At 71.4% G+C, this 42,540-nt stretch carries 37 protein-coding genes; 17 read left to right on the plus strand and 20 right to left on the minus strand.

Going from position 1 to position 42,540, the window contains the following annotated elements; all coding sequences use genetic code 11:
- Positions 1-105 precede the first annotated feature (105 nt).
- Together ACFRFH_RS03315 and ACFRFH_RS03320 are read right to left on the minus strand one after the other, a co-directional pair.
- Positions 106-564 carry a MarR family winged helix-turn-helix transcriptional regulator gene (locus tag ACFRFH_RS03315; RefSeq protein ID WP_382461587.1) on the minus strand — a complete coding sequence of 153 codons (459 nt, stop codon included), beginning with the start codon at positions 562-564 and terminating at the stop codon, positions 106-108.
- Positions 548-2,290, minus strand: coding sequence for an MFS transporter (locus ACFRFH_RS03320; protein WP_382461588.1), 1,743 nt, complete (start codon positions 2,288-2,290; stop codon positions 548-550). The genes ACFRFH_RS03315 and ACFRFH_RS03320 overlap by 17 nt, the downstream gene beginning before the upstream one ends.
- A gap of 277 nt (positions 2,291-2,567) precedes the next feature.
- Between ACFRFH_RS03320 and ACFRFH_RS03325 the strand changes: the two genes are divergently transcribed.
- Entirely contained in the window at positions 2,568-4,691 is a 2,124-nt protein-coding gene (locus ACFRFH_RS03325; protein ID WP_382461589.1) for an NPCBM/NEW2 domain-containing protein, read from the plus strand.
- A gap of 64 nt (positions 4,692-4,755) precedes the next feature.
- Here ACFRFH_RS03325 and ACFRFH_RS03330 read toward each other — a convergent pair whose 3' ends face one another.
- Genes ACFRFH_RS03330 through ACFRFH_RS03345 form a run of 4 tightly spaced genes read right to left on the minus strand, consistent with a single transcriptional unit; the run spans position 4,756 to position 9,981 of the window.
- The gene (locus ACFRFH_RS03330) at positions 4,756-6,894 is read right to left on the minus strand and encodes an alpha-galactosidase (protein ID WP_382461590.1); all 2,139 of its coding nucleotides are present in this window, start codon (positions 6,892-6,894) and stop codon (positions 4,756-4,758) included.
- Positions 6,895-6,899: 5 nt separating this feature from the next.
- Positions 6,900-7,793 (minus strand): carbohydrate ABC transporter permease, encoded by an 894-nt coding sequence (locus tag ACFRFH_RS03335; RefSeq protein WP_382461591.1) that lies wholly within the window; start codon positions 7,791-7,793, stop codon positions 6,900-6,902.
- Positions 7,790-8,638 (minus strand): carbohydrate ABC transporter permease, encoded by an 849-nt coding sequence (locus tag ACFRFH_RS03340; protein ID WP_382461592.1) that lies wholly within the window; start codon positions 8,636-8,638, stop codon positions 7,790-7,792. Before ACFRFH_RS03340 ends, ACFRFH_RS03335 begins: the two co-directional genes overlap by 4 nt.
- A 53-nt stretch (positions 8,639-8,691) precedes the next feature.
- Positions 8,692-9,981, minus strand: a complete 1,290-nt coding sequence (locus tag ACFRFH_RS03345; protein WP_382461593.1) for an ABC transporter substrate-binding protein — start codon at positions 9,979-9,981, stop codon at positions 8,692-8,694.
- A gap of 155 nt (positions 9,982-10,136) precedes the next feature.
- Between ACFRFH_RS03345 and ACFRFH_RS03350 the strand changes: the two genes are divergently transcribed.
- On the plus strand, positions 10,137-11,003 hold the full coding sequence (locus ACFRFH_RS03350) for an AraC family transcriptional regulator (protein ID WP_382461594.1): 867 nt from the start codon (positions 10,137-10,139) through the stop codon (positions 11,001-11,003).
- A 28-nt stretch (positions 11,004-11,031) separates the two neighbouring features.
- Here the strand turns inward: ACFRFH_RS03350 and ACFRFH_RS03355 are convergent, their stop codons facing one another.
- The gene (locus ACFRFH_RS03355) at positions 11,032-14,418 is read right to left on the minus strand and encodes a DUF5107 domain-containing protein (protein WP_382461595.1); all 3,387 of its coding nucleotides are present in this window, start codon (positions 14,416-14,418) and stop codon (positions 11,032-11,034) included.
- A gap of 278 nt (positions 14,419-14,696) precedes the next feature.
- Here ACFRFH_RS03355 and ACFRFH_RS03360 point away from each other — a divergent pair, with 278 nt between their 5' ends.
- Both ACFRFH_RS03360 and ACFRFH_RS03365 read left to right on the plus strand, forming a co-directional pair.
- Complete coding sequence (locus tag ACFRFH_RS03360; RefSeq protein ID WP_382461596.1) at positions 14,697-15,308, plus strand: hypothetical protein; 612 nt, start codon at positions 14,697-14,699, stop codon at positions 15,306-15,308.
- A complete protein-coding gene (locus tag ACFRFH_RS03365; protein ID WP_382461597.1) occupies positions 15,305-16,060 on the plus strand; it encodes a PspA/IM30 family protein in 756 nt (251 codons plus the stop codon). The genes ACFRFH_RS03360 and ACFRFH_RS03365 overlap by 4 nt, the downstream gene beginning before the upstream one ends.
- Here ACFRFH_RS03365 and ACFRFH_RS03370 read toward each other — a convergent pair.
- Positions 16,057-16,671, minus strand: coding sequence for a hypothetical protein (locus tag ACFRFH_RS03370; RefSeq protein WP_382461598.1), 615 nt, complete (start codon positions 16,669-16,671; stop codon positions 16,057-16,059). The genes ACFRFH_RS03365 and ACFRFH_RS03370 overlap by 4 nt on opposite strands.
- A 5-nt stretch (positions 16,672-16,676) precedes the next feature.
- Entirely contained in the window at positions 16,677-17,255 is a 579-nt protein-coding gene (locus tag ACFRFH_RS03375; protein ID WP_382461599.1) for a helix-turn-helix domain-containing protein, read from the minus strand.
- Positions 17,256-17,423: 168 nt separating this feature from the next.
- Between ACFRFH_RS03375 and speB the strand changes: the two genes are divergently transcribed.
- Genes speB through ACFRFH_RS03410 form a run of 7 tightly spaced genes read left to right on the plus strand, consistent with a single transcriptional unit; the run spans position 17,424 to position 24,853 of the window.
- On the plus strand, positions 17,424-18,416 hold the full coding sequence (gene speB, locus ACFRFH_RS03380; protein ID WP_382461600.1) for an agmatinase: 993 nt from the start codon (positions 17,424-17,426) through the stop codon (positions 18,414-18,416).
- Positions 18,413-20,044 carry a thiamine pyrophosphate-binding protein gene (locus tag ACFRFH_RS03385; protein WP_382461601.1) on the plus strand — a complete coding sequence of 544 codons (1,632 nt, stop codon included), beginning with the start codon at positions 18,413-18,415 and terminating at the stop codon, positions 20,042-20,044. The genes speB and ACFRFH_RS03385 overlap by 4 nt, the downstream gene beginning before the upstream one ends.
- Positions 20,045-20,080: 36 nt before the next feature.
- Positions 20,081-21,586 (plus strand): sodium:solute symporter, encoded by a 1,506-nt coding sequence (locus ACFRFH_RS03390; protein WP_382461602.1) that lies wholly within the window; start codon positions 20,081-20,083, stop codon positions 21,584-21,586.
- A 43-nt stretch (positions 21,587-21,629) separates the two neighbouring features.
- Positions 21,630-23,225 carry a purine-cytosine permease family protein gene (locus tag ACFRFH_RS03395; protein WP_382461603.1) on the plus strand — a complete coding sequence of 532 codons (1,596 nt, stop codon included), beginning with the start codon at positions 21,630-21,632 and terminating at the stop codon, positions 23,223-23,225.
- Positions 23,222-23,608, plus strand: a complete 387-nt coding sequence (locus tag ACFRFH_RS03400) for a nuclear transport factor 2 family protein (RefSeq protein WP_382461604.1) — start codon at positions 23,222-23,224, stop codon at positions 23,606-23,608. Before ACFRFH_RS03395 ends, ACFRFH_RS03400 begins: the two co-directional genes overlap by 4 nt.
- Positions 23,609-23,611: 3 nt before the next feature.
- A complete protein-coding gene (locus tag ACFRFH_RS03405) occupies positions 23,612-24,262 on the plus strand; it encodes a cyclase family protein (protein ID WP_382461605.1) in 651 nt (216 codons plus the stop codon).
- A gap of 27 nt (positions 24,263-24,289) precedes the next feature.
- The gene (locus ACFRFH_RS03410; protein ID WP_382461606.1) at positions 24,290-24,853 is read left to right on the plus strand and encodes a Chromate resistance protein ChrB; all 564 of its coding nucleotides are present in this window, start codon (positions 24,290-24,292) and stop codon (positions 24,851-24,853) included.
- A 4-nt stretch (positions 24,854-24,857) separates the two neighbouring features.
- On the opposite strand, the gene ACFRFH_RS03415 is transcribed toward ACFRFH_RS03410, so the two are convergent.
- From ACFRFH_RS03415 to ACFRFH_RS03435, 5 genes are all read right to left on the minus strand, one after another.
- Positions 24,858-25,910, minus strand: a complete 1,053-nt coding sequence (locus tag ACFRFH_RS03415) for a COG4280 domain-containing protein (RefSeq protein WP_382461607.1) — start codon at positions 25,908-25,910, stop codon at positions 24,858-24,860.
- Positions 25,911-26,036: 126 nt separating this feature from the next.
- On the minus strand, positions 26,037-26,705 hold the full coding sequence (locus ACFRFH_RS03420) for a phosphatase PAP2 family protein (RefSeq protein WP_382461608.1): 669 nt from the start codon (positions 26,703-26,705) through the stop codon (positions 26,037-26,039).
- A gap of 90 nt (positions 26,706-26,795) precedes the next feature.
- Entirely contained in the window at positions 26,796-27,287 is a 492-nt protein-coding gene (locus tag ACFRFH_RS03425) for a hypothetical protein (protein WP_382461609.1), read from the minus strand.
- 117 nt (positions 27,288-27,404) lie between these two features.
- Positions 27,405-27,884: a hypothetical protein gene (locus tag ACFRFH_RS03430; RefSeq protein WP_382461610.1), complete on the minus strand. Its 480-nt coding sequence runs from the start codon at positions 27,882-27,884 to the stop codon at positions 27,405-27,407.
- Between the two features lie 173 nt (positions 27,885-28,057).
- Positions 28,058-29,035, minus strand: a complete 978-nt coding sequence (locus tag ACFRFH_RS03435) for a zinc-binding dehydrogenase (protein ID WP_382461611.1) — start codon at positions 29,033-29,035, stop codon at positions 28,058-28,060.
- 198 nt (positions 29,036-29,233) lie between these two features.
- On the opposite strand from ACFRFH_RS03435, the gene ACFRFH_RS03440 reads away from it, so the two are divergent.
- The gene (locus tag ACFRFH_RS03440) at positions 29,234-29,974 is read left to right on the plus strand and encodes an MgtC/SapB family protein (protein WP_382461612.1); all 741 of its coding nucleotides are present in this window, start codon (positions 29,234-29,236) and stop codon (positions 29,972-29,974) included.
- Between the two features lie 7 nt (positions 29,975-29,981).
- Here the strand turns inward: ACFRFH_RS03440 and ACFRFH_RS03445 are convergent, their stop codons facing one another.
- Both ACFRFH_RS03445 and ACFRFH_RS03450 read right to left on the minus strand, forming a co-directional pair.
- Positions 29,982-30,989 carry a LacI family DNA-binding transcriptional regulator gene (locus ACFRFH_RS03445; RefSeq protein ID WP_382461613.1) on the minus strand — a complete coding sequence of 336 codons (1,008 nt, stop codon included), beginning with the start codon at positions 30,987-30,989 and terminating at the stop codon, positions 29,982-29,984.
- A gap of 42 nt (positions 30,990-31,031) precedes the next feature.
- Positions 31,032-32,108: a glycerophosphodiester phosphodiesterase family protein gene (locus ACFRFH_RS03450; RefSeq protein ID WP_382461614.1), complete on the minus strand. Its 1,077-nt coding sequence runs from the start codon at positions 32,106-32,108 to the stop codon at positions 31,032-31,034.
- A gap of 192 nt (positions 32,109-32,300) precedes the next feature.
- Here ACFRFH_RS03450 and ACFRFH_RS03455 point away from each other — a divergent pair, with 192 nt between their 5' ends.
- Genes ACFRFH_RS03455 through ACFRFH_RS03465 form a run of 3 tightly spaced genes read left to right on the plus strand, consistent with a single transcriptional unit; the run spans position 32,301 to position 35,516 of the window.
- Positions 32,301-33,209 carry a carbohydrate ABC transporter permease gene (locus tag ACFRFH_RS03455; protein ID WP_382461615.1) on the plus strand — a complete coding sequence of 303 codons (909 nt, stop codon included), beginning with the start codon at positions 32,301-32,303 and terminating at the stop codon, positions 33,207-33,209.
- On the plus strand, positions 33,206-34,099 hold the full coding sequence (locus ACFRFH_RS03460; RefSeq protein WP_382461616.1) for a carbohydrate ABC transporter permease: 894 nt from the start codon (positions 33,206-33,208) through the stop codon (positions 34,097-34,099). Before ACFRFH_RS03455 ends, ACFRFH_RS03460 begins: the two co-directional genes overlap by 4 nt.
- Positions 34,100-34,136: 37 nt before the next feature.
- Positions 34,137-35,516 carry an extracellular solute-binding protein gene (locus tag ACFRFH_RS03465; RefSeq protein WP_382461617.1) on the plus strand — a complete coding sequence of 460 codons (1,380 nt, stop codon included), beginning with the start codon at positions 34,137-34,139 and terminating at the stop codon, positions 35,514-35,516.
- A 54-nt stretch (positions 35,517-35,570) separates the two neighbouring features.
- Here ACFRFH_RS03465 and ACFRFH_RS03470 read toward each other — a convergent pair whose 3' ends face one another.
- Positions 35,571-35,960 (minus strand): MarR family winged helix-turn-helix transcriptional regulator, encoded by a 390-nt coding sequence (locus ACFRFH_RS03470; RefSeq protein ID WP_382461618.1) that lies wholly within the window; start codon positions 35,958-35,960, stop codon positions 35,571-35,573.
- An 89-nt stretch (positions 35,961-36,049) separates the two neighbouring features.
- On the opposite strand from ACFRFH_RS03470, the gene ACFRFH_RS03475 reads away from it, so the two are divergent.
- A complete protein-coding gene (locus ACFRFH_RS03475; RefSeq protein ID WP_382461619.1) occupies positions 36,050-37,531 on the plus strand; it encodes an MFS transporter in 1,482 nt (493 codons plus the stop codon).
- Positions 37,532-37,637: 106 nt separating this feature from the next.
- Here the strand turns inward: ACFRFH_RS03475 and ACFRFH_RS03480 are convergent, their stop codons facing one another.
- The gene (locus tag ACFRFH_RS03480) at positions 37,638-39,026 is read right to left on the minus strand and encodes an APC family permease (protein WP_382461620.1); all 1,389 of its coding nucleotides are present in this window, start codon (positions 39,024-39,026) and stop codon (positions 37,638-37,640) included.
- A 55-nt stretch (positions 39,027-39,081) separates the two neighbouring features.
- A complete protein-coding gene (locus tag ACFRFH_RS03485; protein WP_382461621.1) occupies positions 39,082-40,770 on the minus strand; it encodes an amidohydrolase in 1,689 nt (562 codons plus the stop codon).
- Positions 40,771-40,893: 123 nt separating this feature from the next.
- Between ACFRFH_RS03485 and ACFRFH_RS03490 the strand changes: the two genes are divergently transcribed.
- The gene (locus ACFRFH_RS03490; RefSeq protein WP_382461622.1) at positions 40,894-41,496 is read left to right on the plus strand and encodes a TetR/AcrR family transcriptional regulator; all 603 of its coding nucleotides are present in this window, start codon (positions 40,894-40,896) and stop codon (positions 41,494-41,496) included.
- A 27-nt stretch (positions 41,497-41,523) separates the two neighbouring features.
- On the opposite strand, the gene ACFRFH_RS03495 is transcribed toward ACFRFH_RS03490, so the two are convergent.
- Positions 41,524-42,354: a hypothetical protein gene (locus ACFRFH_RS03495; protein WP_382461623.1), complete on the minus strand. Its 831-nt coding sequence runs from the start codon at positions 42,352-42,354 to the stop codon at positions 41,524-41,526.
- Positions 42,355-42,540 lie beyond the last annotated feature (186 nt).

Consider the following 42,540-nt stretch of genomic DNA (forward strand, 5'->3'; position numbering starts at 1 on the left):
GGCCCACCCCGCCCCCTCCCCCCCCGCCCCCCCCCCCTACCAAATCCCGCTGTGTGCGTGCGGGTACGACGTGGGGTTTTTGTCCCTCACACCCCACGTCTCGGGTCAGGTGGGGCGGGTTTGGGCGGCCTGTTCGAGAGCGGGCAGGGCGGCGCGGAGGGCGGCGACGTCCTCCGGGTCGAGCTCGGCGAGGATGGCGGCGACGGCCCGCGCGCGGTCGGAGCGCGCGGCGAGCAGGAGGTCGCTCCCGGCCTGCGTGCCCGACACGAAGAACGACCGCCCGTCGGCCGGGTCCGGCGTGCGCTCGACGAGCCCGCGCGCCTCCAGGTCGGAGACCACCCGCGTGATCGTCGGCGCGGCCACGAGCTCGATCGCGGCGATCTCGCTCGGCCGCAGCGGCCCGCGGCGCACGATCGTGGAGAGCGCGGAGAGCTGGCCGTGGCTGAGGTCTCCCGTGGCGGAGCGGATGCGGCGGTTCAGCCGCCCGACGGCCAGGGCCAGGCGGCCGGGGACATCGTCGTCACCGGTCGTCGGCCGTCCGGAATTCTCACGCTCGCCCTGCACCGACTTCCTCGCCTTCCACAGCGACCGGCCGTGCGATCGCGACGGCCTCCTCATGAACATACTTGGATCCGCCGAGGAACGAGGCGATCGCGCCGATGATCGACATCACCGCGGCGGCGATGAACACCACCACGAGCCCGTCGTGGAACGGCCCGGAGATGAGCTGCGGGAAGAACTCCTTGCCCGTCAGCGTGGCCGCGTCGACGTGCGGGGACTGCAGCAGACCGGACGGCCCGAGCAGGCTCGCGATCGGGTTGTAGCCGAGGAACGCCGCGAACAGGCTGCCGACCGGAGGCGTCGCACCGATCTGCGCCGCCACGTTCTGCGGCACCCCGTGCGAGGTCAGCCCGGTGGTGAGCGCCGTGGGGAGCGCGACCGACAGGCCCGCGATCATCAGCGAGAAGAAGATGCCGATGGAGAGGGAGCTTCCGGCGTTGAGGGCGACGCCCGCCATCCCGGAGGCCGCGCCGCGCTCGTTCGGCGGCACGCTGTTCATGATCGCCGTGCGGTTGGGCGACGAGAACAGGCCGGAGCCGATCCCGTTGAGGCCGGTCAGCACCGCGAACTGCCAGTACTCGAAGTTCACCGGGATGAGCAGGAGGCCGATGAAGGTGAGCGCCACGAGCACGAGTCCGACGGTCGCGAACGCCCGCGAGCCGTACCGGTCGGACAGCGCGCCGGAGATCGGGCCGGCGATGAGGAAGCCGATCGTGATCGGCAGCATGTAGATGCCCGCCCAGAGCGGCGTGGACTCGTAGCTGTAGCCGTGCAGCGGCAGCCAGATCCCCTGCAGCCAGATGATGAGCATGAACTGGAGGCCACCTCGGCCGATCGCAGCGAGGAATCCGGAGAAGATGCCGGACGAGAACGCGCGGATCTTGAAGAGCCGCATGTCGAACATCGGCGACGGCACCTTGAGCTCGACGACCACGAACGCGATCAGCAGCAGGATGCCGCCGATGATCGAGCCGAGCACCCACGGGTTGCCCCAGCCCTGCGAGCTGCCGCCGTAGGGCTGGATGCCGTAGGTGATGCCGGCGAGCAGCGCGGTCAGCCCGAAGGCGAAGGTGACGTTGCCGAGCCAGTCGATGCGGCCGGGGTTCTTCTGGCCGACCTCGTGCAGCGACTTGAACGACCAGATGGTGCCGATGATCCCGAACGGGACCGAGACGAAGAAGACCGCGCGCCAGTCGATCTCGGCGAGCACGCCGCCGAGGATGAGGCCGATGAAGGACCCGGCGATGGCGGCGACCTGGTTGAGGCCGAGCGCGAAGCCGCGCTTGTTGGCCGGGAACGCATCGGTGAGGATGGCGGTCGAGTTGGCGAACAGCATCGCGCCGCCGACACCCTGGACGAACCGCCAGGCGATCAGCCACATGGCGCCGGGGCCGGCCGAGAACGGGTCGAGGCAGAGCGCGATCGCGGCGACCGTGAAGATCACGAAGCCGAGGTTGTAGATGCGCACCCGCCCGTACTGGTCGCCCATCCGGCCGAACATGACGACGAGGACGGCGGTGACGAGCATGTAGCCCATCAGCATCCAGAGCAGGTACGAGACGTTGCCCGGCTCCAGCGGGTTCAGCTTGACGCCGGTGAAGATGGCGGGCAGCGAGATGATGACGATCGAGGAGTTGATCGTCGCCATGAGCATGCCGAGCGTGGTGTTGGAGAGCGCCACCCAGCGATAGTGCGGGTGATCTTTGGTGAAGATGCCGGTGCGGGCCAAGAGAGTCCTTCGTGCGTTTCGTGTCGTGTGTCGTGAGTCGCCGGCCCCGGCAGGAGGTGCGTGCCGGAGCGGTAAGCGCGTCGGCGCGCTGATGATTTATATGCGTTAACTATATATCCGGTGGGGATGTTCCCCAACCCTGCACGACCGCCGATCGTCGACTTGTCCAGGTATTCAGATGTCCGCTGCCTTCCGGCCTCCCTCGCCGCGCGGTCTCATGGGGGTGCCCGGCGCTCGCCCGGGCGACGACGAACTGACGAAGAAGTCTGGAGCTTTCATGTTGACCAAACGCTTATTGGGGCTCGGCGTCGCGGCGCTGCTCGGCCTCACAGCGGTGACCGCCTCGGCGCTGCCGGCCGCCGCCGCACCGAAGGCCGCCGCCGCACCGCGCGTGGCCGCCGCGACAACACCCGCGGCCGCCCCGGCGACCGCGCCGCTGGCCGCCACCCCGTACGCCGGCTGGAACACCTACTTCGGCCTCGGCGGCGACTACACCGCGACGCAGGTGCTCGACGTCGCCGACCACCTGGTCTCCAGCGGGCTCGCCAAGGCCGGCTACGACATCGTGTGGCTGGACGGCGGCTGGCAGGCCTCCACCCCGCGCGGCGCCGACGGCCTGCTGCAGGGCGACCCGGCGCGCTTCCCCCAGGGGATGGCCGCCCTCGCCGCCGCCATACACGCCAAAGGGCTCAAGGCGGGCATCTACACCGACGCCGGTCCGTACATCCCCGGCTCCTGCGGGCTCGGCAGCTACGGCCACTACCAGACCGACGCCGACACGTTCGCCAAGTGGGGCTTCGACGCGGTGAAGGCCGACTTCCTCTGCGGCATCAAGGCGAACCTCGACCCGAAGACCGTCTACACGCAGTTCGCGGACGCGATCCGGCACAACAGCAGCGGGCGCCCGATGATCCTCAACATCTGCAACCCGGTGACCTCGCCCGACTGGGGCGACTACCCGCAGTCGCAGCAGTCGACGAACACCTGGAGCTACGCCCCGGCGATCGCGCAGTCGTGGCGCACGTACACCGACGTGGGCTTCGTGAACTCGATCAAGTACACGGACGTGCTCCGCAACTTCGACGCGAACGCGCGGCATCCGGAGGCCGCAGGTCCCGGCCACTGGAACGACCCGGACTATCTGGGCCCGCAGCTCGGGATGACCGACGAGGAGTTCCGCTCGCAGATGGCGCTGTGGTCGATGTCGGCCGCTCCGCTCGTCGTCGGCAGCGACCCGCGGACGTTCACCCCGGCGACCGTCGCGACGCTCACCAACCCCGACCTCCTCGCCATCGACCGCGACCCGCTCGGCAAGCAGGCCGTGCGCGTCGGGGCGGCCGGCACGACCGAGACCTGGACCAAGCCGCTCGCCGACGGGTCGACCGCCGTCGCGCTGGTCAACCGGGGCGATACCCCCGCGGACATCGCGACGACCCCCTCGGCCGTCGGCGTCGACGCGACCCGCGTGACCATCACGGACGCCTGGACCCACGGGCTCAGCGAGGCGAAGGACAGCATCCGCTCCAGCGTCCCGGCGCACGGCGTGTCCGTGCTCATCGTCAAGAAGGGCACCGGCGAGCCGCAGAGCGCGCGCGTCCTGGCCGACGCTCCGTCGTTCACCGCGGTGAACGGCACGGCGATCACGCCGACGGGCGACCTCCTCGCCGCGGCAGGCTCGAAGCTCGCGGTGACGGTCGCCGTCCGCAACGACGGCACCACTCCTGCCCAGTCGGCGGCGGTGTCGCTCACGACGCCGGCGGGATGGACGAGCTCGGCCGACGGCGGACAGCAGCAGGTGATCGTCCCGGGCGGGACGGCGACGGCCCGGTTCACGGTGACGGTCCCCTCCGGCACCCCGGTCGGTGCGTCCTCGATCGGCGCGGCGATCTCCTTCAGCGGAATCCGGGGCGCGGTCTCCGTCGCCTCCCCGGTCTCCACCGTGACCGTCGCACCCGCACCGCCGTCCGGCGCCGACCAGCCGCTCTCCCACCACCCATGGGTGTCGGCGACCAGCGGCTGGATGACGCCGGCGGTCGACCAGAGCGTCGGCGGTGGCAACCCGATCCGCGTCGCGGGCACCACGTACGCGACCGGGCTCGGCGTGGCCAGCCCGTCCGACATCCGCTATTACGTCGGCGGGGTCTGCACGAAGCTGAGCGGCACGGTCGGGATCGACGACGTGGTGAACAACGTCGGCCCGGGAGGCGGCACGGCGACGTTCTCGCTGGTCGCCGACGGGAAGACCGTCTGGGACAGCGGGGTCGTCACGCGCGGCCACGCGGTCGCCTTCGACGTGAACCTCACCGGTGCTCGGGAGCTGGTGCTCCACGTCGGGGACGCCGGCGACGGCGGGTACAACGACCGCGCCGACTGGGCGGCGCCGCTGATCAGCTGCAGTTGATCGCCTGACAAAGGAGAGGGGGCGTGCCGGCGGCACGCCCCCTCTTTGCTGTCAGTCCCGCCTGTCAGACCGCGCGGACGTGCAGCAGGACGGAACGGTCGGGGTCGAGCGACGGCAGCTCGACGCCCACCAGCCGCAGCACGCGCCCGCTGAGCACGGCTCCATCCGCCAGCCACGGCGGCTGGTCGCCGCCCGGGCGCTCCCCGGCGGGGTACACCGCGCGCACGTCGTACGTCAGCGAATCGTCCAGACCGGGGAGTCCGGCACGGCCGACCGGCCAGGTGCTCGGGCGCTCGGTCAGCGAGTACGCGTAGAGCGCTTCCGACCCGTCCGGGGCGACGACGCCCTCCAGCCGCGCTGCGGCCTCGGACAGGTCGGCGTGCACCACGACGCCCGAGTGCAGCAAGGCGCGGTGCGCCTTGTGGAACGCGATCCAGTCCGCCAGCGCCCGCTTCGTGTCCTCCGAGGTCGAGAGGAGGTCGATCTCGACGCCGAGGTGGCCCCAGAGTGCCTTCTCGCCGCGGTACGACAGCGGGTGGCTGCGGTGCGTCGTGTGCGACTCCTCCGCGCCGATATGGGTGCCCTGCAGCTCCGGCGGGACGAGCAGCCCGGTCCAGCGCTGGATCTCCATCCGCTCGTGCGGGTCGTTGCAGTCACTCGGCCAGACGCGCTGTGTGCGCTCGAGGACGCCCAGGTCGATCCGGCCGCCGCCGCTCGCGCACGACTCGATCTCGAGGCCCGGATGACGGGAGTGCAGCTCGTCCATCAGCCGGTACGCGGCGAGCGTCTGCTCGCGCAGCCCCGGCCTCCCGGTCGGAGTGTGGCCGGCGTCGAGCAGGTAACGGTTGTGGTCCCACTTCACGTAGGCGATGCCGAGCTCGGAGATGAGGCCGCTCATCTTCTCCAGCACGTACGCGTACGCCTCGGGATGCCCGAGGTCGAGGACGTGCTGTTGGCGCGACGGGAGGCCGGGGCCGTGACCGGCGTCGAAGACCCACTCGGGATGCTCGGCCGCGAGGCGCGAGTCCAGGTTGATCATCTCCGGCTCGAACCAGAGGCCGAAGTCCATCCCCAGCTCGCGCACCCGGTCGGCGATCGGGCCGAGCCCGTCCGGCCAGCGCTCGGGGTCGACGTCCCAGTCGCCGAGCGAGGTGGTGTCGTCGCGGCGGCCGGTGAACCAGCCGTCGTCGATCACGAAGCGCTCGGCGCCGATGGCGGCGGCCTCCTCGGCGAACCGGGTGAGCGCGGCGGGGTCGTGGTCGAAGTAGACGGCCTCCCAGGTGTTGACGAGCACCGGCCGCGGCGACGCAGGGTGCGCGGCCGACGCGCGCAGGTGCTGGTGGAAGCGCGCGGCGAGCGCGTCGAGTCCGTCGCCCCACGAGCCGTACTGCCACGGCGTGACGTACTCGTCGCCTTGGGCGAGCTCCACTTCGGCGGCCGCGAGGCCTTCCACAGCCGAGAGCCGGCGGGTGTTCGCGGGAGTCCGTTCGGCAGCGAGTGTCTGGTTGCCGCTCCAGCCCAGGTGCGTCGCCCAGACGCGCCCCGAGCGGAAGCCGAAGCCGCGCTCGCCCGCCGCGAGCAGGAGGGTGTGCTCCAGTCCGGGCTTGCCGCCGCGGGAGGTGCGCACCCACTCCCCGACGTCGAAGGCGCGGCGCTGCGGCACGCGCTCCAGCGCCCACCGGCCGGTGAGGTCGAGCACCTCGTCCGCCTCCGCCGGAACCGGCAGGGCGAGTTCGAGGCCATCCACCCGGAAGGCGTCGGCCTCGTCGTTGCGGAGGCGCGCCCGCTGGCGCACGAGACCGCTCGCCTCCAGCACTTCGATGTCGAGGGAGAGCGACAGCCCGTACTCGGCGTCCGTCGCGTCGACACTCAGCGACACGGCCTCGGCCGAGCGGACGACCTCCGCCGCCGTGACCACGAAACGCGGAGCCCAGCGCCGTCCCGCGGAGTCGCCGACCAGCCCGGGCCGGCCCAGCCAGCCCTCCGGAAGCTGCGCGAGCACCGGGACCGGCTGCGGATAGGTGACGACGCTGTCGCCGACCGCGGGCCGGGCCGTGCGCGCGATCGCGTCCAGCTCCGAGGCGCGGAGCTCGCCGAGGTCCTCTCCCCAGTGCAGGATGCGCGGCAGGCGGCTGTCATCGAGGAGGACGACGACGCTCGTCCCTCCCGCCCGCAGGTGAACGAGGTCCGTGTCGACGTGCATGTGTTCTATTTAACCGATCCGAGGGCGAGGCCCCCGATGAAGCTGCGCTGGAAGAGCAGGAAGACGATCGTGGAGGGGACGGCGGCGACGACGGTCGCCGCCGCGATGACCGACCAGCTGGAGACGTACTCGCCCTGCAGCGAGAGCACCGCAGCGGTGATCGGGAGCTTCTCGGAGGTCTGCAGCAGTGTGATCGACCACAGCAGGTCGTTGAAGACCCAGGTGAACGACAGCGCGCCGAGGGCGGCGAGCGCCGGACGGGTCAGCGGCAGGATCACCTGCAGGAAGATCCGGGTCGCGCTCGCGCCGTCGAGGGTCGCGGCCTCCTGCAGCTCGTGCGGGATGGTGCGCATGAAGCCGTAGAGCACGAAGGTGTAGAAGCCGATGCCGAAGGCGACCTGCACCGCGACCAGCGCGCCGAGGGTGTCGTAGACGTTGAGCTGCTGGGTCAGCCGCGCCACCGGAATGAGCAGCATCTGGACCGGCAGGAGGTTGCCCGCGAGCATCATCAGCAGGATCGTCCGGCGGAACGGCACCCGGTACCGGCTGAGCCCGAACGCGGCCGCGGCCGAGAACAGCAGGGTGAGGATCACGGTCGGGATGGTCACGATCATGCTGTTGACCAGGGCCTGGAAGAGTCCGCCCTGGTTCCACGCCTGCACGTAGGTGCTGAGCGTGAAGCTGTGCGGGAGGCCGGCGATGCCGTTGGCGGAGATGTCGTCGAACGTGCGGAACGACGTGATGAGCACGACGAGGATCGGCGCGAACCACGCCAGCGAGATCAGGATGCCGCTGGTGTGGAAGCCGACGGTCGCGGCGGTCTTGCGGCGGCTGCGCCGGCGGACCGTGGTCACGGGCCGGGCGGCGGTGGTGTGGGTCTGGGCGGCGGTCGCGGTCATGCTTCCTTCTCCTCGGACAGTGCGCGGACGAGATAGGACACGATGACGGCGATCGCGAGGACGAAGATGACGACCGCGATGGCGGAGGCGTAGCCCAGGGCGTGCGAGCCGAACGCCGTCGAGAACATGTACGTGCTGAGCAACTCTGTGGAGTGGTACGGGCCGCCTCTGGTCATGGCCCAGACGATGTCGAAGGAGCGCAGCGAGTCGATGATGAGCACGGACAGCACCACGAGGTTGACGCTGCGGAGCTGCGGCATGGTGACGTGCCAGAAGCGCTGCCAGGCGGTGGCGCCGTCGACGCGGGCGGCCTCCTGGACCGCGGGGTCGATCGCCTTGAGTCCGGCGATGAACAGCACCATGACGTAGCCGATCTCGCGCCACAGGGCGGCGACGATCGCCGCGTAGAGGGCCGTGCTCGAGTCGCCGAGCCAGACGTGCGTCCAGCTGTGCAGCCCGACCGCGTCGAGGACGTTGTTCAGGACGCCGTTCGGCTGGAAGAACGCTCCCCAGATCAGCGCGGTGACGACCAGCGAGAAGACGATCGGGAGGAAGAGCGCCGTGCGGTAGATGCCGACGCCGCGGCGCTCCGACTGGAACAGCAGCGCGACGCCGAGACCGGCGGCGAAGGAGATGCCGCCGAACAGCACGATCCAGATCGCGGTGTTCTTGAGCGCGGTGAGGAAGATCGGGTCGGAGAACAGGTCGACGTAGTTCTGCATGCCGACCGGGGTGGCCGGACCGATGCCGTTCCAGTGCAGGAACGAGAGGCTGATCCCCTGGAAGGCCGGCCAGAAGACTCCGACCGCCTCCACCAGGAACGGGACGAGGACGAGGGCGAACACGATCGGCGGCGGAATGCTGATCCGCCGCCGACCGCGAACTGAGGTGAGAGAGGTCACGAAGTCGCCCGGATCTTGGCGGACGCCGCGTCCCAGTCCTTCAGGATCTGGTCCAGGTTCTCCGGGTGGGCGATGAAGCTGGTCAGCGCGGTGTCGGCCGGCGTCTGCTGGGCGTCACCCGCGTCCCTGTTGTAGAACTGCGTGACCTGCTTGGCGGACTGCAGCATGTCCTTGCCCTGCTTGGAGAGCGCGTCGAGGTTCAGCGACGCCTTGGTGTTCGCCGGCAGGTAGGTGCCCTGCTGGCTCGCAGCGAGGTCGGACTGGGCCTGCGGGCTGGCGACGTAGTCGAGGAACTTCTTCGTCAGGTTCGGCTTGTTCGTCTTCACGCTGGCGATGAACCCGTCGGTCGGGCCCTCCTCGGCGACCGGCACCGAGGGGTCGACCGTCGGGAACTGGAAGAACCCGAGGTCGCTCTGCTTGTCGGCGGGGACCGACGGCTGCGCCCACGCGCCGAGCAGGTACATTGCGACCTTGCCCTGCGAGAAGTCGCTCATCGCCTGGTTCTGCGTGGTGCCGAGCACCGCGGGGTCGAAGTACGGGAGCACCTGCTTGAACGCGGCCATCACCTTGCGCACCTGCGGGCTGTCGTACTTCTCCTTGCCCGAGAGCAGCTTCAGGTGGAAGTCCGCGCCGTTGATGCGCAGGTCCAGGTAGTCGAACCACGCCGAGGCGAGCCACGCGTTGTCGCTGAGCCCCGCTGTGATCGGCGTCACGCCCTGGCCCTTGATCTTCGCCGAGTCCGCGAGGAACTCGTCCCAGGTCTTCGGCGGGGTGATGCCGAGCTTCTGGAAGTCGCTCTTGAAGTAGTAGACGCCCCACCAGTAGTAGCCGGTCGGGACGAAGACCTGCTTGCCGGAGGAGTCCTGGCTGAGGCTCTTGAGCGAGGTCGGGAAGTCGCTGCCGTGGTCCTTCCACACGCTCGACAGGTCGAGCAGGAGGTTCTGGTTGGCGAAATCGCGCGTGGCCTGACCGGCGTACCAGGTGTAGACGTCCGGCGGGTTCTTGGCGGTGAGGTAGGACGGGAGCTGCTGGTTGAAGGTCGTGGTCGGGATGGTGTTGATCTTGACCTGGCCTTCGCCCTTGGCGTTGAAGTCCTTCACCAGCTTGTCGAGGCCGCCCTTCTCCGCGTCGGTGAAGCGGGACTGCAGGATCAGGGGTCCGGAGGCGTCCGGCCCGCTCTTGGCCTGCTGCGCTTGGCCCGACGTGGAGACGCAGCCCGCGAGCAGCGCCGTCGCGGCGACGGCGCTGCCGAGCGCCATCAGCCATCGGGTGTTCTTTCGGGTCATCTTCGACTCCATTTCGTGGGGGTGATCGCGAGGGGGTCGGCTGAAGGAGAATCCTACGTCCGACGACATCAACGGTAGGTCCGTCCGCGCTGGCGCCGTAGCAGAATCCGGCGACGTATCTGGACATTTCGACGACTGTGGCGCAGAATCATGCGGTGCTCATCCCCGACGGATTCCCCGGCCAGCGCATGCTGGTCCTCCCCCGTCCGCGCGTCCGCGAGTTCCTCCAGCAGCCGGGAACGACGCGACTCGTCGTGACGGACAGCGGGTATTTCCCGAAAGCGGACTCCCACGGTCGCCGCCGGACCACGCCGATCGCGCAGGCCATCGTGATCGCCTGCGTCGACGGATCGGGCTGGTGCGAGACCGAAGCTGGACGATTCCCCGTGCACCAGGGTCAGGTCGTCGTGATCCCGCCTCGGCACCCGCACGCGTACGGCGCCGACGTGGACAATCCGTGGACGCTGTGGTGGTTCCACGCCGCCGGACCCGATGTGGAGACTTTCCTGGCAGCCGCCGGCATGACCGTGGAGAACCCCGTCCGCCGGCCCAGGGACCTCTATCCGGTCGTCTCGCTCATGTCGGAGGTGCTGGCCTGGACGGAGCGGGACAGCACCACGACGAGCCTCAACGCGGCCGCCGGCGCCGCCTGGCACGCTCTCACGCTGCTCGCCTCCGAGCGGTCGCGCACGGACGAGGCGGGCGACGTGATCGACCACGCCACCGAGTACCTCCGGGCGCATATCGCCGACCGGGTGACCGTTCCCGAGCTCGCGTCGATGGCCTCCCTCAGCACCTCGCACTTCAGCGCCCTGTTCAAGCGGCACGTCGGCTACCCGGTGCTGCAGTACCAGACCATGCTGCGGATGTCGCGTGCCCGCGAGCTGCTCGACACCACGTCCGCGACCGTGGCGGCCATCGCGGCGGAGGTCGGCTACCCCGACTCGTTCTATTTCGCCCGGCAGTTCAAGAAGGTGCACGGCATGACGGCGCGGGAGTACCGGGAGCAGCACAAGGGCTGATCCCGGTCGCCCGGTCGTCCGCTCGCGGTCAGCTGACGTACGCGTTCTCCGCCTCCGCGAGCAGCTCCCGCACGAGCGGCGCCGCCGGGTCGCGCTCGGCGAGCCCGGTCAGGATCGCGCCGGCGCGGGCGGCGTCGCCGTCGAGGAGGGCGAGCTCGGCGTCCATGACCGCGACCAGCTCCCGGTGGGTCTGCTCGACGTCCTCCGTGAAGATCAGCATCGTCGGCAGGGAGGTCGCGAAGTAGTCGATCGTGGCGTGCTGCCGGCGGGCGACCTCCACGTAGTTCGCGAACTCCGCCGTGAGCCGGGCCGCCCTGTCGAGGTCGCCGAGGCGCCGTGCGGCGAGCACCGAGTAGTACGTCATCGGGGAGTACGGCACGGCCGACATCGTGGTGAAGTCGCCCGCGCTGCTCGCCGCCGCCCGCCAGGCCTCCTCGGCCGCGGAGGTCAGCCCTGCGGCGTGACGCGCGTCGCCGAACGCCAGCAGGAGGTCGGACCGGTTGGCCAGCGGGTGCGGCGCCTCGCCGAGATGCTCGGGGACGTCGACCGCCGTCGCCAGCGCCGCGACCGCGCGGCCGGGGTCGCCAAGCGCGAGCGCCTCGCCCGCGACCGCGCGCTGGGCCAGCGTCCACACCCGGATGGTCTCGCCTTCGCCGCCCTCCCAGGGGCTGAAGCGCCGCGCCGAGAGCAGCGCGGCCGCCTCGTCGTGCCGGCCGACGAGCACGAGCAGCTCGGCGTACGCGAGCGCCAGGTCGTCGCGCTCGGCGATGAGGTCGGCCGCGTCGGCCAGTGCGTCGAGCCGGTCCTGCGGAGACGCGCCGACGCGGCGCGCGAGCTGGTCGGCCTCGTAGCGCAGTTTGGCGTCGCCGGGCGCGGCCTGCACCGCCTGCCGGTAGCGGCGGACGGCCTCGTCGGGCCGGCCCTGCACGTTGTAGGCGGCGAGGCCGAGGCCGCGCAGCGACACCGCGTCGCCCGCGTCCTGCTCGACGGCGCTCTCCAGGTGCGCGATCGCCTCCTCGTAGCGACGGTGGAAGTACAGCCAGTGGCCGAGGAGCGCGTGCGCCCGGCCGTCGCCGGTGCGCTCGATGCGCCGTTCGAGCAGGAGGGCGTCGTCCCGGCCGCCGGCGAAACAGCGATCGGCGGAGACCTCGCGGGCAGCCTGGAGGGCGGCAGCGGCCTCCTCCGGCCGCGCGAGCCCGTCGAGCAGCTCGGCGCGGGCGTAGTGGACAAGGGCGAGCGGGTCGCCGGCGCCGGGGACGGGCCGGCTCACGGCCGCCTCGGCCGCCGCGTCGAGGACGCGGAGCGCGTCGGCGGACAGGCCGAGCGAGCGGTACTCCGCCGCGAGGTCGCGCAGCGTCCCGGCGTCGGTGTCGGGGCGTGCGCCGGTGAGGTCGTTCAGCCAGGCGTCGAGCGGGTCGAGGGCGCGCGCGGCCGCGAGCGCTTGACTCGCCTCCGACGCCCGGCCCAGAGCACGCAGCGCGATCACGCGCACGGCGGCCGCCTGGAGCTGGTCCGGGTCGAGACGCGCGGCCTGCTCGGCGTGGCCGAGGGCGTCCTCCCAGCGGCCGGCCCGCGCCGCGATGCGCGCCCGGGCGACGGCCGAGGCCGCACGCCAGGCGTACGTCCAGGCCGCCTTCGCGAACGCGTCGTCGGCCTCCCGGTCTCTGCCGGTCTCGGCCAGCACCACACCGAGGAGGTACGACGCCTCGCCATCGGCGGGGTTCGGGTTCCTGCGGGTCTGCCGGTGGAGCGCCGAGCGCAGGTGTGCCTCCGCCTCGGCCAGGCGGCCGGCGGCGAGGCGGGCGGACGCCACGGCGATGTTGGAGCGCGAGTCTCCCGGGTCGCGGCGCAGCGCCTCCTGCCAGTACGGCTCCGGCGAGCGCGTCGCGTGCCGGTACTGCGCGAGGTGCACGCCGGTGAGGTAGAGCTCGTCGATCGAGTCGATCTCCGCGGGGGCGGGCGGCTCGGTCGCGGTCTCGAAGCCGTCGGCCGCGGCGTCCCGGTAGCGCGTCGTGGCGCGCAGCCGCTCGACGCCGTCGACCTCGGCCACGAGGTCGAGGTCTCCGTCGGCGGTGACCGGCACCGTCGCCTGCACCGGCTGTCCCGGCGCGGCCGCGACGCGCTCCGACCAGACGGTCGCGCCCTTCGCGTCGAGCAGCCGGAGGCCGACCTCCGCGAACACCCGGGTGGCCGCGAGCCCGATGCTCGCCGTCCGCTCCGCCCCGTCGCCCGCGACCACCAGGCTCAGCGCGAGCTCGGTCGACGCTTGCGTGAGCGGGCCGATGCCGTGGTACGGGAACCAGTACTGGCTGAAGGTCTTCGTCTCGCCGGGCGCGAGATACGAGAAGTCGGGCTGATTGTCGGTGTAGACGCCGGCCATCAGCTCGACGTAGGCGCTGCCGTCGTCGCCGAGGTTCGCGTCCCAGGCCCAGCCGAACGGCGCGTTCCCCCACGTCCACTGCTTCTTGCCGGGAGCGATGTGGTGGTCCGCGACGTGGGCGAAGCCGAGAGCGGTGGAGTGGTCGTAGCCGCCGAAGAAGTCGTCCTCGCTCGCGACGCACATGTAGGAGGTGGGCACTGGGATGTTGCGGTACCAGTCGATGCGGTCGGCGTCGTCGGCGACGTACTCCGGGTCGTCCCGGTCGGCGCGCGCCGCGTAGTCGATCCCGTAGTACGGCCGGTCGGCCGCGGGGAACGCGGTCGCGGCCCGCTTGGCGTGATCGGCGACGATGTGCACGTCGGTCGGGAAGAACGACTGGTACTCGTCGTGCACCCGCACGGCGACGTTCGCCCACCAGAGGAACGTCTGGGTGGTCTCGGTGCGGTTGAACAGCCGCACCCGCGCCTCCAGCACCGCGCTGCCCGGCCGGACCCGGATGCCGTGCATGCCCTTCATGCGCGAGAACGGGTCGTGGTCGGAGCACCACACGGTCGCGGAGCCGTCCGCCTCCCGTTCGATCGTCCAGTCCATCGGGAGGAAGGTGGCAGGGCGGTGGTGCTGCGGCCAGTTGAACTCGATGCCGCCGGAGATCCACGGGCCGGCCAGGCCGACCAGTGCGGGCTTGATGACGTCGTTGCGGTAGAAGAAGTCCTGACCCGTCGTCTTGTCCACGGCGATGTGGACGCGGCCGCCCAGCTCCGGCAGGATCACCAGGCGCAGGTACTCGTTCTCGAGGTGCACCGCCTGCCAGCTGCGCTCCGTCGCGTCGTGGCTGACCGACTCCACGAACGGCAGCGGGTACACCCGGCCGGACGAGCCCTGATACACGCGGGACTCCAGGAAGGCCGGGAGGCGACCGGGTTCGCCCGGCTCGTAGGTGCGGAGTGCGACCGGCTCGCTCCACGCGGCGACGGCGTCGTCGCGCTGGCTCTCCGGAACGGGAGGGAGGGGGAACGACGGGGGAAGAGCGGACATAATCAGGACCCTATTGGCCCGGCTTCCGGCAGAGAATATGCGTTCCCACGCATCATCTGGACATTTCTATTGCCCCGTTCGGCGACCTGAGGCAACTTCCGCGAAACCTGAATCTTCACTGGATGCACTTCCGCCGCAATCGGCGTAGCGTGTCGCAAACGCGATACATCGCGTTTGGAACCACGACCCACCGACGAAGGCGGACAGATGGATGTGAACACGACGAACAGTCTCCGACCCCATCCCCGCCCGGGAGCGCCGAGAGGGTGGCGACCGTCATGGGAGTGATCGCCGGCATCCTCCTCGGCTTCCTGCTGATCGCTGCGGCGGGCATCGTGACCGGCGTGCTCATCATTCGGGCGCTCTACCGCAGCATCCGGCGCAATCGCACCGTCAGGGGCGTCGCGCTCCGGACGCGCGTCGCCGTGACCCGCGGCCCGCAGCACCAGGTGCTGAAGCTGCGGCTCCGGCTCGCCGACAGTCTCGAGAGCGGCAGGGCGGCCGTCGAGGTCGCGCAGCACGGTGCCGGCCCGCACGGGGAGGTCGCTCGGCTGTTCCGGAGGATCCAAGCGGAGGGCGCGACCGTCGAGACCCAGCTCCGGCTGCTCCAGAGCGAGGCCGATCCGACGGTCCTCGCGACGGAGGTCCCCATCGTCCGCGACCGCGTCGAGCAGCTCGAGGGCCTCGTCCGCAGTCTGCGGTCGGCCGTGACCTCCGCGCTCGCCGGGCCGAGCGACGACACGCTCGCCGCACTCCAGGCGGACGTCGACCGCGAGGTCGCGGCCCTCCACGCCGGAGTGCAGGAGCTCCACACCCTGCACTCGTTCGACGCGGCTCGGGAGCCGCGCCGTCAGAACACCACCCATCTCACCAGGGGGAACGAATCATGAGCGACAACACCGCGCGCATGCGCAACATCTTCCGCATCAAGACCTCGCGCGCGCTCGACCGAATGGAGGACCCGCGCGAGGCCCTCGACGACAGCTACGACCAGCAGGTCCGGATGCTCCAGGAGGTGCGCCGGGGCCTCGCCGAGGTGGCGACGGCACGCAAGCGCATCGAGTTGCAGGGCCAGGAGCTGGGCGCGCGCTATCAGCGGCTCACCCAGCACGCCCAGGAGGCCCTGAACCAGGGGCGCGAGGACCTCGCCCGCACCGCTCTTGAGCGCCGAGCGCTGCTCGAGAACCGGGTGACGACGCTGCGCGACCAGCACGCCGCCCTGCAGAAGCAGCAGTCGCAGCTCGAGGACAACGAGCGTCGCCTCGCGGAGCGGATCGAGAGCTTCCGCGTCGAGAAGGAGACGATGAAGGCGACCTACACCGCCTCGCAGGCGCAGGCGCGCGCCAACGAGGTCGCGGCGGGCATCAGCACGCAGATGAACGACGCGGGCGCCAGCCTCAACCGGGCGAAGGACAAGATCGCGCAGATGCAGGCCCGCGCGGCGGCGACCGAGGAGCTGATCGCGACGGGCGCCCTCCACGACCAGTCGGGGTCGGCGGACTCCGACCTCGAACGTCAGCTCTCGGCCGGCATGACCCGGGCGGACATCGAGCGGCAGCTCACGGCGATGAAGGACGCGGACGCGACCACGCACGACTCGGTGGCCCGCGACGAGGACGCCTGGCTCAGCATCGGCAGCTAGCGCGCCCCGTCGTCCACCTGCACCGGATACCCAGCCCGCAGCACCGCGAGCGTCGACGGCGGCGTCAGCACCGTCGCCGTCCCGCGCCGCGGCCGCACCAGCCGCGCCCCGTACCCTGCGCTCCCCCACACGCTGAGGTGGTCGCCCAGCACCAGCGCGGGCCGACCCTCCACCACCGCGAAGGCGCCGCCCGGCAGCGACGACCAGGCCACCTCGTGGAGGCGCCGCCGGTGGGTGCGCGGGTAGAGGCGTTCGGCGTGCAGCGCGCGGTTCATCTCCCCCGCAGACGGCAGCGCCGTCCCCGCCTCCGCCGCCCAGGCCGCCTGGTACTGCTTGTACGCGGCCCAGCGGCACTCCGCGCACGGCCGGTGCCCCGCAGCGAAGGAGACCGCCTCATCGTGGAAGAACAGGAACGTGTACCGCCCCGGCCGCCACAGCTCGTGGTGCCGGTCGCGGAACTCCAGGGCGCAGGTGATCCAGAGATTCCCGCCGTGGAAGCGGACGACCTCCTCGCCCTCGTGAAGGCGGCCGCGGTTGCCCGTCCACGCTCCCCGGAGCGGGATCGCGACGATCTCGCCGGTGGGGGTGACGCGGTTCCGGTACGGGGACACGGCGGTCAGGCGCTCCAGAGCGCCGGGACGAGGACCCAGAGCACCTCGGCGCCGTCGTCGGTGAGCACGCGCCAGCTGTGCGGCTCGTGGCCGCTGAAGGTCAGGCTGTCGCCGGGGCCGAGCTGCCATTCCCTGTCGGAGAAGCGCACCTCGATCTCGCCGCGGAGGACGTGCAGCACATCGACGTCCGCGGCCACCGCGTAGAGCTCCTCGCCGCCGTGGCCGCCGGTCCTGATGACCGAGCGGATGACTTGCACGCGCGACTCCGTGCGCGGCGAGAGCAGGCGCTCCTCCGTGTCGACGCCGCCGAGATTGACTTTGGCGCCGGTGCCGGCGGGGACGAGCTGGACATCGGGCTCCTCGAACAGCGAGCCGACCGGGATGGAGAGGACGTCGCAGAGGCTGATCAGCGATGAGACGCTCGGGGAGGTCATGTCGCGTTCGACCCGGGAGAGGAAGCCCTTGGTCAGGCCGGTGATCTGCGCGACCTCGTCGATCGTGAGCTGTTGCGCCCGGCGCGCCGCGCGCAGCCGCGGGCCGATGGCCACGCGGCGGTCGGCGGGTTCGAGGGGCATCGGGCGCATGGGACAACGGTAACCGGTCGGCCGACCTCCACCGCCGAATCGGGTGAGCGCGTTGACGTCGGCGGGATCGCGTTGTAGCCTCTCATGCAACAAAGGTTCCGTAACAGGCAACACGCACCAAAGCTCAGCACCGCACAGCACGGCACCGAAAAGCACCAAGGAGGTTGCATGCCGCAGAACGTCGGCCCCATCGACTCGTCGCGCACACCCCGCTACGCCGGCCGCGACGGCTTCGCCCGGCTGCCCCGGCTCGACCAGGTGGGCCGCGCGGACATCGTCGTGGCGGGCGTCCCGTTCGACACCGGCGTCTCGTACCGGCCCGGCGCGCGCTTCGGGCCGAACCACATCCGGGAGGCCTCCCGACTACTCCGCCCGTACAACCCGGCGCTCGACGTCTCGCCGTTCGAGCTGACGCAGGTCGCCGACGCGGGCGACATCGCCGTCAACCCGTTCGACATCGCAGAGGCGATCGAGACCATCCAGTCGGCGGCCTACGACCTCACCGCCGACGGGACGCGCCTGGTCACGCTCGGCGGCGACCACACCATCTCCCTCCCGCTGCTGCGCGCCGCGGCCGAGCGCCACGGCCCGGTCGCCCTCCTGCACTTCGATGCGCACCTGGACACCTGGGACACCTACTTCGGCGCCGAGTTCACGCACGGCACGCCGTTCCGCCGTGCGGTCGAGGAGGGCATCCTCGACACCGAGGCGCTCAGCCACGTCGGCACCCGCGGCCCGCTCTACGGCAAGAAGGACCTCGACGACGACCACCGCTTCGGTTTCGGCATCGTCACGAGCGCCGACGTCTACCGGCAGGGCGTGGACGAGGTCGTGGCGAAGCTCCGCGACCGCATCGGCGACCGCCCGCTCTACCTCTCCATCGACATCGACGTGCTCGACCCCGCGCACGCGCCGGGCACCGGCACCCCGGAGGCCGGCGGCGTCACCAGCCGCGAGCTGCTGGAGATCGTCCGCGGCTTCGTCGGCCTCAACCTGATCGGCGCGGACGTCGTGGAGGTCGCCCCGGCCTACGACCACGCCGAGCTCACCGGTGTCGCGGCCTCCCACCTCGCGTACGACCTGGTGTCGCTGCTCGCGCTGCGGCACAGAGACCAGAACAGCGACCAGAACAGCGAGCAGCAGCAGGACGCCACATCGTGAGCGCCCGCACCGGAGGCGACGTGGTCGTCGAGACCCTGACGGCGCTGGGCGCGATGCATGTGTTCGGCATCCCCGGGCAGCACGCCCTCGGGCTCTTCGATGCCCTCCGCCGCAGCCCGCTGACGTTCGTCAGCTCGCGCGTGGAGAACAACTCGGCCTTCGGCGCGGACGGCTTCGCGCGGGTGACCGGCGAGGTCGCCGTGCTGTTCCTGTCCACCGGGCCGGGGGCGCTGACCTCCCTCGGCGCGCTGCAGGAGGCGTACGCGACCGGCGTCCCGATCGTGGTCGTGGCCAGCCAGGTCCCACGGCGCGGCCTCGGCGGCACCCGCAACGGGCTGCTGCACCAGCTCGACGACCAGCAGGCGAGCGCGCGCAACGTGACCAAGTCGACGGCCGTGGTCCGGGAGGCCGCCCAGCTCCCCGCCGCTTTGACCGACGCCTGGGCGCTCGCGCAGACCGCGCCGGCCGGGCCGACCTGGGTGGAGGTGCCGGAGGACGTCCTCCTCGGTGCCGCCGACACTCCGCCGGTCGTGGCGGCTCCTGCCGTCGCGCCCGCCTCCCGCGGCCCGCGCCCGGAGGCGGTGGCCGAGGCCGCCGCCCTGCTCGCCGCCGCGCGTCGCCCGGTCATCCTCGCCGGTGGCGGCGTCCGCCGCTCCCCCGGCGGCCCGGACGCGCTGCGCCGGCTCGCCGAGGCGCTCGACGCGCCGGTCGTCTCCACTGTCGGCGGCAAGGGCGCGATCCCGTTCTCCCACCCGCTGTCGGCGGCCTCCTGGATCGAGGACCGCCACACGACCGAGCTGCTTGAGGACGCCGACGTGCTCCTCGCCGTGGGCACGGCCATCGGGGAGGTCACCAGCAACTACTTCACGTTCGCCCCGCGCGGCCGGCTGATCCAGGTCGACGCCGAGCCGCGCGTGCTCGGCTCGAACCACCCGGGCTTCGGCATCCCCGCCGACGCCGGGCTCGCCCTCGACGCGCTCGCGGACGCCCTCGCCGGGCACGACCCGGCCGGCGTGGTCGGGCGGCCGGGCGCGCAGGTCGCCGCCGAGCTCCGCGCCCAGGTGGAGGCCCGGCTGGCGGCGCAGGACCGCGGAGCCGAGCAGAAGCTGCTGGCCGACCTCCGGGCGGCCGTCCCCGCCGACGCGCACACGTTCTGGGACATGACCATCGCCGGCTACTGGGCCTGGTCCGCGTGGGACCCGCAGACCGGCGGGTTCCACTCCTCCCAGGGCTCAGGCGGCCTCGGGTTCGCCTTCCCCGCCGCCCTCGCCGCCGCGGCAGGCACCACGCGTCGCACCCTCGCCGTCAGCGGCGACGGCGGCGCGCTCTACTCGATCGCCGAGCTCGCCGCCGCCCGGCAGCACGACGCGGACGTCACCTGGCTGATCGTCGACGACGGCGGCTACGGCATCCTCCGCGAGTACATGACCGGCGCGTTCGGGGAGGCCACCGCCACCGAGCTGGCGCGCCCGGACTTCGTCGCGCTCGCCCGCTCGTTCGGCATCACCGCCGAGCGGGTCGACCTGGACACCGTCGGCGCGGCCGTCGCGGACAGCTTCACGCGGTCCGGCCCCGTCGTGCTCGTGCTGCCCGCCGTGCTGCGCATGTTCGACGCCACCCACCTCTGAGACCTGTACTGCCCACCCGACGCGAAGGAGCGCCCTATGGACATCGCCATCATCGTCATCTACCTCGCCGCCATGCTCGGCTTCGGCTTCTGGGGTCGCACCCGGGTGAAGAACTCCGCCGACTTCCTCGTCGCCGGGCGCCGCCTCGGCCCGACGCTCTACACCGGCACGATGGCCGCCGTCGTCCTCGGCGGCGCCTCCACGGTCGGCGGCGTCGGGCTCGGCTACAAGTTCGGCATCTCCGGGATGTGGCTGGTGGTGGCCATCGCGGTCGGCCTGCTGCTGCTCAGCCTGCTGTTCGCCGGACGCATCCAGAAGCTGAAGGTCTACACCGTCGCTCAGATGCTGCACCTGCGCTACGGGGTCGACGCGACCAGCGCCTCCGGCATCGTCATGCTCGCGTACACGCTGATGCTGTCGGTCACCTCGACCATCGCGTACGCGACGATCTTCAACGTCCTGTTCGGCACCGACCAGACCGTCTCTGTCATCATCGGCGGCGCCATTGTGCTGCTGTACTCGGCGATCGGCGGGATGTGGTCGATCACGATCACCGACATGGTGCAGTTCGTCCTGAAGACCATCGGCGTGTTCTTCCTGATGCTGCCGTTCGCCTGGATCCACGCCGGCGGCTACGACGGGATCGTCAAGCGGCTCGGCACCTCCCACTTCGACCTCGGCGCGATCGGCACGGGCACCATCGTGACGTTCTTCGTCGTGTACTCCTTCGGGATGCTGATCGGCCAGGACATCTGGCAGCGCGTCTTCACCGCCCGCACCCCGCGCGTCGCCAAGTGGGGCGGGACCGCCGCCGCGATCTACTGCCTCCTCTACGGCGTCGCCGGCGCGCTGATCGGCACCGCGGCCGCTGCGTTCCTGCCCGAGCTGGCGAATAGGAATGACGTGTACGCGGCCGTCGCGGAGGCCATCCTGCCGGTCGGTGTCGCCGGTCTCGTCCTCGCCGCTGCGGTCGCCGCCATGATGTCCACGGCCTCCGGCGCGCTGCTCGCCGCCGCGACCGTCGCCCGCACGGACGTCATGCCCCTGCTGCGCCGCCTCACCGGCCGCCGCCCGGCCGCGCCCGAGGGGAACCCGGAGCACGACGTCCGCGCGAACCGCTGGTGGGTCGCCGCCCTCGGCCTCGTCGTCGTCATCATCGCCGCGCTGCTCAACGACGTGGTCAGCGCGCTCACCGTCGCGTACGACATCCTCGTCGGCGGCCTGCTCGTCCCCATCCTCGGCGGCTTCCTCTGGCGGCGCGCCACCGGGACGGGCGCGCTCTGGGCGATGGGCGCCGGCACGGTCGCGACCCTCGGCACGATGGCCGCGCTCGGCGACGTGCTCGCCAACGAGCCGATCTACGTCGGGCTCGGCGCGAGCCTCGCCGCCTACATCGTCGCCAGCCTGCTCAGCCCGCGCACCCCAGCCGCCGTCATGGCGGTGTGGGACGCCCGGCAGAAGGGAACGCCGGAGCCGGTCTCGGTCTCCGACGCGCCCGAGGACGAGCCGGCCGGCGAAGCGTCACCCTCCCCCACCCGATAACGCCCATCCCGATAACGCCCCATCCGTCCGAAGGGAACCCGCAATGTCCGACGACGACGTCACCGCTGCACTGAACCCCCGCCCCAAGATTACCGAGGTGGAGGCCCACGGGATCGACACCATCCCGGACGCCGACCGCACCTCGAACTGGCTCGACCTGGCCCGCATCCAGTTCGGCGGCGTGAACACGTTCGCCACCATCCTGCTCGGCACCTTCCCCATCGCGCTCGGGCTGTCCTTCTGGCAGGCCGTGGCCGCGACCGTGCTCGGCGTCGCCGTCGGCATCGCGTTCCTGGCGCCGATGGCGCTGTTCGGGCCGAAGACCGGGACGAACAATGCCGTGTCCTCCGGCGCGCTGTTCGGCGTGCGCGGCCGGATCGTCGGCTCGTTCCTGTCGCTGCTGACCGCGATCGCGTTCTACTCGATCTCGGTGTGGGTCTCCGGCGACGCGATCGTCGGCGCGCTGACCCGGCTCGCCGGGGTGCCCGACTCGATCGGGCTGCGGCTCGGCATCTACGCGATCATCGGCCTGATCGTGATCGTCGTGGTGATCTACGGCTACCAGTTCATGCTCCTGGTCAACAAAGTCGCGGTCTTCGCGAACACCGCGCTGATCCTGCTCGCCGTGGTCGCCTACTCCGGAGTGTTCGACGCGGGCTACGACCCCGGCACCGAAGCGCTGGCGATCGGGGGCGCGTTCTGGCCGACCTTCATCGCCGCCGCGCTCATCGTCATGGCCAACCCGATCTCGTTCGGCGCCTTCCTCGGCGACTGGTCGCGCTACATCCCGCGGGCGACCAAGCCGCGCAAGCTGATCGGCGCGACCATCCTCGGCCAGGGCCTCGGGCTCATCCCGCTGCTGTTCGGCGTCGCCACCGCCACCCTCGTGGTCGGCAAGGCGGACTACGTGGTCTCGCTCATCCACGTCTCGCCGCTCTGGTACGCGCTGCTGCTGCTCGTGGTGGCGTTCATCGGCGGCCTGTCGACCGGCACGACCTCCCTCTACGGCACCGGCCTGGACTTCTCGTCCGTCGTCCCGCGGTTCAGCCGGGTGCAGGCGACGGTCTTCATCGGCACCATCGCGTTCCTCTTCATCCTGGTCGGCCGGCTCGTGTTCGACCTACTCGGCACGGTGAACGCGTTCGTCGGCGCCATCGTCGTGACGACGACCCCGTGGATGGTCATCATGACCATCGGCTACGTCGTGCGGCGCGGCTTCTACGACCCGTCCGACCTCCAGGTGTTCAACCGCGGCGAGACCGGCGGCCGCTACTGGTTCGCGGCCGGCGTGAACTGGCGCGGGATGACGGCGTGGATCGTCGCCGCCGTCGTCGGCCTGCTGTTCGCCGACTACCCGCCGATCATCGTCGGGCCGTTCAGCGGCCTGGCCGGCGGCATCGACCTGAGCCTGCTGTCGAGCGTGGTCGTGGCCGGCGTCCTGTACGGGGCGCTGCTCGCGATCTTCCCGGAGCCGCGGTACGTGTTCGGCCCGGAGGGTCCTCGCGGAGTGCGTGCGGCAGACGCGGTCGTGCCGCCCATCCACCTGGACGAGCGGTCGGCGGCGGCCCGTGCGCACGCGCGCCGCGCGAAGAGCCGGCCACTGGACGGGCACACCTTCGAGCAGGAGGCCGGCGCATGAGCGAGCAGGAGGTCCTCGCCGCGGTCGACCGGATCGTCGACGACTTCGGCAGCCACCGCCGCGACGCCTACTTCGCCGGGTTCGCCGACGACGCCAGCTTCGTCCTGCACACCCACCCCGTCCGGCTGGAGTCGCGCGCCGACTACGAGGCGGCGTGGGACGGCTGGGAGCGCGACGGCTTCCGGGTGCTGGCCTGCCGCTCGACGGGGCGGCGGGTGCAATTCGCCGGCGACGACGTCGCCATCTTCACGCACGATGTGGAGACCGAACTCGCCGACGGCGACGGTCGCGCGACCGTACGGGAGCGCGAGACCATCGTCATGCAGCGCCGCGACGGCGCATGGATCTGCGTGCACGAGCACTTGTCGCCGCGGGAGGAGTGACTGATGCGGGTGATCGACCTGAGCCATCCCATCCATACCGGGATGACCGTCTTCCCCGGCGACCCGTCCGTGCGCGTGGAGCCGGCGGTGACGATCGCGGAGGCCGGGGTGAGCGTGCTGAGCCTGGAGCTCGGCAGCCACACCGGTACCCACATCGACGCACCCTCCCACACGGTCGAGGGCGGCGCGACCATCGACGCCGTCGACCTCGGCCGGCTGATCGGACGGGCGCGCGTGATCGACGTGAGCGCCCTCCCGCCGCACACCCGGATCGGCGTCGACGACGTGCGCGAGGCGCTCCGCGAACTCGAGCCGGGGACGATCGTCCTCTTCCGCACCGGCTGGTCGGCGCAGTTCGATGCGCCGTCCTACCTCGACCATCCGTTCCTCGACGCCGGGATCGCCTCCGCACTGCTCGACGCCGGCGTGACCGTGGTCGGCGTCGACGCGCTCAACCCGGACGAGACCGTGGCCGACGACCCGGCGCCGGCCCTGGCGTTCCACGACGTGTTCCTCGGCGCTGGCGGGCTCATCATCGAGAACCTGACCGGGCTCGAGCGGGTGACTGCACCCGCGCCGCGGTTCGTCGGACTGCCGCTGCCGATCGCGGGCGGCGACGGGGCGCCGTTGCGAGCGGTCGTCATCGAGGAGTAGCGGGCGGTCGGCTCCTAGGATTGGTGGATGACCGACGACGCCGAGTCCGCCGAACCCACCGCCACCGGCTGGATCGTGCTCGTCTACCGGGTGCCGTCCGAGCCCACCCGACTGCGGGCCACGGTGTGGCGGCGGCTGAAGGCGCTCGGCGCGATCTACCTCCAGAACTCGGTCGCCGCCCTCCCCGACGACGTCGCGAGCGAGCGGGCGCTGCGCAAGCTGCGGCACGAGATCCTGGAGCTCGGCGGCACGGCCGCGCTGCTGCGCTCGGAGGTCCTCGCGGGCGGGGCCGGCATCGTCGCGGCGTTCCAGGACGCCCGCACCGACGAGTACGAGGAGATCATCGACCGCTGCCAGGGCTTCCTCCGCGAGCTCGAGAAGGAGTACACGGAGTCGCACTTCAGCTACGCCGAGCTGGAGGAGAACGAGGTCGACCACACCAAGCTCGTCAACTGGCTGGAGAAGGTGCGGACGCGCGACCGTTTCGGAGCGCCGAAGGGCGCAGAGGCGGAGGAGGCCGTCGCGTCCTGCGCCGCGGCGCTGGAGGAGTACGCCGCACGCGTGTACGCGGAGGAGCCGGAGGGGCACTGACCCCTCAGCGCAGCGCGCGCCGGATGCCGTACGGGATGAGGATCAGCACCGCGAGCGGCATGACCACCCAGGCGCCCACCCAGCCGCTGACCGCGAACGTGATCGCGAGTCCGACAGCCGCGCCCGCGGCGATTTGCCAGTCGTCGCCGACGATGAAGTCCCACCAGAACATCCCGAACGAGCGCAGTCCGCGCACGACGGCGCTCTGACGCCGCGACGGACTGGCCGGTGCGGGAGCCGCGCCGGCCGCCTCCGTCTCGTGCCCGTGGGCGTCGACGCTCGCGGTCACGAGCACCGGCACGGGAGCGGCTGAGGCCTCCCGCGATCCGGCGGCCCTGCGGCGACGCAGCACGGCGACGAGCAGCAAGGCGTAGACCGCGACGGCCGGGATCAGCACCAGCAGCGCCAGGTCGGCGCCCGGCCAGACCGCTCCTGCGCCCTCCGCGCCCCAGAACACGCCGAAGGAGGTCAGCATCACGCCGACGACGAACTTCAGGGTGTTTTCGGGGACGCGCGACAGCGGCGCCCGCACCGCGACACCGATCAGGACGACCACGACGATGGCGGCGGCCGCTGCGAGGGAGGCCAGCCCGATCTGCTGCTGGTTCGCGCCGAAGGTGAGGACGATGAAGACGACCTCCAGCCCCTCCAGCAGCACCGCCTTGAACGACAGCGTGAAGGCATACCAGTCGCTCACGCCAAAGCGGCTGTCCTTTCGGGCGGTACGGGCTTCCTCGACCTCCCGCTGGTAGATGAGCGTCTCGTCGTGCAGGGCCTTGTAGCCGCTTGCGCGCAGCACGGCCTTGCGGACCCACTGCAGGCCGAAGACGAGGAGCAGGCCGCCGACGACGAGCCGGAGGACGCCGAGCGGGATGAGCGTGACCGCCGGGCCGACCACGGCGACGATGACGGCGAGCACGAGGACGCCGACCACCGTCCCGGTCAGGGCGGAACGCCAGTTGCGGGTGGCACCGGCGGCTAGCACGATCGTGGTCGCCTCCACGGCTTCGACCAGGCACGCCAGGAAGACGGCGACGAACAACGCGAGCGAGTTCACGGGGTTCCTTCCGAAGGAGTCACCTGGAAGTGTAACGGCTGTTAGCCAGAACGCGTGACGAACTATGCGTGAACGACGAAGCCCCGCTGCGATCGAATCGCAACGGGGCTTCGGTGGAACTGTCGACTAAGCCGCGACGCGGCGCCCGCTGCCGGCGAACACGCGCCCGGCGACGAGGTTCCAGAGCCCGGCGAACAGCAGGACTCCCGCGACGCCGTTGAGCACGCCTCCGATCACGTCGGTGCCGTAGTGGACGCCCACGTACAGCCGCGACCACATCACGACGGCGACGAAGACCGCGCCCACCACGATGACGATCGTGCGGGAGAGCGCTCCCCGGCACACCATCGCGAGGGCCGTCACGAGCGCGGCGGCGAACACGACGTGGCCGCTCGGATAGCTGAGCGTCGCCGGGTTCACATGCAGCAGGTGGGTCAGCCCGGCGGTCGTCGGGCGCGGCTGGGCGACGACCGCCTTGACGATCAGCGTGGTGAGCCAGCCGAGGCCGGTGACCAGCACGGCGCCGAGGGCGAGCCTCCAGCCCTTCACGAACAGCAGGATCACGAAGGTGATCACCAGGATGACCGCGACGATCGTCGGCCTGTCGAGCTGGTCCAGCAGCAGGGCGACCTTGTCGAGCAGCGGCGAGTTCACCTTGTTGACCGCGGCGTCCAGCGAATCGAAACGCAGGGCGACGACGAATTTGGCGGCGAAGCCGAGAGCGAAGGTCAGGACGAACAGGACGACGGTCCAGACGATCCAGTGTCGGGGGATGCTGAGCTGGGCGGGCTTCACGAGACGGGGCTCCTTTCGGGCGGACGTCTCAGTCAAGCACTGTTCGGCTCAGCAAGCTCTAAGAGAGCACGCAGAAACGTTGCGCGTCTCTCAGGCCGCCGCGTTCCGGGCGACGTTCGCCGGGCGCGTGTTGACGACCTCCGCGTGCGCATCGATGAACGTGTGGACGCTCTCGCTGATGTGGTACTGCGTGTGCGACAGGCGCTCGTCGTGCGAGCGCACCAGGGCGCGCGCGGCCGCCCGGCGGGAGCGGACGCCCGCTAGCGCGACCGCCGCGCAGATCAGCACGGCCACCGCGACCGCGACCGCCACCGCGTCCGCGAGCAGCAGCCAGCCGGCCGGGAGGTGCGCCGCCGTCGCGAAGCCCTCGGCCACGGCCACCGCCACCAACAGGGAGACGGTGACCAGGATGGTGCGGCGGGCGAGCGCCCACGGGCTCGAGGCGAGCAGCGCGGAGGCCGCGACGATCTCCCGCTCCTGCTGACGGCGACGCTCCTTGGCCCAGTGCAGGTCGCGTTCGTGGCGACGGGCGAGCCGCTGCGCGTCATCGTGGGCGCGGTCGTAAGAGCTGTGGTGGTTCACAGACGTGTCCTTCGAGTAGACGTGACTGTTCCGGGTGGGAGGGCGCACGAGGGCGCGCGGCGCGCGGGCGTCGTGGGACGCGTGCGTGGTGGGACGCGGGCGCTCGGCGCCCGGGCCTCAGTGGGTCGGCGTGTTGACGACGGTCGGGGTGCTCGCCGTCGCCGGGAAGGACGACACCGAGCCGAGGGTCGGAGCGGGCCCGAAGGCGGGGGCGGTCGCGACCGGCGCGGAAGCGGGCGCGGGCGGCGGCGTCAGTGCGACGACCGGGGCGAGCGCAGGGCTGGAGGGCGTGGTGGAGGCCGCCGGCGATGAGGAGGAGGGCGCGGCGTCGCCGTCGGCGGCACGGCGTCCGCTCGCGGCGGGCAGCGACTCCGGGGCGCGCAGACCGATGTCCGTGAGGGTGCCCTCGGTCCAGCCTGCCCGCTGGGCGAGCTGCCAGCCGGCCAGGTAGTCGGCGATGGCGGTGTCGAGGTCGTTCAGCCGCTTGGCGAGGTCGCGGACCGCGTCGAGGCGGGCGGTGATCTCGGACTCGAGGAGCACATGTGCGCGCTCCGCGGCCTTTTCGGGGTCAACAGTGGTACCGAATGTCGGGTTCATGGTACGTCCTTCAGCTTGCGTCGGGTCGGTGCGAAAGGCTGTAACTGCGACGCTAGGATGCGTCACGCCGAGCATAACCAGAAAGACCGTTCTGTGGGTCATTTGGAGGACACGAATCCGTCCCCCAATCCGGGCGACACGATCACGGCGTGTCGCGACGCCCGTCTCGTTCTTCAGGGGCGCAGCAGCACCTTGCCGGTGCGGCCGGGGCGGGTGGCGACGTCCACGGCCTCCCGCACCTGGTCGAACCCGAAGACGGCCTCCACCGGCAGTGTGATCGCGCCGGTGGCGGCGGCGCGGATCAGCTCGCCGAAGAGCTCCGCGCGCTTGCCGGGCTCCATCGAGGAGCTCACCTTGCTGCCCCAGAAGCCCTTGACCACGGCCTGCTTGAAGATGAGGTCACCGGACGACAGCCGCATCGGCTCGCCACCGGTGGAGCCGAACGAAACCAGCGTGCCGCCCTCCGAGACGAGCGCCAGCAGGTCGCCACTCGCCTCGCCGCCGATCGAGTCGACGGCCACCACGATCGGCGCGCCGTCCGCGAGGGCGCGCACGCGCTCCCGCCAGTCGTCGGCGCCGGTCGCGACCAGGTTCGGGATGCCCTGCGCCGCCAGCGCGTCGGCGTCGTGCTGCCGGCGCACCAGCCCGATGACCTTCTCGTCACGGGTCGCCGCGAACTGCGCGAGCAGCCGCCCGACCGCGCCGTTCGCCGCGTTCTGCAGGATGACGTCCCCCGGCTTCACGTCGAGGTAGTCGAGCAGGCTGAGCGCGCTGAACGGCATCGCGACGAGCTGGGAGGCCACCTCGTCGCTCAGTCCATCCGGCACGGGGATGAGCGCCCCGGCCGGCGCGACGAAGGCCTCCGCCCAGACGCCGAACGTGCCGCCGGTGACGACGCGCTGCCCGACGGCGAGCGCCGTGACGCCGTCGCCGACCGCGTCCACGACGCCGACGGCCTCCGTCCCGGAGCCGGCGGGCAGGGACGGCTTGAAACCGTACGTGCCGCGGATGGTCCACAGGTCGTGGTTGTGGATGGGCGAGAGGACCGTGCGCACGCGCACCTGCCCCGCTCCCGGTTCGGGGAGCGGCCGCTCCTCCACCGTGAGGACCCGTGCCGGGTCGCCGAACTCGTCCTGGACGATCGCGCGCATGCCCCCCATGCTATGCGCGCCCCCACCCACCACCCACCCCAACTCCCCACCCCACCCACCGCCGAAGGGCACGTAAACGCCCCTAAAAGTGCGTTTTAGGGGCGTTTACGTGCCCCTCGACGTTCGACGGTGGGGTGGGGAGTGCGTATAGTGGGCCGGGAACGTTCCCGGTAGTGGAACGCTGTCGAAGGAGTGACGATGGACGATCCTGCGCTGGTCCTCGGGCTCGCCGTCCGCGTGCTGGTGGCGATCGCGCTCGGCGCGGCCATCGGGCTGGAGCGGCAGTGGCGGCTGCGGACGGCCGGCATCCGCACCAACGCCCTCGTCGCCGCAGGCGCCGCGCTGTTCGTCATCGTCGGCTCGGTCGGGCTGACCGGGCCGGACGCCGACCCGACGCGCGTGGCGGCGCAGGTGGTCTCGGGCATCGGCTTCCTCGGCGCGGGCGTGATCCTGCGCGACGGTTTCAACATCCGCGGGCTGACCACCGCCGCGACGCTCTGGTGCGCCGCCGCGGTCGGCTCGCTCGCCGGCGCGGGCAGCCTGCTGATGGCCGTCGTCGGCGCGGCCGGCATCGTCGGCACGAACATCCTGCTGCGCCCGATCAGCTCCTTCGTCAACCGCCGCACCCGGCGCTGGGCCGAGGACCCGACGGACGCCGAAGACGCGGAGGAGCTCGGCGACTTCACCCTGGAGGCCGAGACGACGGAGAAGAGCGAGTCCCGCGTCCGGGCGCTCGTCCTCCACGCCGTCGACCGCCCCGACCTCGTCCTGCACTCGGTGGACAGTGCCCCGGGCCCGCACGCGCATGTGACGGTCATAGCCCGGGTCAGCTCGGCCGATCCGGGGGTGCCCGGCGTGCTCGAACGCGCGGTGCAGCGGCTCAGCCTCGATCCGAAGGTGGTCGGAAGCCGCTGGTGGCCGACCGAGTCCGAGGACTGAAGCGCGCTCAGCGCACAGCCGCGACCGTCGCGCCCGGCACGAGCTCACCGCGCATCAGTACTTGCCCCGGCTCCCCCGCGCCCTGCTCGATCGCGTCGATCATCAGCTCCACCGCGGCGCGACCGATCTTCTCGATGGGCTGGCGGAACGTCGTCAGCTCCAGCAGGGAGGTCGTGAGCGGCCCGATCCCGTCGAACCCGGTCACCGAGAGCCGGCCGGGCACGTCGACGCCCGCCGCCCGGCAGTACTCCATGACGGCCACCTGGGTGCGGTCGTTCGGGCACATGATCGCGGTGAGGTCCGGCAGACCGACGAGGTCAGGCAGCACGGCGCGCACGTCGGCGTTGGTGGCGACCTCCCGCACGACCACGGTCGCACCGGCCTCGCGGAGTCGGGCGATCATGGCCACGCCGCGCAGGTGCTGGCTGTAGGAGTAGGCGCCGTCCACGAGGATCACCGCGACCGTCCGGTGGCCGAGCTCCAGGAGGTGGTCGGCGAGGCGTTCGCCGCCGTCGCGGTCGTCCACGCAGACGCTGGAGAGCGCCGTCTCCCGGCGGCCGGCCGCGACCACGGGGAGCCGGTCGACGAACGGCAGCACCTGCTCGGACGGGAACCGGGCCGAGCAGACCAGGAGGCCGTCGACCTGGAGCGAGATCAGCGTCCGCAGCGCCGTGAGCGCGTTGTCGAGGGTCAGCTCGCCCGGGTTGGTCGCCGTGACGACGGCGTAGCCGAGCTCGGTCGCCCGGGTCTGCATCGCCACATGCAGGTAGCCCGCGAACGGGTCGGTCACATCGTGCAGCACGACGCCGAGGGTCTTGGTGCGCTCGGAGACGAGGCCGCGCGCCATCGCATTGGCGACGTAGCCGAGCCGATCGGCCGCCTCGATGACGCGCTGCCGCACGCTCTCGCTCACCTCGCCCTGGCCGAGCAGGGCACGGGAGACGGCTGACTTGGAGACGCCGGCCGCCTTCGCCACGTCGATGATCGTGGGTGGTCTGGTGCGCTCGCGTGGCACGGTGGCTCCCTGGTGGGCGAGGAGGGACGGGGTGGCGCCAGCCTATTCGCCGGTCGCCGCCTCCCGCACGCTCGCCGCGAGGTCGGGATGGTCGGCGAAGACGGCGGCGACCCCGCTGCGCATGACCGGCTCGAAGATGCGCCGCCAGTCGCCGGGTGCGCCGGGCACCGCGCCGAGGCGTGCGGACGGCGGCAGGAACTCGTTCTCCGGGCGCAGCGTCCAGCAGTACGTCTGCAGCCCGGCCGCAGCGGCCCGGCGGGCGATGTCGGTCGCGGCCAGGGCGCCCTCCCCGGTCGTCCGGAGCATCCGGGACAGGTCGACGCTGATGCCGGTGAGCCCGGCGGCGGCGAGCTCGAGGAGTCCCGCGTCGGTCACGTCGTCGTCGTATGCGCTCGCCATCGCGCCGGACCGGGCGACGCGGTCGGCCGGAGCGCCGTGCGCCTCCACGAGGTAGATCAGGTCGGCGTCGAGCCCGCGCGCGGCGAGCGAGAGCAGGACGTCCTGCTCGAAGCTCTCGACGGCCAGCGGCGCGCCCCGGTCCCAGCCGGCCTCGGCCAGCTCGACCAGGAACAGCTCGTCCAGCGGCAGGCCGAGCGACGCGAAGTAGGTGGCGTGCTTGAGCTCGGCGACGATCCCGAGTCCGCGCCCGTGCCGGTCGGACGCGGCCGAGACGAGTGCGAGCAGGTCGCGCAGGCGCAGGATGCCGGAGCGCCCGTCGAACGTGGCGCTGAGCGGCCGGAGGGCGTCCAGCCGTTCGACGCAGCGCAGCGTTTCGAGCTGCCGCCATGTGAAGTCCTCGGTGAACCAGCCGTCGAGCACGGCGCCGTCGATCTCCTTCGTGGTGCGCAGCGCGGCGAACTCCGGCCGGGCGGCCACATCGGTGGTGGTGGAGATCTCGGCGTCGTGGCGCAGGACCAGCACACCGTCGCGGGTGGCGACGATGTCCGGCTCCACGGCGTCCGCTCCGAGGGCGAAAGCGAGCTCGTAGGCCGCGGTGGTGTGCTCGGGCCGGTAGCCGCTGGCGCCGCGGTGGCCGATGATCGCGGGGGACGGCGCACCGGGCGGCGCGATCCGGGAGCGCGCGATCGGCGCCGGAGTTCCACTCGCCTCGGTCCGCATTGCACCCTCCCTGATCGCACGAATTGTTCACCCAGGCGTAACCCTGCGTCACCGGGAACGTTCCCGAATGCTCTGTAGGTTAGCAAACACCACCAGGGTTGCGCCGACGGCTTCCGCGTTGCGGAGCATCGTCCGCTCTGGTACTTTCCATCAAACCGGGAACGTTCCCGTAATGATGCGGGCAGGAGAGAGATGACACAGACGACAGCACCCGGGCGCCGCGCCCGCAGCGGCATCCGGGCCGGCATCGGCCCGTGGCTGCTGCTCCCCGCGGCGGTACTCATCGCCGTCTTCCTCTACGGCCCGCTGGTCACCGGCGTGCGGCTCAGCCTGTTCGGAACCGACCTGTTCGGCGACCCGACCCGGTTCGTCGGCCTCCAGAACTACGCGAGGCTCCTCGGGCAGCCGTCGTTCTGGCAGGTCGTCGGCACCACGATCCTGATCGCCGGCCTGTCGATGGCCATGTCGGTCGGCGTCGCGCTCGCGGCGGTCATCCTGCTGCGCAAGTGGATTCCGGGACGCGGCGTCTTCCGGGTGGTCTTCTCGCTCCCGTTCGCGTTCTCCGCGGCGTCCGCATCGGCGATCTTCTCGGGGATGTTCGCCCCGGCGGCGGGCGTGGTCAACCAGATCCTCGCTCACGTCGGGATCGGCGCCGTCCCCTGGCTGCAGCAGCCGGGCTGGGCGATCGTCACGATCGCTCTGACCACCGCCTGGTACGAGCTCGGCTTCGCCTTCCTCGTCCTCGCCGCCGCGATGCGCACCCTCCCGCCGGAGGTCATCGAGGCCGCCGAGCTCGACGGGGCGTCCGGGACGCGGTTCGTGCGCTCGATCCTCATCCCGCTGCTCAGCCCGAGCCTGTTCTTCCTGCTCGTCACCCAGACCATCTCCGGTCTGCAGACGTTCACCCAGGTGCGCATCCTCACCGGAGGCGGCCCCGCGGGCGGCACCACGACGCTCGTCTATCAGCTCTACATGTACGCGTTCGGCCAGGGGACGCCCGACTACGGCCGGGCCTCCGTGGTCGCCGTCGTCCTCGTGCTGATCGTCGCGCTGATCACCTGGCTCCAGTTCCGCTTCATCAACAGGAGGGTCACCGCATGAGCGTCACCGGCTCCGTCCCCCGAACCGCGCGTCCGCGCCTGCGCGTCGCCGACCTCCCGCGTCCGCGCCGCCCGCGCCTGCGCGCCGCCGACCTCCCGCGCCTGCTCGTCCTGCTCGTGCTCGCCGTGCTGATCGCGTTCCCGGTCTACCTCACCTTCGTGAGCGGCTTCTTCCGCACGGGCTCGTTCGTGCGCAGCGGGCTCTTCCCGCCGCCCAGCGACTTCACCCTGGACAACTTCAGCGCGGCCCTCACCGCGATCCCGCTCGGGCAGCAGTACCTGACCAGCATCGTCGTGATGGTGCTGCAGACGCTGGGCCAGCTCGTCACCTCCGCCCTCGCGGCCTACGCGCTGGTGTTCCCCAAGTGGCGGGGCCGCGGGATCGCCTTCGCGCTCGTGATCGCGACGCTCGCCATCCCCGGCGAGAGCCTGGTGGTGCCGAACTACCAGCTCGTCAGCAGCCTGGGCCTGCGGGACACCGTGTTCGGCATCATCATCCCCTACCTCGCATTCGGCTACCCGATCTTCCTGCTCCGCCAGGCGTTCGCCTCACTGCCGCGGGAGATCTGGGAGGCCGGCAGGCTGGACGGCTGCGGCGACCTCCGCACGCTCCTCCTCGTCGTGCTGCCCGCCTGCCGCACGCAGGTCACCACCGCGATCATGTGGAGCGCGCTGTTCGCCTGGAACGGCTTCTTCTGGCCGCTGCTCATCACCGACAGCCCGGTCAACCGCACCGTGCAGGTCGGGCTTTCCCAGCTCGTGTCCTCGGAGTCCACGGCACCGGCGGCCGTCTTCGCCGGCACGGCGCTCGTGCTTCTGCCCACCGTCATCCTCGTCATCGTCAGCCAGAGGTTCCTGCTCTCCGGCATGTCGCGTGGCGTCCTCCGCTGAACCCCACCACCCACCCAGAGAAAGTGAACGAACCGCAATGAAGAGATCCGTCACCCTGGGAGCCGCCGCGCTCCTCCTGCTCTCGCTGGCCGGCTGCAGCGCCGGCGCCGACACGCACGCCACGCCGTCCGCGTCGGGCGCTCCCGGTCCGTCCGCCCTGGCGAAAGCCAAGGGCGTCACCGAGATCACCTTCTGGCACGGCCTCGGCGGCATCAACGCGCAGGCCCTCCAGTCGCTCATCGACGAGTTCAACACCGAGAACGCCGGCAAGATCAAGGTCGACACCAGCGCGCAGGGCTCCTACGCCGACCTCCTGGCCAAGTACACGGCGTCGCTGCGCGACAAGTCGACCCCGACCGTCACCCTCAGCAACGACATCTCCTCCGGCTTCCTCCACGACGTCAAGCGCAGCGTGTCCCCCGGGGCGATGGCCGCGGCCAACCCGGGCGACCTGAAGCTCAGCCAGCTCGCTCCCGCCGGCAAGCGCTACTACAGCGTTGACGGCACGCTGGCCGCCGTCCCGATGAACATGTCCACCCCGCTGCTGTTCGTCAACACCGAGCTGCTGCAGAAGGCGGGCGTCGAGACCTCCACGCTGAAGACGCTCGACGGCCTCGCCGCCGCCGCGACGAAGATCAAGGACTCCACCGGCGTCCCCGGCATCGCGGAGGCGTTCGACGACTGGTGGTTCGAGCAGCTCACCGCCACCAGCGGCAACCTGTACTGCACGCCGGACAACGGCCGCGGAACGAAGAGCGCCGCCAAGGTCAGCTTCCAGCAGCCGTCGCAGGTGAAGGCCTTCAGCACGATGGCCGGCATCTACAAGGCGGGAGCCGGGCTCGACGTCGGCACGGACAACAACAACGCCGTCACCGCGTTCGCGGCCGGCAAGACCGCGATGATGTTCAACTCGTCCGCCGTCGCGGCCTCAGTCGCGAAGAGCACCACGTTCCCGTACGTCGCCCTGCCGTTCCCGCTGTCCGCGCCCGCCTCGAAGGCAGGAACCGTCGTCGGCGGCTCGGCCATGTGGCTGAGCAACCAGGCCACCCCGGCGCAGCAGGTCGCCGGCTGGAAGCTGATCTCCTTCCTCGCCTCCCCGGCCTCGCAGGCGACGTTCAGCGAGGCGACCGGCTACGTCCCCGCCAACAGCGCGCTGGAGAACTCGTCGGCGCGCAAGGACTACCTGGCCTCCCACCCGGTCGCCCGGGTCGCGATCGACGAGGTCAAGAACGTCGCCGACGTGCCGGCCAGCCACGGCTGCTTCACGGGAGCCTTCAGCGCCATCCGCGCGGCGATGATCCCGCAGATGCAGGCCGCGTTCTCCGGTTCGAAGACCATGGACCAGGCGCTCACCGACGCGACCACGGCCGCGAACCAGGCGATCTCCGACTACAAAACGCAGCTAGCCGGCGACTGAGGCCGAGCGCGTTGGCGTGGGGCGGAGTCCGGACGGGCTCCGCCTCTCGTCGTCTCAGGCGCCGGACGCCGCCCCTGCGAAGGCCCGCTCCAGCAGCCCGTCGTACTCGCGCTTGGCGTCGTCGTGCACGCGCGCGCCGTCCGCGGTGATGCCGACGAACAAGGCGCGACGGTCGTAGTCGCAGGTGTTGCGCTCGACCAGCCCGGCCTTGACCAGGCGCTCCACGATCCGGGAGAGCGCACTCTGGGTCATCGGGGTCAGGTCGACCAGGTTGCGCATGGTGCACGACTCGTTCGCGTAGCCGGCGACGAGGTCGAGTACCTCGTACTCGCTGAGGCCGAGCTGATGGCTCTGCTGGAGGGTGCGCTCCAGCTCCGCGGCGGTGTTCAGGTAGAGGCCCTGCAACTCGCGCCAGCGGGCCGAGACGTCGACCGGTTCGTTCACGGATGCAATGATACGCTCGCTTTCTTGCGAACTACATGAATGTGCATACTTTGCTGACACAATCTATTCCGTGTCATAGACTTGCCCTCGTGCTGAACTCCGACACCGCCTCCCGCCCCGCCGTCCGGCCGTCGCCGCCCTCGAAGTCCACCCCGGCCATCCGCTGGAGCCGCGCGCGCTGGCTGCTGCTCTTCGCCACCTGCATCGTGATCGCCCTCGACGGCCTCGACGTGTCGATGGTCGGCGTCGCCCTCCCCTCGATCGGCAAGGAGCTCGGCCTCCAGCCGGGCGCGCTGCAGTGGATCGTGTCGGGCTACGTGCTCGGCTACGGCAGCCTCCTGCTGCTCGGCGGGCGCCTGGCCGACCTTCTGGGCCGCCGCACGGTGCTCCTCGTCGCGCTGAGCGTCTTCACCGTCGCCTCCCTCGCCGGAGGCCTCTCGATGGACGCGGGCCTCCTCATCGCCAGCCGGTTCGTCAAGGGCGTCGCGGCCGCCTTCACCGCGCCCGCCGCGTTCTCGCTGATCACGACCAACTTCGAGGAGGGGCCCCAGCGCAACAAGGCCATCTCGATCTTCACGACGTTCGCGGCGAGCGGCTTCTCGCTCGGCCTGATCATGAGCGGCCTGATGACGTCGCTGAGCTGGCGCTGGACCTTCCTCTTCTCCGTCCCGCTCGCCGTCCTCGCCCTGGTGCTCGGCTTCCTCTTCGTCCCCAAGGACGCCCGGGAGCGGGGCGCCGGTCACGACGTGCTCGGCGCGATCTTGCTGGCGGCCGGGATGCTGCTCCTCGTCTACACGGTGGTCTCGGCGCCCGGAGCAGGCTGGGGCTCGCTGCCGACCGTGCTCGGCTTCGTCGTCGCTGGGACGCTGCTCGCCGCGTTCGTGATCCTGGAACTGCGCGTGCGGCATCCGCTCATCCGGTTCGGGATCTTCCGGGTCGCGTCGGTGCTGCGGGCGAACCTTACCGCCATCACCCTGTTCGGCTCGTACGTGTCGTTCCAGTTCGTGCTCACCCTCTACCTGCAGGACGTCCTCGGCTGGTCCCCGCTCGGCATGGCGCTCGCGCTGCTGCCGACCGGGCTGGTGGTCGTCGCGAGCGCTCCTTTCACCGACCGGCTGATCGACCGCTTCGGGCCGACTGTGCTGATCATCGTCGGCCTGGGATCGCTCTCCGCCGGCTACCTGCTGTTCCTCCGGCTCGGCACCGCGCCGGTCTACTGGCTGGACGTGCTGCCGCCGGTGGTGCTGCTCGGCGTCGGATTCGGGATCGGCTTCCCGGCGATCCAGGTGCAGGCGACGACAGGTGTCCACGACGACGAGCAGGGCCTCGCGGCCGGGCTCGTGCAGACCAGCTCCCAGGTGGGAGGCGCGCTCGCGCTGGCGGTCACGACCGCGCTGATCGCGGGCGGCTCCGCACCCGCCGCGGGCGGCGCGGCCGGCCTGGCCGAGCAGCTCGCGCACTACCGCCCCGGCCTGTACCTGAGCGCGGGGCTCGCGCTCGCCGGGCTCCTCATCGCCGCGCTCCCGCGGCGCCGCCGCCGGCCCGCCCTGCAGGCCGCCACCGACGCCTGACCTCCAGCGCCCCCATTCACCAACCCACCACACACGAGGGGCACGTTGTTGTCACTTTCGGGCCTCCGAAACGACAACGACGTGCCCCTCGATGCTGGGTTGGGGGTTAGAGCTGCTCCACGGGGCCGCTCAAGGCAGGCGGCGCGACGCGGAACAGCCGCGTCCGCCACAGCAGGTAGCCCAGTCCGAGCGCGACCCAGACGCCGCCGACGACCATCGCGCTCGGCTCCAGGCTGAACCAGAGGGCGACGTTGACCGCCACCCCGAGCGCGGGGAGCACCACGAACCCGAGGGCCGTCCGCCAGCCGCGCCGCTTCACGAACCGGATGTAGGTGAAGATCACCGACAGGTTGACGAAGATGAACGCCACGAACGCGCCGAAGTTGATGAGGGAGGCCGCGCGGCTGAGGTCGAGGAACACGGCCGAGCACGCGAGCGCCGCGATGAGCAGCACATTCCCGGCCGGGACGCCCGCGGTGTTGAGCCGCCCGAAGAACCGCGGCAGCGCGCCGTCGCGGCCCATCGCGAACAGGAGGCGTGCCGCGCTCATCTGCTGCGTGATCCCGCACCCCAGCACGGCCACCATGTAGCCGCCGATGAAGAGCGCCTGGAACGCCGCGCCGCCGATGTACTTCGCGATCTCCGGCGACGCGCCCACGATGTTGCCGACTGTCGACACGTCGGGGAACAGCACCTGCATCACGTAGGTGACGCTCACGAAGAACAGGCCGGCGACCCCGACGATGATCAGGATGGCGCGCGGGATGTCCCGCCGCGGGTACTCGGCCTCCTCCGCGAGCGTGCTGACGGCGTCGAAGCCGAGGAACGACAGCGCCAGGATGGCCGCGCCCGACGCGATGGCGCCCGCGTCGATCCCCGGCGAGAAGAACGGAGCGACCGAGAAGTGCGCGCCGTTCGCGCCCTCCACGATGTTCTTGATCGTGAGGCCGACGAAGGCGACGGCCACGACCACCTGGATGACGACCAGGATGACGTTGACCTTGGCCGCGATCCGCACGCCGATCAGGTTCAGCGCGGTGCAGACGACGATGGTGGAGAGGATCCACACCCACGACGGCACCTCGGGGAACGCCGCCGTCATGTAGATGGCCGAGAGCAGCGCATTGATCATCGGCAGCAGCAGGTAGTCGAGCGTCGCCGCCCAGCCGACCAGGAAGCCGAGGTGCGGGTTGATCGCCTCGCGGGTGTATGTGTACGCCGACCCGGCCCGCGGGTAGAAGCGGACCATCTTGGCGTAGCTGAGCGCGGTGATGAGCACGGCGACGAGCACCAGCAGGTACGACAGCGGTACGTGCCCGTGCGTGATGTCGGCGACGATCCCGAAGGTGTCGAAGACCGCGAGCGGCGCCATGTAGGCGAGGCCGAGGAAGACGATGTGGCGGAGGGTGAGGCTGCGACGGAGCCCGGCGGCCTGGAGGTCGTCGGCGGTCTCGGCGGAGCGGGCGGGGGAGATGGCGGGGTCGAGCTGGGACATCGGGTGGGTCCTTTCGCTGCGGGGTGAGAGGAGCAGGTTGGATGGAAGAAGTGAGCTAATGCCCCGCCGCCGAGCAGTGCGCGAGCGCCCCGAACTGCTCCGGCGCCGGCGCGTCGCGGTCGGCGTCGTGCACGACTTCGCCGCCGACCATCGTCAGCGCCGCCCCCTGCTGAAGCAGCGCGGCCGGGTCGCCCTCGTGCTCGTAGAGGTCCCCCGACCACGCGACCACATCGGCGCGGGCCCCCACCCGCAGGACGCCGAGGTCGCCCTCCGCGTGCCACGCCCACGCCCCCTCGCGCGTGTAGCCGCGGATCGCGTCGTCCAGGCCGATCCGCTCGGCGGGCGTCCAGGCGTCGCGCCCGTCGAGCCCAGCCCGGGTGAGGGCCGAGTAGAACCCCACGAGCGGGTCCATCTCCCCCACCTGCCAGTCGCTGGAGAGGGCAACGTGCGCGCCCGACTCCCTGAGCGAGCGCAGCCGCCAGGCGCGGTCCCAGCGCTGCTCGCCGACGTTCTCCATCCAGGTGCCCGCGACGAGGTCGGGCGAGCAGTGCCGCGGCTGCATCGCGGCCGTGACGCCGAGCGCTGCGAAGCGGGGGAGGTCGTCCGGATGCAGGCATTCGACGTGCACGATCCCGTGCCGGCGGTCGCGGGTGCCGTTGGCGCGCGAGGCGGCCTCGATCGCGTCGAGGGCGAGGCGGATGCCGCCGTCCCCGGTCGCGTGCGTGTGGGTCTGGAAGCCGAGCCGGTCGAGCTCGGTGACGATGCGGGTCAGCTCGCCGACCGGGGCGGACGGGTGGCCGCGGTGGCCGGGACGGTTGGCGTAGTCGTCGAGCATCCACGCGGTGTGCGGCTCGATCACGTCGTCGGCGTAGAGCTTCACCGGGCCGAAACGCAGCCGCTCGTCGGTCGTCGCGCCGTCCACGGCCTCCCGCAGCTCGCGGCGGAACGCGGCGTCCGCGTCGATCGGGTGGAACAGCGCCGCGATCACCCGTGAGCTGAGCAGCCCGCGCTCGCGCGCCCGCTCGAGGAGGCCGATCTCCGCGAGCGGGACCTGCGGCTCGACGACGGTCGTGATCCCGGACGCGGTGGCGAGCGCCAGGCTGCCGAGCAGGCGGCGGTAGCGCCGCTCGGGCGAGTACAGCGGGATGTCGCGCTGCAGGCCGGCGAGCCCCGCGGTCGTCATGGCGCTGGTGTAGAAGTCGGTGACCCAGCCGGTCGGCCGGCCGTCGTCGTCCCGCTCCGGGCGCCCCCACGGGATGTCGCCCCCGCCCGCGATGCCGAGCACGCGCAGGGCCGCGTCGTTGAGCCAGACCGAGTGCTGGTCGTAGGTGGTGACGAACACCGGGCGGTCCGTGAGCCCCGCCAGGTCGGCGGCGTTCGGGCGGCGGCCCGGCACGATCGAGTAGACGGCGTTCTCGGCGCAGATCCAGTCGAGGTCCGGGCGGCGCTCGGCGAGCTCGCGGATGCGGCGGCGGACCTCCTCGAGCGTCTCGGCGCCCTCCAGGCTCACCGCGTCCGGGTCGAAGCCGAGCAGGAGGTGGTTGTGGCTGTCGATGATGCCGGGCGTGACGAGGCCGCCGCCGAGGTCGCGGGTCTCACGGGCGGCGGGAGCGTCCGCGGCTGGGCCGACGTAGCTGATCCGGCCGTCCGTCACGCCGACGGCCTCGGCCCACGGCTGCGCGTCGTCGAAGGTCCTGACCCGGGCTCCGGTGAGGAGGAGGTCGGCGGTCTGAGCTGCGGTCACGATGGTCCCATCGACGGTGAGGAGAATTCTTTGACACTTGCGTCAAAGAATTCCACGAGTGTGCCACGCCGCCGCGAGAGGTGTCAAGCGAACCGGGTCGCCGCGCGCCGGTAGGGTCGACTCATGGGCCGGCCGAAGAAGCAGGATGAGCGTCGCGCCGACCTCATCGAGGCGGCGCTCAGCGCGGTCGGCGAGCGCGGCCTCCGCTCGCTCTCGCTGGCCGACGTCGCGGCGAAGGCGGGACTCACCCGCGGCGCGATCCTCTACTACTACGAGGACCTCGACCAGCTCCTCGTGGAGGCCCACCGCGCCGGCCTGGAACGGTTCTGCGACCACCGGGACGCCGTGGTCGCCGGCATCCCCGAGCCGCAGCTGCAGCTCGCCGCCGCCATCCGGGAGGGCCTGCCGAGCGGCCCGGACGACGCCCTCATGCGCCTGCTCTACGAGTTCGACGTGCTCGCCGGCACCTCCACGCTGCACGACGAGCTGGTCGAACGGATGTACCTGCGCCAGCTCGCGACCTACACCGGCATCCTGGAGCGCGGCGCCGCGGCGGGCGTCTTCGCGCCGGCGCTCCCCGTCGAGACGCTGGCCATGAACCTGGTCGCTCTGGAGGACGCCTACGGCCTCCACATCGTCGCAGGCAACAGCCTCATCACCGTCGCGAGCGCCGAAACCGCCATGCGCGCCGCCGCCGCCGCCTTCGGCGCCCCCACCACCCTCTGACCACCGCCGAGGGGCACGTAAACGCCCCTAAAACCGCGCTTTAGGGGCGTTTACGTGCCCCTCGATCAGCCTTCGGATGCGCTGGACCAGCTCTGCGGGTCGGTGGACATCGTCAGCGGTGACGCGGATCATCCGCCAGCCGAGATCCTCCACGCGTTCGCGTCGCCGGATGTCCTTGCGCCAGGTCTGCCGGTCGACGCGGTGGATGTCGCCCTCGTACTCCAGGGCGATGCGTTCACGCGGATAGGCCAGGTCGATCCGGGCGACGAACATCCCCGAGGCGTCCCGGAGCTCGTGGTTGAGCAACGGGATCGGGAGGCCCGCATCCGCCAGGACCAGCCGCAGCCGCGACTCGCCCGGTGACTCCGAGCCGGTCCGGATCGACTCGAGCGCCTCCTTGGCGCGAGCGACACCCCGGCGCCCGGGCGACGCCGCGATGGCCCGGGCCAGGGTGAGGCGGTCGGTGAGCGGTTCGTCCCCTCCGACGAAGAAGTCCCCCACCACGACCAGCGCATCCCGGTGGAGCAGCTGCGCGAGGTCGAGCCAGGTCTGCTCCGGTGTGGTCACGGGGAGGTCGCCGATCGTCCACGTCTCCCAGCGTGTGAGCTTGTGCCCCGCGAAGCCACCGATCGTCGGGGCCCGGCCGGGGGCACGCACACTCACATGGATGCGCTCGTCCCCGTGCGGCAGCGGAGCCCCGTAGAGCGTCGCCGCGGTGGTGTGGCTGAAGGCGAAGTCGAGCCCGCGATGCAGAGCGTATGCGCGACAGCGGGCGACCAGGCCGTCCGCCTGCGGCGTCAGCCGCGTCCCGCGCACCGGCGTGATCAGATCGGGTGCGCGCAGGCGTTTGCGGCTCACCCCTCCCTCGGTCGCACGCGCGACGGTGAACGCAGAGTCCTGGAGCGCCGCTGGAAGCGCGGCCCGCTGTCGTGGCATGCCCGCCACCCTGCCAGAACCAGCCCCTGCTCCCCCGACTTATCCACAGCCCACCCCGCCGAGGGGCACGTAAACGCCCCTAAAGCCTGTCTCTTATACACATCTCCC

It is taken from the genome of Leifsonia sp. NPDC056824, assembly GCF_042789575.1.
Lineage (GTDB): Bacteria > Actinomycetota > Actinomycetes > Actinomycetales > Microbacteriaceae > Leifsonia.

Bases quoted from the DNA above. Each gene is read 5' to 3' on its own strand.
- ACFRFH_RS03440 (WP_382461612.1), top strand. From the start codon at position 29,234: ATGGACGATCCTGCGCTGGTCCTCGGGCTCGCCGTCCGCGTGCTGGTG.
- ACFRFH_RS03490 (WP_382461622.1), top strand. From the start codon at position 40,894: ATGGGCCGGCCGAAGAAGCAGGATGAGCGTCGCGCCGACCTCATCGAG.
- ACFRFH_RS03460 (WP_382461616.1), top strand. From the start codon at position 33,206: ATGAGCGTCACCGGCTCCGTCCCCCGAACCGCGCGTCCGCGCCTGCGC.
- ACFRFH_RS03345 (WP_382461593.1), bottom strand. From the start codon at position 9,981: ATGACCCGAAAGAACACCCGATGGCTGATGGCGCTCGGCAGCGCCGTC.
- ACFRFH_RS03480 (WP_382461620.1), bottom strand. From the start codon at position 39,026: ATGTCCCAGCTCGACCCCGCCATCTCCCCCGCCCGCTCCGCCGAGACC.
- ACFRFH_RS03325 (WP_382461589.1), top strand. From the start codon at position 2,568: ATGTTGACCAAACGCTTATTGGGGCTCGGCGTCGCGGCGCTGCTCGGC.
- ACFRFH_RS03465 (WP_382461617.1), top strand. From the start codon at position 34,137: ATGAAGAGATCCGTCACCCTGGGAGCCGCCGCGCTCCTCCTGCTCTCG.
- ACFRFH_RS03335 (WP_382461591.1), bottom strand. From the start codon at position 7,793: ATGACCGCGACCGCCGCCCAGACCCACACCACCGCCGCCCGGCCCGTG.
- ACFRFH_RS03450 (WP_382461614.1), bottom strand. From the start codon at position 32,108: ATGCGGACCGAGGCGAGTGGAACTCCGGCGCCGATCGCGCGCTCCCGG.
- ACFRFH_RS03390 (WP_382461602.1), top strand. From the start codon at position 20,081: ATGGACATCGCCATCATCGTCATCTACCTCGCCGCCATGCTCGGCTTC.
- ACFRFH_RS03330 (WP_382461590.1), bottom strand. From the start codon at position 6,894: ATGCACGTCGACACGGACCTCGTTCACCTGCGGGCGGGAGGGACGAGC.
- ACFRFH_RS03430 (WP_382461610.1), bottom strand. From the start codon at position 27,884: ATGAACCCGACATTCGGTACCACTGTTGACCCCGAAAAGGCCGCGGAG.
- ACFRFH_RS03375 (WP_382461599.1), bottom strand. From the start codon at position 17,255: ATGCGCCCGATGCCCCTCGAACCCGCCGACCGCCGCGTGGCCATCGGC.
- ACFRFH_RS03405 (WP_382461605.1), top strand. From the start codon at position 23,612: ATGCGGGTGATCGACCTGAGCCATCCCATCCATACCGGGATGACCGTC.
- ACFRFH_RS03355 (WP_382461595.1), bottom strand. From the start codon at position 14,418: ATGTCCGCTCTTCCCCCGTCGTTCCCCCTCCCTCCCGTTCCGGAGAGC.
- ACFRFH_RS03360 (WP_382461596.1), top strand. From the start codon at position 14,697: ATGGGAGTGATCGCCGGCATCCTCCTCGGCTTCCTGCTGATCGCTGCG.
- speB (WP_382461600.1), top strand. From the start codon at position 17,424: ATGCCGCAGAACGTCGGCCCCATCGACTCGTCGCGCACACCCCGCTAC.
- ACFRFH_RS03400 (WP_382461604.1), top strand. From the start codon at position 23,222: ATGAGCGAGCAGGAGGTCCTCGCCGCGGTCGACCGGATCGTCGACGAC.
- ACFRFH_RS03395 (WP_382461603.1), top strand. From the start codon at position 21,630: ATGTCCGACGACGACGTCACCGCTGCACTGAACCCCCGCCCCAAGATT.
- ACFRFH_RS03365 (WP_382461597.1), top strand. From the start codon at position 15,305: ATGAGCGACAACACCGCGCGCATGCGCAACATCTTCCGCATCAAGACC.
- ACFRFH_RS03435 (WP_382461611.1), bottom strand. From the start codon at position 29,035: ATGCGCGCGATCGTCCAGGACGAGTTCGGCGACCCGGCACGGGTCCTC.
- ACFRFH_RS03455 (WP_382461615.1), top strand. From the start codon at position 32,301: ATGACACAGACGACAGCACCCGGGCGCCGCGCCCGCAGCGGCATCCGG.
- ACFRFH_RS03410 (WP_382461606.1), top strand. From the start codon at position 24,290: ATGACCGACGACGCCGAGTCCGCCGAACCCACCGCCACCGGCTGGATC.